At 71.9% G+C, this 55509-nt stretch carries 51 protein-coding genes, 1 tRNA gene and 4 pseudogenes (2 of these 56 running past the window's edge); 30 read left to right on the top strand and 26 right to left on the bottom strand.

Annotated elements, in window-relative coordinates; all coding sequences use genetic code 11:
* The 4 genes and pseudogenes from ACWCRA_RS02410 to ACWCRA_RS02395 all read right to left on the bottom strand — a co-directional run.
* Positions 1–121 carry the 5' end (the start) of an intradiol ring-cleavage dioxygenase gene (locus ACWCRA_RS02410; protein ID WP_351548429.1) on the bottom strand. It extends 731 nt beyond the left edge of the window, so only the first 121 of its 852 coding nucleotides appear in the window; it begins with the start codon at positions 119–121; its stop codon lies beyond the left edge, outside the window.
* Between the two features lie 174 nt (positions 122–295).
* Positions 296–1006, bottom strand: a pseudogene (locus ACWCRA_RS02405) (FAD:protein FMN transferase); the annotation flags it as partial.
* 1 nt (position 1007) lies between these two features.
* Positions 1008–1415, bottom strand: a complete 408-nt coding sequence (locus tag ACWCRA_RS02400; RefSeq protein WP_351548263.1) for an FMN-binding protein — start codon at positions 1413–1415, stop codon at positions 1008–1010.
* 75 nt (positions 1416–1490) lie between these two features.
* A complete protein-coding gene (locus ACWCRA_RS02395) occupies positions 1491–2828 on the bottom strand; it encodes a ferredoxin reductase family protein (RefSeq protein ID WP_451066671.1) in 1338 nt (445 codons plus the stop codon).
* Positions 2829–2980: 152 nt separating this feature from the next.
* Between ACWCRA_RS02395 and ACWCRA_RS02390 the strand changes: the two genes are divergently transcribed.
* Positions 2981–3670 (top strand): response regulator transcription factor, encoded by a 690-nt coding sequence (locus tag ACWCRA_RS02390; RefSeq protein WP_351548259.1) that lies wholly within the window; start codon positions 2981–2983, stop codon positions 3668–3670.
* A 44-nt stretch (positions 3671–3714) separates the two neighbouring features.
* Positions 3715–5181 (top strand): sensor histidine kinase, encoded by a 1467-nt coding sequence (locus ACWCRA_RS02385; protein ID WP_451066766.1) that lies wholly within the window; start codon positions 3715–3717, stop codon positions 5179–5181.
* 67 nt (positions 5182–5248) lie between these two features.
* On the opposite strand, the gene ACWCRA_RS02380 is transcribed toward ACWCRA_RS02385, so the two are convergent.
* Positions 5249–6388 carry a PucR family transcriptional regulator gene (locus ACWCRA_RS02380; protein WP_451066670.1) on the bottom strand — a complete coding sequence of 380 codons (1140 nt, stop codon included), beginning with the start codon at positions 6386–6388 and terminating at the stop codon, positions 5249–5251.
* An 87-nt stretch (positions 6389–6475) separates the two neighbouring features.
* On the opposite strand from ACWCRA_RS02380, the gene ACWCRA_RS02375 reads away from it, so the two are divergent.
* The 3 genes from ACWCRA_RS02375 (at position 6476) to ACWCRA_RS02365 (ending at position 9582) form a co-directional block, all read left to right on the top strand.
* Complete coding sequence (locus ACWCRA_RS02375) at positions 6476–7531, top strand: ferredoxin reductase (protein ID WP_451066669.1); 1056 nt, start codon at positions 6476–6478, stop codon at positions 7529–7531.
* Between the two features lie 7 nt (positions 7532–7538).
* Positions 7539–8657, top strand: a complete 1119-nt coding sequence (locus ACWCRA_RS02370; protein ID WP_351548250.1) for a fatty acid desaturase family protein — start codon at positions 7539–7541, stop codon at positions 8655–8657.
* Between the two features lie 121 nt (positions 8658–8778).
* Positions 8779–9582 (top strand): IclR family transcriptional regulator, encoded by an 804-nt coding sequence (locus ACWCRA_RS02365; RefSeq protein WP_451066668.1) that lies wholly within the window; start codon positions 8779–8781, stop codon positions 9580–9582.
* A gap of 218 nt (positions 9583–9800) precedes the next feature.
* On the opposite strand, the gene ACWCRA_RS02360 is transcribed toward ACWCRA_RS02365, so the two are convergent.
* The 7 genes from ACWCRA_RS02360 to ACWCRA_RS02330 form a co-directional block, all read right to left on the bottom strand.
* Positions 9801–11027 carry an NAD(P)/FAD-dependent oxidoreductase gene (locus ACWCRA_RS02360; protein ID WP_451066667.1) on the bottom strand — a complete coding sequence of 409 codons (1227 nt, stop codon included), beginning with the start codon at positions 11025–11027 and terminating at the stop codon, positions 9801–9803.
* Positions 11027–11245 (bottom strand): ferredoxin, encoded by a 219-nt coding sequence (locus ACWCRA_RS02355; RefSeq protein WP_351548241.1) that lies wholly within the window; start codon positions 11243–11245, stop codon positions 11027–11029. The genes ACWCRA_RS02360 and ACWCRA_RS02355 overlap by 1 nt, the downstream gene beginning before the upstream one ends.
* A gap of 61 nt (positions 11246–11306) precedes the next feature.
* The gene (locus ACWCRA_RS02350; RefSeq protein ID WP_351548238.1) at positions 11307–12098 is read right to left on the bottom strand and encodes an SDR family NAD(P)-dependent oxidoreductase; all 792 of its coding nucleotides are present in this window, start codon (positions 12096–12098) and stop codon (positions 11307–11309) included.
* Entirely contained in the window at positions 12095–13078 is a 984-nt protein-coding gene (locus ACWCRA_RS02345; protein ID WP_451066666.1) for an ornithine cyclodeaminase family protein, read from the bottom strand. The genes ACWCRA_RS02350 and ACWCRA_RS02345 overlap by 4 nt, the downstream gene beginning before the upstream one ends.
* A gap of 41 nt (positions 13079–13119) precedes the next feature.
* On the bottom strand, positions 13120–13419 hold the full coding sequence (locus ACWCRA_RS02340; RefSeq protein WP_451066665.1) for a hypothetical protein: 300 nt from the start codon (positions 13417–13419) through the stop codon (positions 13120–13122).
* Positions 13420–13968, bottom strand: a complete 549-nt coding sequence (locus ACWCRA_RS02335; RefSeq protein WP_451066664.1) for an aromatic-ring-hydroxylating dioxygenase subunit beta — start codon at positions 13966–13968, stop codon at positions 13420–13422. It abuts the gene before it with no gap.
* Positions 13965–15308, bottom strand: a complete 1344-nt coding sequence (locus ACWCRA_RS02330) for an aromatic ring-hydroxylating oxygenase subunit alpha (RefSeq protein ID WP_451066663.1) — start codon at positions 15306–15308, stop codon at positions 13965–13967. Before ACWCRA_RS02330 ends, ACWCRA_RS02335 begins: the two co-directional genes overlap by 4 nt.
* A 360-nt stretch (positions 15309–15668) precedes the next feature.
* Between ACWCRA_RS02330 and ACWCRA_RS02325 the strand changes: the two genes are divergently transcribed.
* The 3 genes from ACWCRA_RS02325 (at position 15669) to ACWCRA_RS02315 (ending at position 19156) form a co-directional block, all read left to right on the top strand.
* Positions 15669–16685: a dihydrodipicolinate synthase family protein gene (locus ACWCRA_RS02325; protein ID WP_351548225.1), complete on the top strand. Its 1017-nt coding sequence runs from the start codon at positions 15669–15671 to the stop codon at positions 16683–16685.
* Between the two features lie 34 nt (positions 16686–16719).
* Positions 16720–18165: an NAD-dependent succinate-semialdehyde dehydrogenase gene (locus tag ACWCRA_RS02320; protein WP_451066662.1), complete on the top strand. Its 1446-nt coding sequence runs from the start codon at positions 16720–16722 to the stop codon at positions 18163–18165.
* A gap of 91 nt (positions 18166–18256) precedes the next feature.
* A complete protein-coding gene (locus tag ACWCRA_RS02315) occupies positions 18257–19156 on the top strand; it encodes a VOC family protein (protein ID WP_351548219.1) in 900 nt (299 codons plus the stop codon).
* Positions 19157–19382: 226 nt separating this feature from the next.
* Here the strand turns inward: ACWCRA_RS02315 and ACWCRA_RS02310 are convergent.
* Positions 19383–19607, bottom strand: a pseudogene (locus tag ACWCRA_RS02310) (IclR family transcriptional regulator domain-containing protein); the annotation flags it as partial.
* 232 nt (positions 19608–19839) lie between these two features.
* Here ACWCRA_RS02310 and ACWCRA_RS02305 point away from each other — a divergent pair.
* Both ACWCRA_RS02305 and ACWCRA_RS02300 read left to right on the top strand, forming a co-directional pair.
* The gene (locus tag ACWCRA_RS02305; protein ID WP_451066661.1) at positions 19840–20703 is read left to right on the top strand and encodes a choice-of-anchor K domain-containing protein; all 864 of its coding nucleotides are present in this window, start codon (positions 19840–19842) and stop codon (positions 20701–20703) included.
* 847 nt (positions 20704–21550) lie between these two features.
* Positions 21551–21886 carry a hypothetical protein gene (locus tag ACWCRA_RS02300; RefSeq protein WP_351548213.1) on the top strand — a complete coding sequence of 112 codons (336 nt, stop codon included), beginning with the start codon at positions 21551–21553 and terminating at the stop codon, positions 21884–21886.
* A 235-nt stretch (positions 21887–22121) separates the two neighbouring features.
* On the opposite strand, the gene ACWCRA_RS02295 is transcribed toward ACWCRA_RS02300, so the two are convergent.
* Positions 22122–22198: transfer RNA gene (locus tag ACWCRA_RS02295), tRNA-Pro, on the bottom strand.
* A gap of 124 nt (positions 22199–22322) precedes the next feature.
* Between ACWCRA_RS02295 and ACWCRA_RS02290 the strand changes: the two genes are divergently transcribed.
* Positions 22323–22796: a DUF309 domain-containing protein gene (locus ACWCRA_RS02290; protein ID WP_451066660.1), complete on the top strand. Its 474-nt coding sequence runs from the start codon at positions 22323–22325 to the stop codon at positions 22794–22796.
* A 14-nt stretch (positions 22797–22810) separates the two neighbouring features.
* Here ACWCRA_RS02290 and ACWCRA_RS02285 read toward each other — a convergent pair whose 3' ends face one another.
* The 3 genes from ACWCRA_RS02285 to ACWCRA_RS02275 are packed head-to-tail and all read right to left on the bottom strand — an operon-like array spanning position 22811 to position 25195.
* A complete protein-coding gene (locus tag ACWCRA_RS02285; protein ID WP_351548207.1) occupies positions 22811–23578 on the bottom strand; it encodes a sulfite exporter TauE/SafE family protein in 768 nt (255 codons plus the stop codon).
* On the bottom strand, positions 23575–24312 hold the full coding sequence (locus tag ACWCRA_RS02280; protein WP_451066659.1) for a nucleotidyltransferase domain-containing protein: 738 nt from the start codon (positions 24310–24312) through the stop codon (positions 23575–23577). The genes ACWCRA_RS02285 and ACWCRA_RS02280 overlap by 4 nt, the downstream gene beginning before the upstream one ends.
* A gap of 55 nt (positions 24313–24367) precedes the next feature.
* On the bottom strand, positions 24368–25195 hold the full coding sequence (locus ACWCRA_RS02275) for an SAM-dependent methyltransferase (RefSeq protein WP_451066658.1): 828 nt from the start codon (positions 25193–25195) through the stop codon (positions 24368–24370).
* 162 nt (positions 25196–25357) lie between these two features.
* Between ACWCRA_RS02275 and ACWCRA_RS02270 the strand changes: the two genes are divergently transcribed.
* Complete coding sequence (locus tag ACWCRA_RS02270) at positions 25358–26167, top strand: SMI1/KNR4 family protein (RefSeq protein WP_451066657.1); 810 nt, start codon at positions 25358–25360, stop codon at positions 26165–26167.
* Here the strand turns inward: ACWCRA_RS02270 and ACWCRA_RS02265 are convergent.
* The gene (locus ACWCRA_RS02265; protein WP_451066769.1) at positions 26115–26630 is read right to left on the bottom strand and encodes a hypothetical protein; all 516 of its coding nucleotides are present in this window, start codon (positions 26628–26630) and stop codon (positions 26115–26117) included. The genes ACWCRA_RS02270 and ACWCRA_RS02265 overlap by 53 nt on opposite strands.
* Here ACWCRA_RS02265 and ACWCRA_RS02260 point away from each other — a divergent pair.
* Together ACWCRA_RS02260 and ACWCRA_RS02255 are read left to right on the top strand one after the other, a co-directional pair.
* Positions 26563–26754, top strand: coding sequence for a hypothetical protein (locus tag ACWCRA_RS02260; protein ID WP_451066765.1), 192 nt, complete (start codon positions 26563–26565; stop codon positions 26752–26754). The two genes, ACWCRA_RS02265 and ACWCRA_RS02260, sit on opposite strands and share 68 nt — an antisense overlap.
* Positions 26755–26786: 32 nt before the next feature.
* Positions 26787–27062, top strand: a complete 276-nt coding sequence (locus ACWCRA_RS02255; RefSeq protein WP_351548194.1) for a hypothetical protein — start codon at positions 26787–26789, stop codon at positions 27060–27062.
* Here ACWCRA_RS02255 and ACWCRA_RS02250 read toward each other — a convergent pair.
* Positions 27059–30081, bottom strand: a pseudogene (locus ACWCRA_RS02250) (Tn3 family transposase). The gene ACWCRA_RS02255 and the pseudogene ACWCRA_RS02250 sit on opposite strands and share 4 nt — an antisense overlap.
* Positions 30082–30342: 261 nt before the next feature.
* Here ACWCRA_RS02250 and ACWCRA_RS02245 point away from each other — a divergent pair.
* Together ACWCRA_RS02245 and ACWCRA_RS02240 are read left to right on the top strand one after the other, a co-directional pair.
* Entirely contained in the window at positions 30343–31302 is a 960-nt protein-coding gene (locus ACWCRA_RS02245) for a hypothetical protein (protein ID WP_451066656.1), read from the top strand.
* A gap of 227 nt (positions 31303–31529) precedes the next feature.
* Positions 31530–32462: a serine hydrolase domain-containing protein gene (locus tag ACWCRA_RS02240; RefSeq protein WP_451066655.1), complete on the top strand. Its 933-nt coding sequence runs from the start codon at positions 31530–31532 to the stop codon at positions 32460–32462.
* Between the two features lie 269 nt (positions 32463–32731).
* Here ACWCRA_RS02240 and ACWCRA_RS02235 read toward each other — a convergent pair whose 3' ends face one another.
* Complete coding sequence (locus ACWCRA_RS02235) at positions 32732–33583, bottom strand: hypothetical protein (protein WP_451066654.1); 852 nt, start codon at positions 33581–33583, stop codon at positions 32732–32734.
* A 212-nt stretch (positions 33584–33795) separates the two neighbouring features.
* On the opposite strand from ACWCRA_RS02235, the gene ACWCRA_RS02230 reads away from it, so the two are divergent.
* Positions 33796–34953 carry a serine hydrolase domain-containing protein gene (locus tag ACWCRA_RS02230; RefSeq protein WP_451066653.1) on the top strand — a complete coding sequence of 386 codons (1158 nt, stop codon included), beginning with the start codon at positions 33796–33798 and terminating at the stop codon, positions 34951–34953.
* A gap of 65 nt (positions 34954–35018) precedes the next feature.
* Here ACWCRA_RS02230 and ACWCRA_RS02225 read toward each other — a convergent pair whose 3' ends face one another.
* Positions 35019–35684 (bottom strand): recombinase family protein, encoded by a 666-nt coding sequence (locus ACWCRA_RS02225; RefSeq protein WP_451066652.1) that lies wholly within the window; start codon positions 35682–35684, stop codon positions 35019–35021.
* 394 nt (positions 35685–36078) lie between these two features.
* On the opposite strand from ACWCRA_RS02225, the gene guaD reads away from it, so the two are divergent.
* Positions 36079–37404 (top strand): guanine deaminase, encoded by a 1326-nt coding sequence (gene guaD, locus ACWCRA_RS02220; RefSeq protein WP_351552648.1) that lies wholly within the window; start codon positions 36079–36081, stop codon positions 37402–37404.
* 19 nt (positions 37405–37423) lie between these two features.
* Complete coding sequence (locus tag ACWCRA_RS02215) at positions 37424–38743, top strand: MFS transporter (RefSeq protein ID WP_351552651.1); 1320 nt, start codon at positions 37424–37426, stop codon at positions 38741–38743.
* 102 nt (positions 38744–38845) lie between these two features.
* On the opposite strand, the gene ACWCRA_RS02210 is transcribed toward ACWCRA_RS02215, so the two are convergent.
* Entirely contained in the window at positions 38846–40009 is a 1164-nt protein-coding gene (locus tag ACWCRA_RS02210; RefSeq protein ID WP_351552654.1) for a carboxylate-amine ligase, read from the bottom strand.
* Positions 40010–40499: 490 nt separating this feature from the next.
* On the opposite strand from ACWCRA_RS02210, the gene ACWCRA_RS02205 reads away from it, so the two are divergent.
* From ACWCRA_RS02205 to ACWCRA_RS02180, 6 genes and pseudogenes are all read left to right on the top strand, one after another.
* The gene (locus ACWCRA_RS02205) at positions 40500–41222 is read left to right on the top strand and encodes a helix-turn-helix domain-containing protein (protein WP_351552824.1); all 723 of its coding nucleotides are present in this window, start codon (positions 40500–40502) and stop codon (positions 41220–41222) included.
* Positions 41223–41531: 309 nt separating this feature from the next.
* A complete protein-coding gene (locus tag ACWCRA_RS02200) occupies positions 41532–42611 on the top strand; it encodes an iron-siderophore ABC transporter substrate-binding protein (RefSeq protein WP_451066651.1) in 1080 nt (359 codons plus the stop codon).
* Positions 42608–43654, top strand: coding sequence for a FecCD family ABC transporter permease (locus tag ACWCRA_RS02195; protein ID WP_351552660.1), 1047 nt, complete (start codon positions 42608–42610; stop codon positions 43652–43654). The genes ACWCRA_RS02200 and ACWCRA_RS02195 overlap by 4 nt, the downstream gene beginning before the upstream one ends.
* Entirely contained in the window at positions 43651–44706 is a 1056-nt protein-coding gene (locus tag ACWCRA_RS02190; RefSeq protein ID WP_451066650.1) for a FecCD family ABC transporter permease, read from the top strand. The genes ACWCRA_RS02195 and ACWCRA_RS02190 overlap by 4 nt, the downstream gene beginning before the upstream one ends.
* Positions 44703–45497 (top strand): annotated as a pseudogene (locus ACWCRA_RS02185) (ABC transporter ATP-binding protein); the annotation flags it as partial. The gene ACWCRA_RS02190 and the pseudogene ACWCRA_RS02185, both read left to right, overlap by 4 nt.
* Positions 45498–45944: 447 nt before the next feature.
* On the top strand, positions 45945–46445 hold the full coding sequence (locus ACWCRA_RS02180; protein ID WP_451066764.1) for an MSMEG_1061 family FMN-dependent PPOX-type flavoprotein: 501 nt from the start codon (positions 45945–45947) through the stop codon (positions 46443–46445).
* Positions 46446–46533: 88 nt separating this feature from the next.
* Here ACWCRA_RS02180 and ACWCRA_RS02175 read toward each other — a convergent pair whose 3' ends face one another.
* Positions 46534–47979, bottom strand: coding sequence for a glyceraldehyde-3-phosphate dehydrogenase (locus tag ACWCRA_RS02175; protein ID WP_351552666.1), 1446 nt, complete (start codon positions 47977–47979; stop codon positions 46534–46536).
* Between the two features lie 168 nt (positions 47980–48147).
* Between ACWCRA_RS02175 and ACWCRA_RS02170 the strand changes: the two genes are divergently transcribed.
* Together ACWCRA_RS02170 and ACWCRA_RS02165 are read left to right on the top strand one after the other, a co-directional pair.
* Positions 48148–48669 carry a GNAT family N-acetyltransferase gene (locus tag ACWCRA_RS02170; RefSeq protein ID WP_451066649.1) on the top strand — a complete coding sequence of 174 codons (522 nt, stop codon included), beginning with the start codon at positions 48148–48150 and terminating at the stop codon, positions 48667–48669.
* 130 nt (positions 48670–48799) lie between these two features.
* A complete protein-coding gene (locus ACWCRA_RS02165; RefSeq protein WP_351552672.1) occupies positions 48800–49231 on the top strand; it encodes a PPOX class F420-dependent oxidoreductase in 432 nt (143 codons plus the stop codon).
* Between the two features lie 127 nt (positions 49232–49358).
* Here the strand turns inward: ACWCRA_RS02165 and ACWCRA_RS02160 are convergent, their stop codons facing one another.
* Positions 49359–50336 carry an erythromycin esterase family protein gene (locus ACWCRA_RS02160; protein WP_451066648.1) on the bottom strand — a complete coding sequence of 326 codons (978 nt, stop codon included), beginning with the start codon at positions 50334–50336 and terminating at the stop codon, positions 49359–49361.
* Between the two features lie 269 nt (positions 50337–50605).
* On the opposite strand from ACWCRA_RS02160, the gene ACWCRA_RS02155 reads away from it, so the two are divergent.
* Positions 50606–51895, top strand: coding sequence for a diacylglycerol/lipid kinase family protein (locus tag ACWCRA_RS02155; RefSeq protein ID WP_451066763.1), 1290 nt, complete (start codon positions 50606–50608; stop codon positions 51893–51895).
* Positions 51896–51902: 7 nt separating this feature from the next.
* Here ACWCRA_RS02155 and ACWCRA_RS02150 read toward each other — a convergent pair whose 3' ends face one another.
* Positions 51903–52778, bottom strand: coding sequence for a polysaccharide deacetylase family protein (locus ACWCRA_RS02150; RefSeq protein WP_451066647.1), 876 nt, complete (start codon positions 52776–52778; stop codon positions 51903–51905).
* Between the two features lie 99 nt (positions 52779–52877).
* Between ACWCRA_RS02150 and ACWCRA_RS02145 the strand changes: the two genes are divergently transcribed.
* Together ACWCRA_RS02145 and ACWCRA_RS02140 are read left to right on the top strand one after the other, a co-directional pair.
* Positions 52878–53297 (top strand): MerR family transcriptional regulator, encoded by a 420-nt coding sequence (locus ACWCRA_RS02145; protein WP_451066646.1) that lies wholly within the window; start codon positions 52878–52880, stop codon positions 53295–53297.
* 344 nt (positions 53298–53641) lie between these two features.
* The gene (locus ACWCRA_RS02140) at positions 53642–54154 is read left to right on the top strand and encodes an SgcJ/EcaC family oxidoreductase (protein WP_351552684.1); all 513 of its coding nucleotides are present in this window, start codon (positions 53642–53644) and stop codon (positions 54152–54154) included.
* Here the strand turns inward: ACWCRA_RS02140 and ACWCRA_RS02135 are convergent.
* On the bottom strand, positions 54117–55509 hold the 3' portion of the coding sequence (locus ACWCRA_RS02135) for a sensor histidine kinase (protein ID WP_351552687.1). It continues 5 nt past the right edge of the window; 1393 of the gene's 1398 nt are visible here — the last part of the coding sequence; its start codon lies beyond the right edge, outside the window; the stop codon is at positions 54117–54119. The genes ACWCRA_RS02140 and ACWCRA_RS02135 overlap by 38 nt on opposite strands.

Raw genomic sequence — 55509 nt, 5'->3', positions numbered from 1 at the left:
AGCCCGCGGGGGCGGGCGCGGTGGCCGCGGCCTCCGCGTTCGCGCCGGCGAGGTGGACACCGCTCAGCCCGATGGCGGTGACGCCCGCGCCGCCCGCGGCGAGGAGGGAACGACGGCTCATGCGAGGTGTGTGGTCTGTCATGGCCCGCAAGCTAGTGGCCGTTCCTGGGAGAACGCGGGGAGGCGTGGGCGGTGGGGCGGGTTTCGGACCGGCGGGCGGGCCCTCGGGGAGCGCGGGGGCGGTCGCCGGTCGTGGTCGCCGGGCCCGCCGGGAATCCCCGTCCCGGACGGAGTGGGGCCATCCGGCGCTCGTCCGGACCCGTCGCTCCCCGTCGACGGCGAACACCTCGCACCCGTCCCGCCCGGCGGCCCAGGCGATGCCCTCGGCACCGAGGGCGAAGGCGGCGGTCGCCGTCACATCCGCCTCGGTGAGGGTGGGGGCGAGAACCGTCAGACTCAGCAGACCCGTCGCGGGCAGACCCGTACGTCCGTCGACGATATGGTCCCCCCTCTCGTACCGTGCCGATGTGGCCACCGCCCCGTCGCTGAGCGCCAGCACGGCGCACACCTGATCCGCGCGCTCGGGATGCCGCACCCCCACCCGCCAGGGACCTCCCCCGACGACCACGTCACCACCGGCGTTCAGACAGAATCTCCGTACCCCCGCCGCTCGCAGAAGCCGTGCCGCCCGCTGCGCGGACCACCCCTTCACCACCGCGCAGGGGTCGAGCCCCCGCCCCGGCAGCCGTACGTCGAAGGCGCCCCCCGTCTCGGCCCGGTACCGCTCCGCCAGGGCCAGCACCTCCCGCAGATCCGCGCTGACGCCGTCCGGCCCGATCTCCCCCCGGTCGAGCCGGCACACCTCGCTGTCCGGGAGGAACGGACTGAACCGCGCGTCCGCCTCCCTCAGCCACCCGAACACCGCGTCCGTGAGCCCTGCGGGCACGTCGTCGTCGTCGATCCTCAGCGAGACGGGGAATCCCATCACATGCTCGACCCGGCGCATGTCAGTTGCCCTTCGCGTCGATCGCGGCCTGGAGGGACGTCCGGTAGGCGTCGCTGGTGACGGTCGCCCCGGACACCGTGTCGATATCGGCCCCCTGCGCCCGCAGGGTGTCCTCGATGAGCGTCGGCACCGCCGCGTGGGTCTGCGGATGGTCCGGCTGCCGGAGCATCCGTACCGCACTGATCGTGTCGCCCCGGAAGGCGACCTCGACCTGCACGGGACCCTTCTCCGTGTCGATCGTGGGCCCGGTGAGGACGACATCGCGGGTGCCGGAGGCCCCGGCCGCCGGCGAGGGCGCGGGCGGCGGGGCCGCGACGGCGGTGGAGCCGCCGCCGTGGGAGGGTGCGTAGCGCCACACCGGGATCACACCGATCACGGTGAGGGCGAGAACGGGCAGTACTCGCTTCACAGTCGCTTCCTTGTCGCTTGAGTGGCCGCTTCCGCGCGGGCCGTGGGCAGGGGCCGGGGCCGGTCCGTCACCGCGTCAGCCGGCCAGGCTGAACCGCTCGCAATGGATCTGGGGTTTGGGTACGCCCAGTTCGCCCAGGCTGCGGAGGACCGCGGTGGTCATGCCGGGCGGGCCGCAGACGTACACGTCCCGGTCGGCGATGTCCGGCACCAGACAGGACAGGGCCCCCGGGGCGAGGGGGTCCGGCTCGATCGGGCCGACGACCAGCCGCAGTTCGGCGCCCCGGGCGAGGGCCAGTTCGCGCATCTCCTGGTGGAGGACGGCGTCCTTGTCGCTGCCGACGCGGTAGAGGACGACGGCGTGGCCGTGCAGCTCCTCCAGCAGCGCGCGGATCGGGGTGACTCCGACACCGCCCGCGATCAGCAGGGCGTCCGGGCGGGTGCGGTGCAGGGTGGTGAAGGCGCCGTAGGGGCCCTCGGCGAAGACCCGGGTGCCCGGGGCGACATGGCGCAGGGCGGCACTCCCGGCACCGACGGCCTTGGCGGTCAGCCGGAGCGTGCGGCCGTCGGGCGCGGCCGACAGGGAGAACGGGTTGGCCTGCCACCAGCGGTCGCGGGTGAGGAACCGCCACAGGAAGAACTGCCCGGCGCGGGCCGGCAGCCGGTCCAGGTCACGGCCGGTGAGATGGATGGAGACGACGTTGTCGGACTCCGGCACCACGTCGGTGACGACCAGTCGGTGCCGCCAGTTGCGCCACAGCGGCAACAGCACGCGGCCGACGGCCACCGCGCCGAGCGCGCTGCCCCACAGCGCGTACCAGTAGGCCGTGGCGAGGCGGGAGGAGGCGAAGGTGGTACCGGCCGCGACCTGGTGGGTGAAGGCCAGCACCACGGCGACATAGGTGTAGAGGTGGATGAAGTGCCAGGTCTCGTACGCCAGCCGGCGCCGGGCGAAGCGGGCGGAGACCGCGCCGACCACGAGGATCAGCGCCAGCGCGACCACGGCACGCAGCACACCCTCGACGGTCCCGGCGAGACCGGCGATCTGATCGACCGGGTTCGCGCCCGTGGGCCGGGCGTATCCGAACACGATGAAGACCGCGTGGCCGAGCAGCAGCCACAGCAGGAGGAAGCCGTTCCAGCGGTGCCAGTTGGCGAGCCGGTCCATGCCGATCCGGCGGTCGAGCCAGGGCAGCCGGGCCACCAGAAGCAGCTGGAAGGCCATCAGCAGCGCGGCGTACAGACCGGTCGCCCGGCCCAGCACGATCAGGGTGTTGGAGGCGAATCCGGCCTGGACGAAGAAGTACGCGACGATGGCCGCGTTCACGAGGAGACCGGTGTACAGACCGGTGCGGGCCACCACTTTCGGCCGTAGGACCCGGACGGGGCCGGGGCGTGATGCGACAGTCGTCACGGGCGGACGCTCCTTGGTGGGGGATCGGTGCGTCCGAGCTTGGCGGCCCGCTGCTGTCGAAACCCTGTCATCCGGCTTCCAAGTGCCTGTCGATCCGGGCCGGTTCTCCGGCGGGGTCCGGCGCGAGCGGCGCCGTGCCGCAGTATGGACGGGTGGACAGAGTTCGAGTGCTGGTCGTGGACGACGACCCACCCATCGCCGACCTCGTCGCGACCGTCGCCCGCTACGAGGGCTGGGACGCGATGACGGCGAACACCGGCGATGAGGCGCTGCGGCTCGCGGCCGAGTTCCCTCCGGACATCGTGGTGCTGGACGTGATGCTGCCGGATGTGGACGGCTTCGGGGTGCTGGACCGGCTGCGGCGTTCCGGAACGATGGTGCCGGTGGTCTTCCTCACCGCCCGGGACGGCGTCGCGGACCGGGTGGCGGGGCTGACCCGGGGCGGGGACGACTATCTGGTCAAGCCGTTCGCGGTGGAGGAGCTGATGGCCCGGCTGCGGACCGTGCTGCGGCGCAGCGCGGGGCCCGGTTTCCAGCGCTCGGTGCTCCGGGTGGGCGACCTCTCCATGGACGAGGACACCCGCGAAGTGCGCCGCGCGGGCGTGTTCCTCACCCTCACCCCCACCGAGTACGAGGTGCTGCGCTATCTGATGCGCCGTTCCCCGGCCGTGCTGACCAAGGCCCAGATCCTGGACCATGTGTGGGAGTACGGCTTCGGAGGGCGGTCGAACGTCGTGGAACTGGTGGTGAGCAGGCTCCGCCGCAAGCTGGACGAGACCGGTGAGCCGCTGATCCGCACGGTCCGCGGCTTCGGGTACGTCATCCGGCAGGCCGCCGAGTGAGGCGGGCGCCGGGCGGTTTGCGGCACACCCGCGGCAGGCTGCGCATGGGCACCCGGCTGGCGCTCGGGCTCGGAGCGCTGTCGCTGATCGTGTTCGCGGTCGTCGGCACCGCGCTGACCGCGTACATGCGCGACTATCTGGAGCGGCAGCTCAGCGATCGGATGAAGTCGGCCCAGGTGGTCCAGGCGAAGGACGCCATCGAGCACGGCGCGGTCCGGCGGGAGACGTACCTGGGCTGGTACCAGGCGGTGTACGACATCTCCGGCGGTGAGCCGCGGCTGCGGCGGCCGGCCGCGCTGCCCGAGGACAGCACGGTGTTCGCCTCGCTCGCCGAGCGGCTGGCCCGCTCGCGCGCCAACGACCTCTTCGACACCCGGCCTCTGGGCGGAAGGGGCACCTACCGGCTGCGGGCCTGCGAGGTGAGGCCCGGGGTGGTGCTGGTGACGGCGGCGCCGACGAACGACATCGAGAGCACCGTCACCCGGCTGATCACGGTCCAGGTGATCGCCTTCGCGCTGGCACTGCTGGCGCTGGTGGTGTTCGGCCGGCGAACGCTGCGGCGCGGGCTGGGGCCGCTGAGCGACATGGCGCACACCGCGCACAGCATCACCTCGCACGATCTGACCGATCCGGCGGCCCGGCTGCCCCTGCGCGCCGGCCCCCGGGGCGGCGGACCGGAGATGGAGGAACTGCGCACCGCGTTCAACACCATGCTGGAGCACATCGACGCCTCCCTGGCGGTGCGCGCGGAGGCCGAGCAGCGGCTGCGCCGGTTCGTCGCGGACGCCTCGCACGAGCTGCGCACCCCGCTGATGTCGGTGCGCGGCTACGCGGACCTGTTCCAGTACGCGGCGGCGAACGCGCCGGAGGAGCGCGACAGGCATCTGTCCCGGCTGCGCGCGGAGGCGGCCCGGATGGGCTTCCTCCTGGACGATCTGCTGCTCCTCGCCCGGCTGGACGCCTCCGAGGCGGAGACCCCGCTGCGGCTGGCGGAGACGGACCTGGTGGAGCTGGCGCACCAGGCGGCGGACGCGTTCCGGGCGAGCCACCCCGGCCATCCGCTGCGGATGACGACCGGACCGACCGCGGTGTGTCCGGCGGCGGACCCGCGGCGTCTGCGCCAGGTACTGGACAACCTGCTGGCCAACGCGGCCGTGCACACCCCGCCGGGCACCGGGGTGTCGGTCTCCGTCGCGGTGACGGGCGGCGAGGCCCTGATGGCGGTGGCCGACAACGGCCCCGGCATCCCGCCCGCCGACCGCGCACGTGTCTTCGACCGCTTCTACCGCGTGGACAGGGCCCGCACCCGCGATCGCGGTGGCAGCGGCCTGGGCCTGTCGGTCGCGGACTCCCTGATCCGCGCCCACGGCGGCACCATCGAACTGACGAGCGGCCCGGGCGGGACGGTGTTCACGGTCCGGCTGCCCCTGCGACAGGGCACACGGCCCACGGGGTCCCCGGCCGTCGGCCCGGGCGCGGTGGGGGAACCGGGCACCGGCAGGCCCGCGTGACGCGTCGGTCCGGCGCGGGACAGGGGCGGCGGGGCCCCTGGGCGGCGCGGAACGGTCCGCGCAGCGGTCAGCCGGCCCGGAGGCCGACCGTCAGCGTCAGTTCGAGGACCCGGTGCGGCGACGCGAGATCCGGGAACAGCTCCCGCAGCTGCGCCATCCGGTACCGGACGGTCTGGGGGTGGACGAACAGCGCCGCCGCCACCTCGTCCCGTCGGCCCTGGTGCAGCAGCCACGCCCGCAACGTCTCCTCCAGCCGCCGTGCCGTGGCGACAGGCAGCGTCCGCAGCGGTGCGAGAGCGCGGGCACGCAGGTCCGCGAGCGCGTCCGCGTCGGCGCTCAGCACCAGCTCGGGCAGGTGGTCCTCGGTGTCGCGGACATCCGAGGAGAGGGAGCGCGCGCGTACGGCTCGTGCGTACGAGGCGGACACGCGTGTCCAGGGCCGGGCCGGGCCGACCACGGCGGTGCGTTCGGCCAGCTGGGCCAGGAGGCGTGACCGGTCGGTGTCGGGGACGAGCAGCACACCGGTGGCGTCCGGCAGATCGTCGAGGACCAGGGTGCCCGGGTCGAGCGCGCGGTAGGAGGGCCGGGCCTGGGCGGCGGGCAGCAGGACCGCGGTCAGGGAGACCGGCGGCTGCCACCCGGCCCGTTGCGCGGAGGCCAGCAGTACGTCCGGGCTCGCGCCGGTGATGAGGTCGTGGGCCAGGTGTTCCAGGTGGAGCTCGTGGGCCCGGCCCCGGGCGGCCAGTTCGTCGGCGTGGCCCGCGGCGCTCGCGGCGGACAGCTCGTCGATGTAGGCGAAGGTCAGCTCGGCGAACTTGGCGACGTCGGCGGCGGGCAGACCCGCGGGTACGGCGCCCGCCGCCAGGCACCGCCAGGCGACGCGGGCGCCGACGCGGTAGGCGCTGAGCAGGGCGTCCATCGAACGGCCGTCGCGCACCTCGCCGCGGCCCAGCTCGTAGGCCGCGTCACCGGCGTCGCCGCCCGTGGCGTTCCCGCTCGCGAGGTCCAGATAGTGCCCCAGGGCGGTGCGGACGGATCGGCGGATGGTGCCGCCCATGCGGCCCGAGAGAGCGTTGGCGTAGGGAGGGACCTCGTCGATGATCGCCTGGACGACCTCGTCGGCGGTGCTCTTCAGCGCGGCCCGAAGCGCGGTGACCGTCGTCACATCCAGGGCCAGTTCGGTGGCCCTCCGGATCGCATGCCCCATCTTTTTGTTCCCTGCGCATAATTCAGCCGACCAGATTCACGTCCTACGGGTAAGACTTTACGCCCTGAGGCGCATCAAGCTGGAGTCATGACGAGTGCAGCCCTCCGCAGCAGGGCGTGGAAACTGCTGGAGATGGTCACGACGCCGCTGTTGCCGTCGGACTACCTCGACCTGGTCAGTCCGCTGCGCGCGGGCGCTGACCTGCGTGGACGCATCGAGGCGGTGCACCCCGAGACGGGTGACGCCGCGACCATCGTGATCAGGCCGGGCCGGGGCTGGCGCGGCCACACCGCCGGTCAGTATGTGCGGATCGGGGTCGATGTCGACGGGGTGCGCCTGTGGCGCGCCTACTCCATCACCTCGCCGACCGGCCGCCAGGACGGCCGCGTCGCGATCACCGTGAAGGCGATCCCGGACGGCAAGGTCAGCAACCACCTGGTCCGCAGGGCACAACCCGGCACACTGATCCAGCTCGACCAGGCGACCGGTGACTTCGTGCTGCCGGAGGCCAAGCCCGCCAAGGTGCTCTATCTGACGGCCGGCAGCGGCATCACGCCGGTCATGGGCATGCTGCGCGACACCGCGTTCGACGACGCCGTCATGGTCCACTGCGCGCCCCGGCCGCAGGACGTGATCTTCCGCCAGGAGCTGCACGAGCTGGTCGCGGACGGGAAGCTGCGTCTCACCGAGGTGCACACCGACACCGACGGCACGCTCGATGTCGCCCGTCTCGACGCGCTCGTGCCCGACTGGGCCGAGCGCGAGACCTGGGCGTGCGGGCCCGCGGGCCTGCTCGACGCCGCTGAGGAGCACTGGGCGGAGCACGGGGTACCGGAGCGCCTGCACACCGAGCGCTTCCGCCCCGGGGTCGCCGTCGTCGGCGACGGTGGCGAGGTCACGTTCAGCACCACCGGAAGGACCGTCGACGCGGACGGCGCCACGCCCTTGCTCGACGTCGGCGAGGAGGCGGGCGTCCTCATGCCCTCCGGCTGCCGCATGGGCATCTGCTTCGGCTGTGTCACACCGCTGAAGGCGGGCGCCGTCCGCGACCTGCGCACCGGCGAGATCACCGAGGCCGAGCCGGGCGTCCTCATCCAGACCTGTGTGTCCGCCGCGGCGGGCCCCTGCGACATCGAACGGTAGGAGCACCGTGACCGCCATCGACCCCACCGCCCACCTGACCGCGGAGCAGATCGAGGAGCTCGGCCGCGAGCTGGACGCGATCCGCGACGAGGTGATCGCCGACCGCGGCGAGAAGGACGCGGCGTACATCCGCAAGGTCATCTCGGTGCAGCGCAGGCTCGAACTGGTCAGCCGGGGCGTACTGCTGTTCTCATTCTTCCCGCCCGCGTGGCTGATCGGCACCGCCGGTCTGTCCGTGGCGAAGATCATGGACAATATGGAGATCGGCCACAACATCCTCCACGGCCAGTGGGACTGGATGCGGGACCCGAAGATCCACTCCACCACCTGGGAGTGGGATCACGTCTCGCCGGCCGAGCAGTGGAAGCACTCGCACAACGAGCTGCACCACACGTACACCAATGTGATCGGCAAGGACAACGACCTCGGCTACGGCATCATGCGCGTCGACGAGGACCAGAGGTGGCACCCGTTCCACCTCGGCCAGCCGCTGTGGAACTTCATCAACGCCTGCTTCTTCGAGTACGGCATCGCGGCGTACGACCTGGAACTCGGCAAGAACCTGCACAAGCGCCGCCGCAAGAACCCGGAGTTCCGCGCGCGGGCCAGGGCTGTGGGCCGCAAGATCCGCAAGCAGGTGCTGAAGGACTATGTGATCCACCCGCTGCTGTCGGGCCCGTCGTTCCTCACCACGCTCGCCGCCACGTTCACCGCGAACCTGATCCGCAACCTCTGGACGCACTCGGTCATCATGTGCGGGCACTTCCCCGAAGGCGTGCAGGTCTTCGAGCGCCGGTCGATCAAGGGCGAGACGCGCGGCCAGTGGTACCTGCGCCAGATGATGGGCTCGGCGAACATCAGCGGCAGCAGGGCCATGCACTTCATGACCGGCAATCTGTCGCACCAGATCGAGCACCATCTGTTCCCGGACCTGCCGAGCAACCGGTACGCCGAGGTCGCGGTGAAGGTGCGCGCGCTGTTCGACAAGTACGAGCTGGAGTACGTCACCGGGCCGCTGCCCAAGCAGGTGTTCTCCGCCTGGCACAAGGTCTTCCGGCTCTCGCTGCCGAACAAGAAGCCGAAGGCCGGGACGCCGGGCCGCGAGCGGGAGCTGATCGCGACCTGATCCCGGCGCTGGTGAGGGTCATTCGGCGGTACGCGCGGGCGTGATCGGGGCGGCGAACCCCGCGGATGAGGACGGCGCATGGGCTGATCAGGGGCGATCTGGAGCGTGGTAGATTCTGGCGATGTTCGAAAGTGGCGATTCGGCTCGTGCGTCCACATCCAGCTCGATGCAGAGCATGCACAGGGCTATGCGGATGCTTGAACATCTCGCCGAAAAACCGATGCGTGCGACAGAACTCGCGGAACGCACATCCTCGAAATGGGCGACGGCCCACCGCACGCTCGCCTACCTCCGCGAACACGGATTCGTGCACCGGGACGAGGCGACCGGACTGCACTACGTCGGTCGCCGGCTCTTCGCGATCGGCTCCTCGTATCTGAGCGAACACCCCCTTTTCCACACGGGCGAACCGCTCATGCGGAATGCCGCTGACCGTGTGGGCGGATTTGTTCAGATCGCCGAGCGCGAGGCGTACGCGTCCATCGCGATCGCGAGTGTCGAACCGCGCGATCCGGTCGCCAGTCTCTCGTACGGGAATACCTATCGGCCGTACCCGCTGCACATCGGTGCCCGGGGGCTGGTTCTCCTGGCTTTCGCCCCGGCCGAATTCAGCGATGCCTACATCAGCCATTTCGCGTCGGTGGAGGATGATGAGACCGGCATCGGCGACCCCGCCGCGCTGCGCTCCCTCCTGGAGGACGCGAGGAACGCGGGTTCGGTGACCACGGACCACGACATCACGGCGGCGACGACCGCGACCGCCGCTCCCGTACGCAATGCCGAAGGCGTGGTGGTGGCGTCCGCGTCCGTGGTGAAGGGGCGCGGGGACGGTCACGATCCCGCCGGGGTGCGGGAAGTGACGCTCGGTCTGGCCGTGTCGCTGTCGCAGCTGCTGGGGTGGCGGGGAAGAGTGGCGCCTCGTTGACCGGGCGGGGGCGCCGGGGCACGTGGTTCGGCGTCCTCACCGAGGGGACGCCGACAGCGCACCGCCCCGGCGGCGGGTGTGCCCCCGTGGGTGGCCCTTGAGGGAATGGCTTCCGGTGGGGGCCACCCACGGGCTGTGCCCTTCGCGGTGGAGCGGCACTCCGGCCGGCGGACGGCCGGGTCCGTCCATGGCCGCCGGCCGGTGAGCGGGCACCCGGGTCAGAGGGCGCCGTTCGCGCGGGGCCAGGGAGCGCCGTCGGCCACGAGTGCCCGGTGGCGGATGAGGGCGCGGGGCGCGTCGACGGCCAGGGCGGCCGTGGCCCGCCCGTCCCGGGTGTAGAGGGCGACCAGACCGGACTCCCCGGGTGCGCCGGCGAGGATGTCGACGTCGTCCCCGGGGCCCGGGGCCCCCACCAGCTGGGTGCGCGTACCGAACTGGTCCGTCCAGAAGGAGGGCAGCGCGTCGAGTCGTGACACCGCCTCACCGCCGGCGGCGACAGCACCGGCGACGATGTTCTCGGCCACGACGGTCGCCTGCGGGCTGACGTGGTTCCAGTGCTCCGACCGCAGGGGGCGGCCGTGCCGGGGGGAGTGCCACCTGGCCGCGTCCCCGAGGGCGAGCACCCCGGCGACGGACGTGCGCCCCGCGTCGTCGCAGACCACCCCGTTGTCCACGTCCACGCCCGACCCCCGCAGCCACTCGGTCTCGGGGACTCCGCCGAATCCGATGACCACCAGATCCGCGTCGAGGACGCGGCCGTCGGTCAGCCGTACGCCGGTGACGTGATCGTCGCCGACCAGACCCGCCACTCCCGTGCCGAGTTCCAGCACGGTGCCCCGGGCCCGGTGCAGTCGGGCGAAGTGGTCTCCGACGACGGGGCCCAGAACCGTGCACATCGGGGCCGGCTGGAGATCGACGACGGTCACCCGGCGGCCGAGGGAGCGGGCGCTCGCCGCGACCTCGCAGCCGATGAAGCCGGCCCCCAGGACGACGACGTCCGCCGCGGTCGCCAGGTCGGTGCGGACCGCGAGGGCGTCGTTCAGCGTGCGCAGAACGTGGACACCGGCCAGATCGGCCGGAAACGGCGGGCGGCGGGCGGCGGAGCCCGTGGCGATCACGACGACGTCCGCCTCGGCCGGCGATCCGTCGTCGACGGTCACGCTCTTCCTTCCGGTGGCGACGCTCAGCCCGGTGGCCCGGCACCCGGTGCGCAGGTCGAGCGCGAGGCCGGCCACCTCGTCCTCGGTCATCAGATACAGCGCGTCGGGTTCGGTGAGACCGGTGAGCAGGTCCTTGGAGAGCTGGGTGCGGTCGTAGTGGGCACGAGTCCTCTCGGCCCCGATCACCGTCACCCCGCCGTCGTAGCCGAGCCGGCGCAGCTCCTGTGCGAGGGACATGCCTCCGAGGGAGCCACCGACGATCGTCACGTTCTCGGGCCGGGCCATCAGCCGGTCACCTGAAGGGCGCGGGCGGGGCAGGACCGCACGGCACGCTCGGTCCTGGCACGCAGCTCGTCACCGGGCTCGTCGTCGAGCACGACGACCCGGTTCTCGTCCTCGTCCAGGTCGAAGACCGCGGGGGCCTCCAGCACGCAGCTGCCGTAGCCGCGGCATTTGTCGAGACGGGCGATCACTTTCATGGCAGTACCTCTGATCTTTCGCATACACCGGCACTCCTTCGGACGCGCCGGGACATCGGGGACGATGTGAGGGGAGCCGGCCTCGTCAGCCGAGGAGATAGCCGCCGTCGATCGGCAGGACGGTCCCGGTGATGTAGCGGGACCGGTCGTCGGCGAGGAAGACGATCCCGTCGGCGACCTCGTCCACCGTGCCGGGCCGCCGCATGGGGACTCCGCCGCCGACGGGCGGCGGCTCGTCCGGGATGTCCCCCGACCGGGCGCCGGCACGCAGTGCGGCCGCGCTGGTCTCGAAGAGCCGGGTCGGTATCCAGCCGGGTGCGACCGCGTTGACGCGCACCCCGTGGGCCGCGACCTCGGCGGCCACCTTCCGGGTGAGGCCCACCACGGCGTGTTTGGACGCGATGTACGCGGCGCCGCCGCCCCGGGGGACGAGCCCGGCGGACGACGCCACCGTGATGACGCTCCCCCGCCCCCGCCCGACCAGGGCGGGAAGCGCGGCGCGCAGGACATTGACGGTCCCCTGGACGTTCACCCGGATCACCGACTCCCAGACGGCGTCGGTGAGTTCCGCGAACGGCAGGTTCTGGTCGAAGATGCCGGCGGCGTGCACCACCACCTCCAAGGGACCCAGTTCGTCCTCTGCGGCGCGGACCGCGTCCGCGACGGCGGTGCCGTCCGTGACGTCCACCGCGCGGGCCGCGGCTGCCGTGCCGCAGGACCGGATCTCGTCCGCGGTCTCCCGCGCCCCGGCCCCGGACAGGTCCACGGCCGCCACGGCGAACCCGGCGCGGCCGAGCGCGCGGGCGGTGGCGGCTCCGATCCCGCTGGCGGCTCCGGTGACCAGCGCCGTGCGCCCACGGGTGACGGGCGCGCTCATGACCCGGCCGGCTTCTTGACGCACAGGAGGCCGAACTCGGTCCCGGTGCCGGTGGCGCGGGCGGCCCCGTACACCGCGCGGGCCGCGACGAGATCCTGCAGCGCCGTCCCCACGGACTTGTAGACCACGATGTCCGCGGGGTTCTCACGGCCCGCTCCCCCGACGGCGAGTTCCGCGAGCGATCGCATCTTGCCGTCGAGCACCCCGGCGCCGTCCGCGGCGATCAGGTCACCGGACTCGCCACGGGCCTGTTCGGGGGCGTCGCTGACGACGAGGGCGGAGCGGGCGATCACCTCGACGTCGAGCTCGCGCAGGGCGGGCATCGTGGAGCCGATCGACAGGACCGTCGCACCGGGTGCGAGCCAGTCCCCGCGCAGGGCCACCCGTCCGGTGCCCATTCCGGTGTTCGTCGCCACGACCACCACCGGGGCCGAGGCGGCCCGCTCGGCCGCGTCCACCGGGGCGACGGCGATGCCGAGCCGTTCGGCCATGCGCGCGGCGAACCGCTCGCGCCGCTCGGTGTGGGGGCTGAACACCGAGACCCTGTCCACCTCGATGGCCGCGCAGACGCCTTCGAGGTTGGTCTCGGCCTCCAGTCCGGAGCCGATCAGCCCGACCTCGACCGGGCCGGCGGGGCCGAGCAGACCCGCCGCCACCCCGGTCGCGGCGCCCGTCCGGGCGGCGGTGAGGTAGGCGCCGTCCAACTGGGCGAGCAGTTCGCCCGACGTCTCGTCGTAGAGACCGATGAGGTACTGGACGCCGCCGGCGGCGACCTGGTTGAACACTTTGAAGCCCATCACGCCGGCGCCGCCGACGATCCCGGGCATGAGGCGGAAGAATCCGGGGGGCGCGTCCAGGTTGACGCGGTCGGGGAGCTGGACCCCGCCTCGGGCCTCGACCCGGTATCCGTCGCGCAACGCTTCGACGAGCTGGTCCATCCGGAGGGAGGCGCGGACCTGGTCGTCCGTCAGAAGAAGCATGTTCGACACCTTTCTCGATCGCGGCCGTGCCGCTTGTCGGGTCAGAGGGGGGACGGGTCCGGCTCGGGCCCGAAGGGCTGGTCCGGCTCGGGCCCGAAGGGCTGGTCGAGGAAGTGGGAGAACACGTCCGGCGACTGCCAGCTGATGCTTTCGAGGCCGAGGGGATCGAGGCGTATGCGATGGCCCAGACGCAGCGACCGGATCTCGGCCCGGTGGCCGTTCGGGGTCCTGATCTTGCTGATCCGCACGGCCGTGAATTCGTTGATCACGGTGAACTCGGCCTCGACGACGCTGTCGTCGTCGGGGGGAGCGGCCGCGTGGGGCAGGTCGCCGCCCGGCACTCAGATCACCATCCGCAGATGCGGCAGCCGGATGACGCTCTCGTCGAAGACGGTGGTGCGGCTCACCAGGCCCCAGCCGTCCGGGCGGCGCCGTACGAGGTCATGTCGTCCCGCCGGGGCGATGACGGCGGGGTGCGACTGGTGGACGACGCTCACCAGCACATTGCTGTCGATCATGTACTCGCCCTCCCGCTCCCCGGGCTCCGCGACAACATTGGTGACGAAGCGGCGGATTCGGTGCAGCGGCACCTCGCCCCAGGCGAAGTCGATGTGGTCCGGTTCGAAGCGGCGCGCCCACAGCGAGGCCAGCGAGTCCCGTGACTCGTCCACCAGATACGCGCCGGGGAAGACCGGCGCCAGCGACGGGTCATCGCGGGTGACGGTGACCGGGACGCGGTAGACGAACTCGTCCTCCAGGAGGGGAAGCCAGTTCGGGTAGTCGTAGGCGTCCAGCAGTCGCGCTTCGATGTCGTAGAAGTGGCGCAGCGAGCCCGACGTCTCGGCGTCCACGGCCCGGAACCGGGCGGGCCGGGTGGTGCGTGCGCTCATCGGGCCGCCCTCCGGCCCGCTCCGGTGGAGACGAACGTCTCGTCGTTCATCAGCTCTGCCCAGCGGCGGTACAGCTCCCGCTGGTTCGTCTCGGAGTGATCGATGTCGTAGACGTCCCCGGGCCAGGTCTTCTCCGTGTCCTTCGGCGCGGAGAGGCCGCCCTCGTAGACGAAGTCCGTCGCGCGTGCGACCGAGCCGCGGCTCATGTCCGCGACACTCGTCCAGTTCTGCAGATCGTCGGTGTCGAAGATGCCGGCCAGGCCGACCATCCGCAGGTTGGCCCGGAGCGAGTGCGCGCGCTGCTCGTCGTCGTACCACCGCGGCACGAGCGCCCAGAGCATCAGCTCGCTGTGCATGCTGTCGATCGGCTGCCACACGCGGAACTGGACGTACGACACGGCCGGCGTGTCGTCCCCGGAGCTGAGGGAAGCGGCGTCGATGAGCGACAGGTTCGGGAAGATGTTGCCGTGGAAGACGGACTGGCGTGACATCAGGTCGATCTGGCCGGGCTCCAGCCCCTCCGCCATCTCCTGCCACCTGTCGGGCGGATAGCCGAAGAACATCGGCTCGGTCCCGGGCAGGTCGTAGTGCTGGACACGGAACGCGTGGCCGTTTCCGGCGACGACGCACCGGCCCCGCATATCGGCCATCGAGACACCGTCCAGCTGAGGGAAGGCCTCGGTGTTGAGGTAGGTGCCCAGTTCGATCGGGCTCTGATGGGTGGTCGCGAGGTGGTATCCGTCTCCGGCGAAGTTCTCCGAACCGAGCTTCCAGTTGGTCCGGACCCGGGCGCGGGCCGGCGGGCCGAGCGCCACCAGGTCGCCGGCCTTGTCGAGGACTCCCCTGAGGTACCACGCGGCCGGCCCGAGTTCCTCGGCGAGGGGCGGCGCGCCGGGGTTCCAGCTCGCGAACACGAGCCCGTGGAAGCTCTCCACATGAGGGACGCGGACCAGGCCGAACGCCGACTTGTCGAAGGACGGCTCGAAGACCTGCTTGCGTTCCGGAACCCCTTTGAGGTCACCGGAGTTGGAGAAGGTCCAGCCGTGGTAGCTGCACCGGAAGTGCGAGGAATTGCCGAGGTCGGCACGGCACAGCTGGGTTCCCCGGTGAGTGCACGAGTTGAGGAACGCCCGGATCTCCCCCTGTTCGTCGCGGGTCACGATGACGTCCTCGCCACCCAGGTTCCGCGTGACGTAGTCACCGGGTTCGGCGATCTCGCTCTCGTGCGCCACGAAGAGCCAGCACCGGCGGAAGATGCGCTCCATCTCCAGCCGGAACTCGTCGTCACCCCAGTACGACTGCCGGCTCACACGGGTGTCGGTCGTTGTCGCCCTGATCATCTGCAGACTCCTGTCGTCCAGCGCGGCACAGGTCTTATCCACATAGTGGATACATCATCCATTTAGTGGGTGCGGTGAAGCTACAACCGCGATTGACGGGTGTCAACGCCCGCGGGAACGCCCGGAAAAGCCCCGCTTCACCCCTCCGGACCCCCGGGCCACGACGGCACCGGATCGGGAGCGAGTGGCGTGCGACAGGGCCGGCCCGGGGCGGGCCGAGCAGCCCGCCAACGAACCATTGACCCCGTCCGGAGCGATTGCTAGCCTCCGCAATCATCCACACAGTGGGCGCTGTATCCACTATATGGATATTCATAGGCGCTGCGGATTCGCGCCGACCCGTACGAATGGAGTCCGTCCATGAGCTACTCACGCCTCGAAGCCCGCGACTGGGCCAAGCAGAACATGACCGGCATCTGCGGCTGCGTGATGCCGACCTTCACCGGAGATCTGGCCGGGATCAACGAACGTGCCGTCCGGCACGACATCGGCATGGAGAAGAACATGGGCATGTCCAGCACGCTCATCGTGTCGGAGTGCGGCACCTCCTTCGAGGAGCTTCTCCAGGTCACCGAGATCGCGATCGACGAGGCCGGGGACGAGCTGCAGACCGTGGTCCACGCCGCGCTGCCGACCCTGGAGGACAACATCCGCCTGGTCCGGGAGTCGGAAAGGCGGGGGGCGACCTTCGTCCTCCTGTCGTACCCGCTGACCTTCTACCCGGCCACGGAGCAGGAGGTCTTCGACTACACCAAGGCCGTGGCCGACAGCACCAACCTCGGCGTCATCATCTTCGCGATGCACCTGTGGAACTTCCGCCGGCTGCACCCGAGTCACTTCTCACCGCGGCTGATCGGCCGGATGATCGAAGAGATCCCGAACGTCGTCGCGGTGAAGAGCGAGGTCGGCGGTCCGGGGGTCGGCGGCATCGCCGAGATCTTCCACAGGTACCGGGACCAGGTCATCGTCATGGACCCGATCGAGTCCAACTCCCCCGCATGGCACTCGATGTACGGGATGCAGTGGATGGGCACATCGAACTACGAGGCGTACGGGCCCTGGGTCGCCCGCTACTTCGCCCTCATGCGCGAGGGGAGGTTCGACGACGCGATGGAGATCTACTGGAGGATTCACCCGGTGCGCGAGGCGGACTCCGCCGCCGTCGGGCAGGCCGTGGCCGGCACCGCCATGGTCCACCGCTACCTGTGGAAGTACCAGGGGTGGCTCAATGGCTTCAACGGCGGACCCATGCGCGCACCGCTGTCGCGCATCAACGACGGGCAGATGGCACAGCTCCGCGCCGCTGCCGTGGCCGCCGGACTCGACGTCACGGACTCCCCGGACAGCGAGTTCTTCGCCGGCCGCAACCCGGCCTGACGGTCTCCCGCGACACGCAGCGAAGGAATCCCCGATGACGACATCCCTGCCCTCGCCGTACTCCGATCTCATCATCGGCACGGCGCCCCCGAACCGCCGGCGCGACACGATCGCCGTGCTCGACCCCTCCTCCGGCGAGCTGCTGAGCAGCGTCCCCGACGGCACCGTCGACGACGGGCTCGCCGCTGTCGACGCGGCGGCGAAGGCCTTCCGTTCCTGGCGGGCGACCAGTCCGCGGGGGCGGGCCGAGATCCTCCGCCGCTGCTGGGAGGCGATGACCGAGCGCAGGGACGAGATCGCCCGGCTCATCTCGCTGGAGAACGGCAAGACGCTCTCCGACGCCCTGGGCGAGGTCGACTACGCGGCCGAGTTCTTCCGGTGGTACGCGGAGGAGACGGTACGGACGACGGGCCAGCTCGGCACCTCGCCGAACGGGGCCAACCAGATCATGGTCTCCTACGAGCCGATCGGGGTCGCCGTGCTGATCACCCCGTGGAACTTCCCGGCGGCCATGGCCACCCGGAAGATCGCGCCCGCGCTGGCCGCCGGTTGCCCGGTCGTCCTCAAGCCCGCATCGGAGACCCCGCTCACCAGCTACCTCATCGCACGCATCTGCGCGGAGGCGGGGGTTCCGGACGGTGTCATCAATGTCGTCACCACGAGCCGTTCCGGCGAGGTGGTGAGCGCGATGCTCCACGACCCCCGCGTGCGGGCCCTGTCGTTCACCGGCTCCACCGAGGTGGGGCGCGTCCTGCTGCGCGAGGCGGCTGACACGGTCCTCAAGTCCAGCATGGAACTGGGCGGAAACGCGCCCTTCATCGTGCTCGACGACGCCGACCCGGACCAGGCCGTCGACGGCCTGATGACCGCGAAGATGCGCAACGGCGGACAGGCGTGCACCGCGGCCAACCGTATCTATGTGCACCGCTCACTGGTCGGAGAGGTCTCCCGGCTGCTGGCCGGCCGGTTCGCCGAGCTGGTCGTCGGCCCGGGGACCGACCCGGCGACCGGGTGCGGCCCGCTGATCAACGACCGCGCCGTCGACAAGGTCGCCTCCCTGGTCGAGTCGACGGTGGCCGCCGGTGCGCGGGTCCTCGTCGGCGGCGAACGGCCCGCGCGTGCGGGTTCGTTCTACGCGCCCACGGTCCTGGTCGACGTCCCGCCCCGGGCCGACATCGTGCGCACGGAGATCTTCGGCCCGGTCGCGGCCATCATCGCCTTCGACTCCGACGACGAGGCCGTCCGCGCCGCCAACGACACCCACCTCGGACTCGCGGCCTACGTCTACACCTCCGACCTGCGCCGCGGCCTGCGGATGGCTGGCGAACTCGAAGCCGGCATGGTCGCCGTCAATCGCGGGCTGCTCTCCGATCCCGCGGCACCGTTCGGCGGCGTCAAGGAGAGCGGTCTCGGCCGTGAGGGCGGTTCCGAGGGAATGCTCGAATTCATGGAATCGAAGTACATCGCCACCTCCTGGTGACCTCGGTCGCCTCGCCGGGCGACCGCGGCCGGCCTTTCGGCAAGAAAGCGAGAATCACATGCCCCTTCCCGTCCCCCATCCGATCACGAGCGTGCGATCCGTCGCGATAGCCGTCGAGAACCTGCCCGTCGCCAGGGGCTTCTACCGCGACCTCTGGCAACTCGATCTGGTCACCGAGGAGCAGGGCAGGAGCTACTTCGGGTCCGGATGCCCCAGCAACTACATCATCAAGCTGCGCGAGAACGATGTCGCCGGCATCGAACTCACCACGTTCGACGTCCGGGACCGGGCCGGAGTGGACCAATTGTTCGAGCGGGTCGCGCGGAGCGGCACGAAGATCATTCGCGAACCGGGTGACCGTGCCGAATTCGGCGGCGGCTACGCGTGCGCCTTCTTCGACTGCGACGGCCGGGCCATCGAACTCGCCACCGAGGTCGAGCAGCGTGCCCACCGCCCGGTCGAGCGCGGCGAGTCGAGGCCGAAGTTCATCAGCCATGCCGTCTTCAACACCACCGATGTGAACCGGGCGGTCGCCTGGTACGGCGAGGTCCTCGGCTTCAAGGTCTCGGACTGGCTCCAGGACTTCTTCTGCTTTCTGCGCACCGGAAGCTGGCACCACATCCTGGCGTTCGCCCATTCCCGGCACACGAGCCTGAACCATGTGTCCTTCGAACTCAACGGGATCGACGAGTTCATGCGCGGAACAGGACGCCTGATGCGCGCGGGCGTCCAGCCGCTGTGGGGCCCCGGACGGCACGGCGCCGGGGACAACACCTACTCGTACTTCCAGGAGCCGTCCAGCGGTTTCGTCATGGAGTACACGACCGAGCTGATCCAGATCGACGAAGAGCACGGCTGGACCCCCAAAGTCTGGGGCACCACCCCCGAGGAGCAGGACCAGTGGGGAACCGCCAACGCCTTCGACGAACTGATCCTCGCGAAGATGTCACCGGCGAACGACCCGGTCCTGTGGACGCCGCCGAGCCTCTGACGGCGCATCCCCTCCGCCCCGCTCGGCCCCGGTGCTGTTCCCGGGGCCGAGCGAGCCCAAGGGGCCCCGCCGGGACGGGCCGCCGGCCCCTGGCCCGGCCCCAGTCCAGCCGCCAGCCCAGCGCGTGGGACAACGACCGGGCCGGCTCGACGACGCCCCGGAGCGTCGCGGCCGAGTGCCCGCCGTCCTCGTGGTAACCGATGGCCGCGGCCGAGGCCACGACCTCTCCGTGCCGGTCACGGATCGGAGCCGCCACCGACGCGCTCCACACCGTCACGTCCTGCGCCGTCACGGCCCAGCCATTCCGCCTCGTCGTCTCGAGGCGCTCGCGCGACTCCTGACGATCCGTGATCGAGAACCTGGTGAGCGGCGCCAGGGGTGACGCGAGGTACTCGTGCTGGTCACCGAAGCGATCGAGACGGCCGTGGCCGCCCGTGGCGGCCGGGTCCACGGCGTCGCCTTCCACACCGACAGGGGCGCCCGATACAGCGCTGACGCCTTCGCCGAGGTCTGCAACCGGCACGGCATCCGGCGCGGTATGGGCCAGGGCGGCGGGGTAATTTACCGGACCGTCCGCCCGGGTGCCCGGATTTTCCGATAGTCGGCATGGTTTGGAGGTCTGCCGACTACGTTCGGTCGGCGGATGCCTGGGATGGCCAGGTGGGGACAAGGGAGTTCAGGACATGCACACAGCCACGTCGACAGCCCATTGGCTGGACTTTGTGATGCTTCCGCCCGCGCCCCACGCCGGCGGGCTCGGCACGGGACAGCTGACCTGGGGGTTACCGCCGGAGGGCGGCGCACCCAACTCCCTCACCTTCCAGGGCGCCACCGGTGAGATCCCCACCGACGGCTCGGAGTTCCTCGTGGGAACCCTGACCCACGCGAACCGCCCCACCGGGGCCGGCCCCGGCTTCATCGCCCGGCTGGCACTGACCCTCACGTTCCCCGACGGCCGTTCTCTGCAGAACGGCTACGCGATCCGCCACCAGGAGACCCCGGACCTGGGCGGCCCCGTCGACGACGTGATCGACTTCCTCGGCGGCTGGGGCCCCGGGATCGACCTCGACGGCACCACCTACGTGGCCCACGTCACCAGGTTCGCGGCCCCGGGCCGGGAAACCACGCCGAGCCCGCTGGTGAACCCCTCCTTCGCCAGCCCGGAGAACAGCGACACCGCCGTCTCCGTGATGGCGGTCATGGTCCGCACCGACGCCCCGGACCTGCGGATCACCACCGTGCACCAGGGCAACGTCGCACGCACCCAGTCGGACGAGTACGTGGAGATCCTCAACCGCAGCGTGTACCAGGTCAACCTCGACGGCTGGACCGTGGACGCGGGAGACGAGGGCCAGAATCTCGCCCTGCCGTCCGCGATCCTCTGGCCCGGACGGCGCATCCGGATTCACACCAACGAGATCCATCCGGAATGGGGCGGCTTCTCCTTCCACAGCAAGCGTGCGATCTGGAACGACAAGGGCGACACCGCCACCCTGCGCACCCCCTCGGGCACCGTCGCCTCCGAATACCGTTACGGCAGGGCCTGACCGACCACCGATCACCGGTCCCCGCCGCCGGGGACTGGTGAACACTCTCCACAGAGGCCCGGCCCCGTTGCGGTGTGGCACGCGCACAGCACGGTCCGGCAGGCAGGAGCACCGGCTCCACACCGCCGCCGATAAAGCCGATGCGGGCCGGGACGACCTACAGCAGAGGGCAGCGCCCGGCGGGATCAATCCCGTCGAGCGCTGCACACAGCCGGACCAGCTCGCGAACACCGTTCGACCAAGCGGCTGCCGATGCCGATAGGCGGCGGGTGGGGGGCATCTGCTCCCGGTTCTGCTCTTGCCGACTCGGCTGTTGTCGTAGGCGCGTGCCAGGATCTCTTTCAGCACTTGAAGGGCACCTGATGGCCATTGACTGGGACCGGATCGGGCAGCCGGCCTTCGGCTTACGTCACCGAACTTCGAAATCACGATCGATAATTGGACCCTGGACATCGGGACCGTCCACTACTTCCATCACCGAATCGTCGCCACCAGTGGTGACGAAGCGCTGAGTGCCCTGCGAAGCGGACAGGCCGCGGGAAGGAAAGTGCTCCCGTGCCCCCCTACCGATGGTGAGCACTACCGCGTGCTTCTAGGCGGCGCTCCTGATGACGGTCTGTCCCTCATCCCCACACCGCTCGATCTACCAGGCTTTCCTGAACCTCGTTAGTCCCCGCCTGAAGAAGTCTCGGCGGCCGACTGCGCGGTCGGCCGTCCGCGTACATCGCAACCCGATCGACAGGCTGCTCTGTTGCTTCGGTGCCATAAGAACTCCTCACGGAATGACCCGCTTGGCTTCTTCACGGGCCCGGTGATGGGTGACGCATGTGGTTGCTACTGTCCGGGCGTGACCCTCACCGACCTCAGCAACGGCTTCCGTGACGACGAACAGAGACGGCGTGTCCGGGCGGTCATTCATGATCGCCTGGCAGACGACCGTGCCCCGCAGGAGTGTCGCTACCTCATGCGGTTCTGGTGGCAGCTGAGCATGCCGTATCGCGAGCTGTCGATGCAGGATCTGAGGTTGAACGTCCACCAGCCGAAGCTTGACGTGGTGGAGGAACTGATCAACGCCATCAGGTCGTCCCATGCGCAGATCGATGCCTGGGCTGCGGATGCCGAGCATGCCTTCCCGGTTGTTGAAGATCGTGGCTTTCGGGGTTCCTCGGGCAGCGAGAGCTAGGACGTCGGCAGGCTTCTCAATCGTCTCTCACCACCCAGCGCTACCTCCACCCAGACATGTCTCAGATCACTGGTGCCGGGACCGCCTTCACCGCCCACCTCAACCCCGTCCGCGCGCCCCTCGGCCCGGCCGTCCAGCCCGCCCCCGGAAGGCGCCGCTGGGCCGCGTGGTCCCCCAGAACAACGGAAAGGCGGCACCGGATTTCTCCGATACCGCCTGCGACCTGCGAAAACGCTGGTCGGGACGACAGGATTTGAACCTGCGACCCCTTGACCCCCAGTCAAGTGCGCTACCAAGCTGCGCCACGTCCCGTTCGCGCGCCCTGGTGGGCCGAGGCCCGGCGCGCAGGGACAACATTACCCCACTCTCCGGGCGGACCCGACCCGCCCGATCACGGTCGGTGCGGCACTCGCGGGACTCGGTGAGAATCGGGGGCATGACCAGCGCACCGCGAGACCGGGACACCGAAGGGCGCGCCCGCAGCGCGCGCCCCCGTGACGGGCTGGGGCGACCGCTGCCGTACGGCGCTCCGGGGGTGGAGCGGCAGCCCGAGGGGGTGGTGCGCTCGCCCGGAGGGACGCTGGCGGAGGCGCAGGCGCTACTGGACGAGGGGAAGCCGTTCCACGCCCACGAGGTCTTCGAGGACGCCTGGAAGTCCGGGCCACAGGAGGAGTGCGAGCTGTGGCGGGGGCTGGCGCAGCTCGCGGTCGGGCTGACCCACGCGGCGCGCGGAAACGCCCGGGGCGGGGCGCGGCTGCTGCTGCGCGGGGCGGACCGGATCGCCGGGTTCCGCGATCCCCACGGCATCGATGTGGCGGGGCTCGTGCTCTGGGCGCGGGAACTGGCGGCCCGGGTGGAGGCGGGTGCCGGGGCCGACGCCCGCGCCGAGGCTCCCCGGCTGACGCGCTGACCGGGGCTCCCCGCTCAGCCCGAGGGCGGGACGAGCAGCAGATGGAGCGCGCCGAGCACCGTCGCCCCGATGACCAGCCGGTCGAAGAGGAGTTGATCGATCCGGTCGGCGCACCGCTTCCCCAGCCAGGCCCCCGGCAGCACCAGGAGCACCAGGGCCGCGTCCAGCAGCAGCGAGCGCCGGTCGATGAGACCGAGCCCGACACTGAAGGGCACCTTCGAGGTGTTCACAATGAGGAAGAACCAGGCGGATGTGCCCAGGAAGCCCAGCTTCCGGAAGCCGGCGGAGAGCAGATAGAGGGACATCACCGGCCCGCCCGCGTTGGCCACCATGGTGGTGAAGCCGCCGAGCACGCCATAGGAGCGGGCCTTCAGCCGGCCCGGGTCCCCCTCCCCCGCTGTCGGGGCCTCCCCGGTGCCGGGCCGGTGCCGCCACCCGGTGACCCCGGCCATCAGCAGCAGGATCGCGCCGATGGAGACGCGTACCGCCCGGTCGTCGGCCCAGAACAGAAAGCCGGTGCCGGCCACGACCCCGGCGGCGACGGCGGGGAAGAGCCTCAGCAGGGTCGGCCAGTGGGTGTGGTGGCGGTAGACGGCGACGGCGACCAGATCGCCCGCGATCAGGATCGGCAGCAGGACCCCGGTCGACTCCCGGGCGGGCAGCACGGCCGCGAAGATCGCGAGGCTGATGGTGTTGGCGCCGCTGACGGCCGTCTTGGAGAAGCCGACCAGCACAGCGGCGAAGGCGAGCGCGGCGCATTCCCAGCCCCCGAGGGCGGTCATGCCGCGGCGCGCCCCACGAGCCCGGCGAGCGTGGGCCCCAGGCGGGCGGCGAGGGCGGGGTCGGTCTGCTCCAGCTCGCCGGTGAGCGCGGTGACGGCGGCCTCCAGGGCGCGGCGCAGCTCCGGCTCGGTCAGCGAGCGGACCAGGGCCGGCTCCAGTGCGGCGGCCGTCGCGGCGGGGAGCAGATGCGCGCCCCTGCCGTTCGCGGCGGACAGCCCGAGCCGCAGACAGGCGAGGGTGATCACCACGGCGCGCAGGGAGCCGATCCAGTGCTCGCACTGCCACCAGTGGCGCCGCTCCAGGCAATTGCGGGCGCGCAGGGCGTGGTGCCAGGCGCGACCGGCGAGGGCGCGGGTGTCCGGAGGGGGAAAGGGGTCCTGGGGCAGCTCGCGCCCGAAGAGGGTCCGCCACTGCGGTCCCCGGGCACCGAACCGCTCCTCGGGCGTGAAGTTGAGATCGGCCTCGTACGGGCCGGGCAGCAGGAAGATCCGGATGATCCGGTCGTCCGACGGCAGGTCCCAGTGGTGCAGCGCGCCGAACTCCTCGTACAGACGGCGTGTCCAGCGGCCGGCCGGCGCGGCGAGGTCACCGCGGACCGCGAGTGCGAGGTCGATGTCCGACCAGCGGTCGGCGTCCCCGGTGGCGAGGGAGCCGGTGAGCGCCGCCCCGGTGATGGTGTCGTCGGTACGGGCGAGGTCGAGCAGCCCGGCGGCTATGCGGTCCCTGTCGTCCATGGGGGTCATTATCCGCGCCGGGCGCCCGGGGGCCGGGGCTTGTCGGGGGCGGGGGTCAGGGTTTGCGGGCCACACCGCAGTAGGCGTCGACCTGCTCGGCGCCGCCGGGGAGCGGCGCGGCGCCGTCCGGGCGCCAGTGGGTGACGCGGACGATGCCGGGTTCCACCAGTTCCAGCCCGTCGAAGAATCCGGCGATCTCGGCGACGGGGCGCACGTGGTAGGGGATGGCGCCGCTGGCGTTGTACGCCTCGGAGGCGGCGATCATGCCGGGGCTGGTGGCGGTGGAGTCGCAGATCACCAGATGCGAGCCGGAGGGCAGTTGCTCCATGAACCGGCGGACCAGCTCGCGCGCCCGCCCGTGGTCGCCGACGTGCCCCAGGACGTTGAGGAGCATCAGGGCCACCGGCTGCGAGGTGTCCAGGACCCGTACCGCCTGCTCCATCACGGCCTCGGGCTCATGGAGATCGGCGTCGATGTACGCGGTCCTGCCCTCGGGTGTGCTGGTGAGCAGCGCGCGGGCGTGGGCCAGGACCAGCGGGTCGTTGTCGACGTACACGACATGGGCGCCGGGCGTGATCCGCTGGGCGACCTCATGGGTGTTGTCGGCGGTCGGCAGGCCGGTGCCGATGTCCAGGAAGTGGCGGACGCCCTGCTCCCCGGCGAGATACCCGACCGCCCGGCCGAGGAATTCGCGGCTGGTGCGCGCCACGTCGACGAGCCCGGGGAAGATCTGCTTGATCTGGTCCCCGAGCACCCGGTCGACCTCGTAGTTGTCCTTGCCCCCGACGAAGTAGTTCCAGAAGCGGGCCGAGTGGGGTGTCCTGGTGTCGATCCGGGCGCGGACACCCTCGGCACGGGAGAGGCTGACATCGGGTTCGGTCACGGAAAAGCCTTCTGCGGACGGTTGTTGACAGTTGTACGGGTCCCCAACCTAGACGAAGCCCCCAGGCCACGCCCACCACATGGGGGAGAAAGGCGGGCCGCGCCGGGGCGGCGCCCGGGGCACAGGGGCCGCCGGGCGAACCGTCCTGGCAGACTCGGTCCGGTGAGACCTGATCTGTCGCAGCTCCGGCATCTGATCGAGGCGTCCCCCGGATTCGGCCGCGCCGCGGCCGCCGCCCTCCCGGAGCCGGCGCTCCGCGCGGCCGAGGCCCGCACCGGCCCGCTGCCGGTGTCGTACCGCTGGTGGCTGAGCGCGTTCGGCCACGGCCGGGCCGGAGGAGCGGAGATCGCGACTCTCGCACCGGAGACCGGCACCGACACCGACACCGACACCGGCGAGCTGTACGAGGACATCACCGCCGGGTGGCGGCGGACCGGCACCCGGCTGTGTTTCGCGGTCGAACCGGACTGCGGTGAAAGCTACTTCTTCGCCCTCGACCAGCGCGGGGAGGCCGGTGACGGGGAACACCCGGTGGTGCGCCGCGACGGGCTCGACGGTGAGGAGTACCCGGTGGCGGAGTCCTTCGCCGGGTTCCTGGCCGTCGCGGCGGCCCGCTCGCGCGGACTCGGCGACGGGCCCAACCCGACGGTCGCCCGGCTGTGGCGGTCGACGCCGGGCGCCCTGCTCGGCAACGGCGTGCTGATCTACGGTCCGCACCTCGTCCAGGAGCGCAACAGGACCTTCGGCATGGCGCGGCGCGCGCCCGGCTGGGTGCTGATCGGGGACGACGGCGAGGGCGGCGGACTCCTCATGCGCCACCACGGCCGTGACCGGACCACGGTGTACCGACAGGATCTCGGCACGCTCGGCGACCGTATCGGCCCACCCGGCACAGGAGCCGAGCCGCTGACGGACGATCTCATCGGCTGGATGGACGCGGCCCGGTCCGGGAGCACCCCCGCCGGGGCGTGACCCAGCGCTCCGCCGGAGCGGGCGGGTCCGTCAGCCCGCCGGAGAAGGGGGAGGTCGGCGGGGGCGGCAGGGCACGGACGTCCTCGGTGGCCGGCGAGGTGCCGCGGTCGAAGGCCGCGGTGCGGGCGGCGGGCCCGAGGGCCGCGGTGCGGGCGGCGTGGGAGATCCGGTCCGCGTCGCCGCGTTCCGCCGGGGGCAGCGGCGCGCCGGCGCGGTGGACACGGTGCCGCGGACCATCGGCACCCCCGGAGACGTTCGTGCTCCACGCGGGCGACCGCGCCGCCTTCGAGGCGAACCGCGCCGCGCTGGGCCTCCTCGGCCCGAGCGGCTTCGCCGGGGACGACCCGGGGCCGGCGGCGGTGTACGGCATCGCCGTCCTCAGCGGGACGCACGGCATGTTCTCCGGCTTCCTCCGGGCGGTGGCCCTCGCCCGCTCGGAGGGGATCACCGCGGCGGAGGTCACGGCCCGCCCGGTGCCCTGGCTCAAGGCGGCGGCCGGCGCCCTTCGCCCAGGGGGCACGCGCGGGAGAGCCTGGGGTCCGAGTAGGAACGGCCCAGGAAACCGGTGTTGCTGTCAGAAGTTTTGACAGCCGGTGATCCGGGTGGTCAGGGTGTCGGGGTGAGCGATGACTCGACGATCGGTTTCCTGAAGGCGGACGTGGCGCGGTTCTGCGCCGGTCTGGACGAGCTGGCTCCCGCGATCCGGCTGCGGCTCGTGACTCAGCTGCGGCAGGCGCTGGGGGAGGTGACGGACACGGCCCTGGACAAGGGGATGGCCGCGGCGAGGGCGGAGGGCTGGGGACTGCGGCAGATCGGCGCGCAGGTGGGTCTGTCGCATGAGAAGGTCCGGTACCGGCTCGCCCGGGTGTCGGACGAGCCGGAGGGGTCTTCCTAGAGCACGGTGCTGGCGGTTTCGGGCTTGCGGGTGGAGCGGAGCTGTCCGCCTTCGACCTCGGCGGGCAGGGCGAGGCTGTAGCGGCCGTGGAAGTTGATGTGGGCGTACTTCAGCGGGGAGAGGCGGGCGATGTCCTCGTCCCGGATGTGGATGCCCTCGGCGCGCATCTCGGCGATGATCTGCTGCAAGTAGACGGTGTTCCACAGGATGACGATGTTGAGCATCAGCCCCAGGGCCCGAGCTGATCCTCCTGGCCCTCCCTGTACGAGCGCCGGAGTTCGCCCTTCTGGCCGTGGAAGATCTTCCGGGCAAGGCTGTGGCGGGACTCCTGCCGGTTGAGCTGGGTGTTGATGCGCCGCCGCAGCAGCTCGTCGGTGAAGTACGAGGACAGGTAGGCGCTGCGGTCCAGGCGGCCGATCTCCATGATGGCCTTGCCGGTCGGGGTGGGCTTGCCGCCCGGGGCGAGGACGCGCAGGACCTCGGAGGCTTTGATCGTGCCGGAGTGGAGGGAGCCGGCGACGCGCAGGACGTCGTCCCAGTGGCTGGTGATCTGCTTGAGGTTGACCCGGTCGCGGGTGAGCGGGTTGAGCGGGCCGTAGTCGGCGTCCGGGTCGGCCCGGTAGAGGGTGGCGCTGCCGGAGTCGGCCAGGCGGGGGGAGAACTGGTAGCCCAGGAGGCGGAAGAGGCCGAAGACAATCTCGGAGGAGCCGTGGGTGTCCGAGGTGACCTCGACGGGGCGCAGGGCGGTCGCCTGTTCGAGGAGGCCGTCGAGGATGTAGAAGGAGTCGCGCTGGGTGCCGGGGATCAGGATGCCGTGGAGGCCGCTGAACTGGTCCGAGAGGAAGTTGTAGAAGGTCACTCCGCGCCGGCGGGTGCCGAAGCATTTCGGGTTCGGTCCGGAGTTCCGCGTGCGGATCGGGGTGATGAAGCGCAGGCCGTCGGCGGAGGCCAGCTCGCCGCCGCCCCACGCCTGCACGAGCGGCAGGCGCATGTGGTGGTCCACGAGCCGGGCGTTCGCTCTGGACAGCGTTGCGGCTCGCAGGTAGTTCTGTTCGACCCAGAACAGCCGGTCGCGGGAGAGGGCGTCGATGCCGTCGTGGACGATCGGCTCGACGCCGACGTTGGTGGCCTCGGCGGTGAGGACGGCGGCCATGGAGAGTTCGAGGTCGTCCATCCGTGAGTTGGCTTCGGAGACGTGGGTGAAGTCGCTCAGGTAGGGGGTCCAGGAGTTGACCTCCAGGACCATCTCGGGCAGGTCGACGGCCGGGAGGCGGGCTTCGACCTCGCGGTGGAGTTCGCGCAGGGAGAGGGGTTCGTCCAGGCGGTCCAGGCCGGTGAGGATGATCCGGTCCCGGCCGCCCTGCTGCTCGATCCGTACGGCGGGGTTGGCGGCCAGGCCGTCGGCGAACGCCTGGTGGGCGGCGTCGAGGCGGCCGGTCCAGTTGGCGAGGAGTGTGTCCGGCTGCGGGTCGAGGTCGAGTTCCTCGCAGACGCGCAAGCGGGCGGCCTCCCATGCGGTGTCGTTGAGCAGCCGGGCGTTGGGGTCGCCCCATTTGCGCAGGCCCGGAACGTAGACCTCGTGCCGGTGGAGGGCGGTGCGCAGGGCCTCGGTGGAGGCGACGACCAGGGCGCGTTTCTCGACGCTGCCCACGGGCATCGGCGGGGGCGGGAAGACCAGGCGCCGCCACGCGGGGGTGAGGAACCGGGCGGGGACCTCCCATCCCTGAATGGGGCGGCGCCTGCCCTTGAGGGACTTCACGAACGCGAGCGCGTCGAGCACCGGCTCGCCCGCCGGGCTCGCCTCGAACGCGAACGTCTTCAGCAGGTCGGGGAGGAAGCGGGCGATGGTGTTGTAGCGGGCGGCCAGCATCTGCTCGGCGCCGTCGTCGGGCTCCTGGGCCAGCACCTTGACCGTCTCCGCGGCGGTATGGAACGGGGACACGTCCATGGCGTCGAGGACGGCACGGATATCGCCGTCCGGGTCGGCGGCAGCCGAGGACACGGCGATCCAGGCCGTGCGCAGCAGGATCGCCGCGGCGTCCAGGTCCTTGAGCGTCCGCAGCCGCTGTCGGGTCATCTTGGTGCTGGAGGAGCGGATCAGGTCGCCCATCACCAGGTCGAACACCTCGATCGCCTCGTCGGCGGCGATCTGCGGCATCACTGCGGCGAACGCCACCAGGGTGGCCAGGCGCCGCTCGCCGGCGAGGTCGGAAACCGCCTGGGCGCGGGCCGCCCGAGCGAAGCGCACCAGCGACTGGAGCCGCCCCGGGGGTATCGCGGACAGATCCCACCCGTCCCCGCCGAACGCGCGCAGTGCCTCGTACCGCTCAAGAGCCTTGCCCACCCCGCGGGCGGTGATGTCCCTCGGCGAGCGGCGCAGCCGGTCCAGCTCGGACAGCCGCTTCCCCGCAGGGACGACGACCAGGTGCTGGAGTCCGCCCGCCTGCCGGGCACTCGGGGCCGCGGCGAGCGTCGCCCACAGGCGCTTCTCGGCTCGCTCACGCGTGCCGGAGACCAGGCGTTCCAGCACGGTCACCCCAGGCAGCACCACCTTCCGGTCGACCAGCCGTTTCGTGGCCAGGTCGAACAGCAGGGTCGGGCGCTCGGACCCGATCCACGCCCGCTGGTACAGCCACCGGGCCAGGCCGAACCACTGGTCGAAGCCGAACTTCACGTACCCGTACGCGCTGCGGATCTGCTCCTGGTGGTCCCAGCGGGCCTCCCGGGAGCCGTACCCGGCGAACGAGGTGGGGTCCAGTCCGAGCTGTTCGGCGACCTAGTCGACCACCACGCCGGGGACGTCCTCCGGGTTGTCGAGGAAGGTCCCCAGGTAACGGACGGTTCCGAGCTGAACGACGAGGCCGATCCGGTTCCGGGCGCCCTTGGCGGCCATCGCCCGGCGCCGCGCGGTCCGGTCCAGGAGGAACGACCCCGCGAGCTGGCCCTCGTCCGGGTCTCCGGCGAACCGGCCGAACCGGCGGCGCTGCTCCTCGGTCAGAAAGCTGGTGGGCAACTGCACGCTCCTCGATCTTGGGGCCTGCTCTCGCGCGTGACGCTTCCAGCGGCCCGGACCGGTGGTGCGGCGATTTCCTGTTCCGGGCGTACGAGCCGGCCCGGCCGGGCGGCGCCTTCTGGTACGGGACGGGCGGGTGGATGGTGGGCCAGGTGGTGGAGGTTCGCGGACCGGCCGGGTGATCACACCGCCGTGCGGGCGGCCGGCTGATCGCCCCCGTCGGGAACATGGACAGCAGTCTGGTTGCCGAGGGAGGGCGGATCTGTCGTGGAGGTGTCCGGGAAACGGTCCCTGGTACGCAGAATGTGGGTGCTCAACCCGCCGATGGTCGCCACGGTGGTGGTCGCGGGCTTGTTCCTGGCGACCGCTCTGGTGGGGCTGGTCGTGGACGGGCGGGAGATCACGGGGCAGCCGGCGTGGGCGAAGCCCGCCCGGTTCGCGTTCTCCTTCGGCCTGTTCGCCGTCACGCTGATCTGGCTGATGTCCTTCGTCCGGGGCCATGTCCGTCTGGTGAGCGTGATGTCCTGGACAGCGGTGGTGTGCGTGGCCGTCGAGGGCGCGGGCGGCACCTGGGCGGTGGCGGAGGGGACCACCAGCCACTTCAACTTCACCAGCGTTGTCAGCGTCGTGAGGATCATGACCATGCTGGCGGCGTCGCTGGTGCTGCTGGTGATCGGTCTGGTGACCGTGTTCCTGCTGCTACGGGGACGGGTCGAGCCGCCGGCCCTGGCCTGGGCCCTGCGGCTGGGGATGGTGGTGGTCACCGTGAGCATGGTCGCCGTCTACCTCATGGTGCAGGCCACGCCCGCGCAGGAGGCCGCCGCCGACCTGGGGCGCGGTATGCCATACATCGGCGCGCACACGGTCGGCCCGCCCGACGGCGGCCCGGGGTGGCCGGTCACCAACTTCAGCACCGTCGGCGGGGACTGGCGCGTCCCGCACTTCGTGGGCGTCCACTCCCTCCAGGCCCTGATTCTGCTGGGCCTGCTCCTCACCCTCGGCCCCCGGCTCCTCGGTCCCCGGCACCGTACCGCCCTGGTCTGGATCGCCGCCGCCTGCTGCCTCGGCCTGACGGGGATCCTCACCTGGCAGGCCCACCGGGGGCAGCCCGTCACCTCCCCGGACAGTGCCACCGGCCTCGCGCTGGCGGCCCTGGCTGTCGCCACCGCGGCGGCCACCACCGTGGTCTTCCTCCACTCACGCACCACGCAGCAGCACCCCGCCTGAAAACGATCGCCCAGGTCGGAAGAAGCATCCAGAGGGGCGGGGAGGCCGAGGCGGCATGCTGGGAACGGGACTGAGGGCCGGACTGGCCGCCGCTTGTCCGTCACCGCGCCCAAGACCCGTGCCCGGGTCGTCGCCCGCTGTCTCCGATCCACCCTCGCCTCCTCCGGGGCGGATGTCCCCATGAGCAGCTTCCGCCATATTTCATCCATATATGTTTGGCTTGCGTCATGACGCTGACCGGAGCGGTGCTGGTGACCCGTGGCAGCACCATCGTGTACGAGGCGTACACGCATACCGCCGGGCCGGGGACACGCTTTCAGATCGCCTCCCTCAGCAAGCAGTTCACGGCCGCCGCCGCTCTTCTCCTCGCCGGGGACGGGCTCCTGTCCCTCTCCGACCCGATGGCCCACCGGCTACCGGGCAGCCCGGAGGCGTGGGCCGGTATCACTGCGCACCATCTGCTGACGCACACCTCCGGACTGCCCCACTGGGATGCCGCTACCGGGTCCGGACCCCGCGTGCCGCTCTCCCGCGCGGACACCGCCGCCCGCGTGATGCGCCTGCTCCCGCTCACCGCCCCGGGCCGGCGCTGGCACTACAGCAGCCCCGGCTACGTCCTGGCCGCCCTGCTGATCGAGTACGTCACCGGGCACCCGTACCAGGGCATCCTGCGTGACCGGGTCCTTGACCCACTGAGCCTCCACCACACCGGCACCGGCGACGGTACGGGCTCCGGGGCGACGGACCCCTCGTGCCTCCCGGGCGCCGGGGACCTGTGGTCCACCGCCCGGGACCTCGCCCGCTGGGCCCGCGCGCTGGAACAGGGCCGGCTCCTGGGCCCCGGTCCCCTCCACCTCATGTTCACCGCCCACGCCGTCCCCGAGCCTCACGGCCACACACCGCTGACCGCCACCGGATACGGCTACGGAGTCTTCCTCGGCACGCTGTCCGGGCACCCGGCCCGTTTCCACCACGGCGACAACCCCGGCCACCGCTCTCTCCTCGTCCGGCTCCCCCACCTGGACACCGGCATCGTCATCCTGTCCCGAGGCAACGACACCGACCCGTACACGACCCTGACCACTCTGCTCACCACACCCGCACTCCGCCCTCTCCACTCCCGCCACCCGCCGAAGACCCGGCCGCCCGGCGACGGCTGACCCCGACAGCCGCCGGACACCCGGCTCTGCCGAGCCGAGGGGCCGTCCACAGCCGGCACGGGGACCGCCCCGGCGGGCCCGCTCTGTGCGCGCCGGGCGGTGCCCGGCACCGGGCTCCGGGGTTCTTTCGCTGCCGGAGTGCGGGACGTGTGGGTGTACGGATCGGCGACCGCCAGGTCACCGGAAGAGCGGCGGCGGGAGCGGGCGGTACAGGCGGCGGTGGCGCGTGCGGCGGTGACCGGGCAGTGATCTTCGCTGGTGGAGCCCGGTCAGCCGGTGCAGCCGGGCACCGGTGCGGTGGAGCCGGTGCAGTTGTTCGGGAGGTTGTCCGTGACCGGTGACCGCGAGGTGACAGCGGTGCCGCCGTTGAGGATGCCGCCGGCGGTCTCGGCGGCCTGGTTGCCGGTGACGGCGGTGTCGTTCAGGCGCAGTCTGCTGAGGTGGCCGTGGTTGAGGATGCCGCCGCCGACCCCGCCGGCCGCCCGGTTCGACGTGACGCGGCTCCCGGTCAGGACCGTGGTTCCCGCGTTGTTGAAGAGGCCGCCCCCGCCGAAGCCGGCCGAGTTGTCGCGAACGGCCGTGTCGTCGAGGGTCGTGGTGGCGCGTTCGCCGTTGGTGGCGATGGCACCGCCGAACTCCCGGGCGTGGTTCGACTCCACGGTGCTGCCGCTGAGGGTGAGGGTGCCGAAGTTGTTGAAGATGCCGCCGCCGCTGCCGAAGGATCCGCCGCGGACCGTGATGCGGTCCAGGGTGAGCCGGCCGCCCATCTCCACTTCCAGGATCCGGAAGTCCGGTGTCCCGTCCGCCGTGCTGCGGGCGATCACGGCGGGCGACGGGCCGCGCGAGCTGATCCGGATGTCACCGGCCACCGCGGTCAGGGCGTTCATCCTGCCGTACGGCTCGGTGACCGTGTAGACGCAGCCCGGTTCCAGGACGATCTCCCACCGTGTTCCGGGGTGTGTGTTCCCGGCGGTGACCGCGTCGTTCAGCAACCGGTCCCGGTCCCCGGCGCACGGGACGACGACCTCGCCCCGCGCGCCCACGCCCGTGGCGGGCGGCGCCAGGACCAGGACGGTTCCGGCAGCGGCGGCCCAGCACCCGATCCTCAGCACGTATCCCATGAGGGGAGGATCTCCGGCTCCCGGGGCTCCCGCATGCCGGATGACGCCTCGGAGTGACCCGGGCTCCGCTCCCGGCCCGGTGCTGCGGTTCGTTCCCCGTTCGCCGCCACCCGGGAGCCGTCGGGGCGGGCACCCGAGTGCGGGGCGGTGGTGCCTCTGCTTGACTGACAGCCGGGGCGATCCCCACCCGGGAGGGAGCGGAGAGTATGCCCATGGCTGAAGATCGGTGCCAGGCCGCTCTCGCCTCTGCGGCTGCCGTACTGGTGAGCACGCTTCTGCTGGTCGCGGCGGTTCCCTCGCCTGCCGCCGTGCCGGACGGCGACAGCACGCACGCGCCGACGCGGGCCGCGATGGAGCGGGCTGTGCGGGACGGTGCGCCAGGGGTGCTCGTCACCGTGGCCGACGGCGATGGCCGGTGGGCGGGAACGGCGGGGGTCGCGGACCGGGAAACGAAACGCCCTCCCTATCCGGCGGACCACTTCCGGGTCGGCAGCATCACCAAGACGTTCACCGCCACCCTCGTACTCCAACTGGAGACAGAGGGACGCCTCAGCATCGACGACACCGTGGAGAAGTATCTGCCCGGGGTGGTCCGGGGCCACGGCCACGACGGCCGCCGCATCACCGTCCGGCAACTGCTGAACCACACCAGCGGCGTGTACAACTACCTCAATGACCCCGCCCTGCACCAGATCGGCCCGATCTGGCTGAAGCACCTGCACGAGACCTGGACGACCGCCGAGCTTCTGACCGTCGCGATGTCGAAGCCGCCCCCGGCGGCCCCCGGCGAACGGTTCGTGTACTCCAACACCAACTACCTGCTGGCCGCGCTGATCGTGGAGAAGATCACCGGCCACTCCTACGAGGACGAGCTGCACCGGCGCATCATCGTCCCCCTCCGCCTGCGGGGCACCGGCTCGCCGGGCACCCGCGAGACACTGCCCCGGCCGTCCGGACGGGCCTACTCCACCGCCCAGATCCAGGCGCCCCCGCCGGGAGTCGACGTCACCGAGTTCAACCCCTCACCGCTCCGCGCCAGCGGTGAGATCATCAGCACGGCCGACGACCTCGACCGTTTCTACGACGCCCTCCTCGACGGCCGGCTGCTGCCCCGGGCGCAACTGAGGGAGATGACCACCACCATCCCCGTCGGCGCCGACGCCCACGGGCTCGGCCTCTTCCGCATGACCACCTCCTGCGGGACCGAGCTCTGGGGACAGCGCGGCGCCGGCTACGGATTCGAAGCCCTCTCGGTCTCCACCCGCGACACCCGCCACCGCATGACCGTGTACTTCAACACCGACCACCTCGCACTCCAGGGCGCGGCGGCCCGGGACCTCACCGACGCGGAGTTCTGCCGACACCCATGACCCGGAGTGTGCGACATCCGCGGGTTGCCCTGAGGGCCGCTGAGATTGATCTTTCTGGAGTCGTTCTACTTCGCCGGCGCTTCGATCTGGCGGGGCACGGCGCCGACGCGGAGCTCGCGCAGGTCGGGGATGTGGTTGTAGAGGGTGCCCGGGGAGACGCCCAGCAGCTTGGCGATCGAGGTGATCGAGCGGCCGGGGTCGGGCAGCAGATCGCGGGCGGCGCGGATGACTTCCTCGGTGGCGACGCTGGGGCGTCCGCCGACCCGGCCGCGCTCGCGGGCGGCGGCCAGGCCCTCGTTGGTGCCGATGACAATGAGTTCGCGGATGAACTCGGCCAGGGCGGCGAAGACGTGGAAGACGAGCCGGCCGCCGGGGGTGGTGGTGTCCAGGTTCTCGTGCAGCGAGGTGAAGCCGATGCCACGGGTGCGGAGCTCGGCAACCATGTTGATGAGGTCCTGGAGGCTGCGGCCGTAGCGGTCGAGCGAGGGGACCACGAGGGTGTCGCCGGGGTCGAGGAAGGCGTGGCACGCCTTCAGCTCGGGGCGGAGCGCGTTCTTGCCGGACTTCTTGTCCGCGAAGATCTTCCGGCATCCGGCGGCCGTGAGTGCGTCGAGCTGCCGTTCGAGCCTCTGCCCGCTGGTCGAGACCCGGGCGTATCCGATCTTGATCTCGGTGCGGACGAGCGGTTCGGCGACGAGGAGACCCGGCTCGGCCGGTTCGGGGGCGGTCATGGCTCCGGATCACGTCAGAAAACGATGGTCGCGGGTTGTTGAATGTCCTCGGTTTTTGAAGGGGTTTTTGAAGGTCGTGAGGGGTCCAGGCGGTCATGCCGGGCGATCTTCAGAAAACGAAGGTTTTTTGAAGATCGGATACCGCGAGCACCCCTCGGCAGACGACAGCGGGACGGCCTCGCTCGGCGGCTGTCAAAACTTCTGACAGCAACACCGGTTCTCTGGGCCGTTCCTACTCGGACCCCAGCCTCTCCCGGGCGTGCCCCTGGGCGAACCGCTCCACCCCCGTCCCCGACCGGACCGGGGGCGTCACTCCAACGGTCCACCCCCGGGTGCCGCCCCCCTCCCGGCGGGATCGAATCGGAGGATCTGCTGAGTCGGCCCCGGAGGCACCATGGCATCGAAGGTGACAGCGGTGCGCGGGCCGATGGTGTGGTTCCGCGGCGACCCGTTCCTGGACGGCCGCGAGGAGGCCTTCGTCCATGCCGCCGACGGCCTGCTGATCTGCGCCGACGGGATCATCACCGCCGCCGGGGACTACACGGAGCTGCGCCACCGGCTGCCGGAGGGGGTCCGCCCGGCGCACTACCCGGACCATGTCATCACCGCCGGGTTCGTCGACACCCACACCCACTATGTGCAGACCGGCATCATCGCCGCGTTCGGCTCCCAGCTGATCGACTGGCTCAACCACTACACCTTCGTCGAGGAGCAGCGCTTCTCCGACGCCGGGTACGCGCGCCGGGTGGCCTCGGCGTACTGCGACGAACTGCTGCGCAACGGGACGACGACGGCGCTCGCGTTCTGCGCGGTCTACCCGCAGTCGGTGGACGCGCTCTTCGAGGAGACGTCCCGGCGGAACATGCGGATCGCGGCGGGCAAGGTGCTGATGGACCGCAACGCTCCCGACGGTCTTCTGGACACCGCCGAGTCGGGCTACCGGGACTCGAAGACACTGCTGGAGCGGTGGCACGGCAAGGACCGGAACCTCTACGCCATCACCCCGAGGTTCGCCCCGACCAGCACCCCGGAGCAGCTGGAGGCGGCGGGCACCCTGTGGCGCGAGCACCCCGAGGCGCTGATGCACACCCATGTGTCGGAGAACACCGGGGAGATCTCCTGGGTGCGTTCGCTCTTCCCCGAACGGCGCGGCTATCTGGATGTCTACGACCACTACGGACTCCTGGGCCGCGGAGCCGTGCTGGCCCACGGGGTGCATCTGACCCGCCGGGAGCGCGACCGGTGCGCGGAGACGGGCACGGCGGTCTCGCACTGTCCGACGTCCAATCTGTTCCTGGGCAGCGGTCTGTTCCATGTCCACGACGCCAAGGACTCCCGGCACCCCATGGAGGTCGGTCTGGGCACCGACATCGGCGCGGGCACCAGCTTCTCGCTGCTCTCCACCATGAACGAGGCGTACAAGGTCGCCGAGCTGTCCAACTACCCGCTCGACTCGGTGAAGGCGTTCTATCTCGCCACCCTCGGCGGGGCGCGGGCGATGGGCATCGACGACCGGGTCGGCTCCCTCGACCCCGGGCACGAGGCCGACTTCGTCGTCCTGGACCCCCGGGCCACGCCCCTGCTCGCCCAGCGGACCTCCCGGGTGGAGGCCATCGAGGAGCTGCTCTTCGTCCTGGCCGTGATGGGCGACGACCGGGCGGTACGGGCCACCTATGTGGCCGGTGCCCTGGCCCACGACCGTGACACCCCGCCCGTCTGAGCCGACAGGAGAGACCACCATGGCGACCACCACGCCTTCCCCGGCCGGCGACGGCCGGGCGTACAAGAAGCATCCGGGTGCCCGGTGGCTGCACGGCCCGCACCGGACGATCGGCGGCGTGGAGGCCTGGATCGTCTGGGGCCTGTGCACGATCTTCGTGGTCTGGCTGTTCGCCATCCAGACCGGTTACGCGGTCGTCTCGCCCGAGATCCAGAACACGGCCTCCCTCTCGGTGGCCCAGATCGGGCTGGCCGGGTCCATCTACACCTGGGCGTTCGCGCTCTGCCAGTTCTTCTCGGGCGCCCTGCTGGACCGGTTCGGCTCGCGTCCGCTGCTGACGGTCGCCGTCGCCTTCGTCACCGCCGGGGCGTTCCTGTACGCGCAGACCACCAGCATGGCGACGCTGATCGCCGCCCAGATCGTGCTGGCGATCGGTTCCTCGTTCGGTTTCGTGGGCGCCGGGTACATCGGTGGCCAGTGGTTCCCCGCCGCCCGCTACGGTCTGATGTTCGGACTGGTCCAGTCGCTGGCGTCGCTGGGCTCCGCCTTCGGGCAGCCCGCCATCTCCTGGCAGCTCGGCCTGGTGAGCTGGCAGCAGCTGCTGAACGGTTTCGGCGCGGCGGGGGTGGTGCTGATCGTGCTGTTCGCGCTGCTGGTGCGCAATCCCTCACCGGGTCCCGAGCAGTTGGCCCGGGCGGCGGCGGCGCCGAGACCACCACTGGTCTCCAGCATCCTCAAGGATCTCGGCACCTGTTTCCGCAACCGGAACGTCGTCCTCTCGGCGGCACTGGCCGGGGTGTCCTTCGGGTCCATGCTCGCTATGGGTGTGCTGTGGGGGCCCCGGGTGATGGAGGCCCGCGGCGCCGAGAACGACCTCGCCGCCGTGCTGACCGCCGTGTCCTGGCTGGGTCTCGCGATCGGCGCGCCGCTGTTCAACCTGCTCTCCGACCACTGGAACAACCGCCGGGTGCCGGCGGTCACCGGCGTACTCCTCCAGGCGGCGGCCATCAGCCTGCTGATCTATCTGCCGACGGAGACCAACAGCGTCTCGGTCGTCACGATGTTCGCCGTCGGGCTCTTCGCCGGCGCGCACATGCTCGGCTTCACCGTCGCCGGGGAGTCCGTGCCCGGTGCGCTGGTCGGCAGCTCCGCCGCCATCGTGAACGGCGTCTGCTTCATCATCGGGGGCATCCTCCAGGCGGTGCCCGGAAAGATCCTGCCGGACGTGCCCGACCTCGGGGACTACGGCCGGGCCCTGCTGATGATGCCCGTCCTGCTCGTCCTCGGCGCCGTCGCCGGCCTGTTCATCAAGGAGACGGCGACCGCGCCCCGCGCCTGACGCGGGCGCCCGCCGGGCGCGGACCGGTGAGGCGCCGGTGGTGGGCGGTGCGGCGTGCCGCGGACCCCGGTTGAGCCGGCCCGTCTCGCGGCGGGCTCCCCGTCACCGGGCCGCCGGCCGCTGCGGCGCGGTCACCGGGGCGGGGGGTGAGCCGGGTACGCGGGCGGTGTCCCGTACCAACTGGTCGACGACGTCGTGGAGTCTGCTCCGGCGGGCGTAGACGGCCCGCTGGCGCTCGGCGCCGCCGCCGTGGGCGGAGAGCCGGTGGAGTACGGAAGTGACCTGGGGCAGGTCGCCGAAGTCCGCCAGCACCGGCCGGACGTGTTCCAGGAGCTGTTCCACCAGACGGGTGGCGGGGACGAGCCGACGGCTGAGGGGGTCGAACCCCTGGCCGGTGAGTCCGTCGCGGGCGGAGCGCCAGTACGCGGCGCGCAGCAGCGCCTCGCCCAGCGGCGGCCCCGGGTCGCCGCCGCGCACCCGGGGGAGGGCCACGACGACCAGCGCGCGCACCAGCGCGGCGAGGGTGACCACCTCATCGATGCTCGCGCTGACGTCCATCGCGCGGATCTCCAGGGTGGGCAGATGCGTGGAGGGCCGCATGGCCCAGTACAGCCGGTGCTCGCTGTCGGCGGCTCCGGTCTCGCACAGCTCGGCGGTGAGGGTGCGGTAGTGGTCGCCCGAGGTGAAGTACGGGGGTGGGCCGGAGACGGGCCAGGTGCCGGCGCTGATCGTGCGCCAGCTCGCGTATCCGCTGTCGCGTTCGCACCAGAACGGGGAGTTCGCGGCGAGCGCCACCAGGGTCGGCAGCCAGGGCCGCAGATGGTTGCCGACCAGCACGGCGTCGTCGCGCGTGGGTACGTCCACATGGATGTGGAGCGCGCAGAGCGCGTAGGTGTCGTTGAGCCCCCGGTAGGTCTCCGCCCCGCGCTGGTTGTAGGCGCCGCCGCAGAGGGGCACGGGGTCCTGCGCGCCGAGGACGGGAGTGCCGGTGGCGACGGCCCGCAGCCCCTCGGCGGCCGCCGCCGCGGCCACGGCGGCCCGCATCCGGGCGAGGTGGCGGGTGAGGGCGGGGAGGCTGGTGCAGGGCGGGGTCTTGGCCTCGATCTGGTACTCGGTCAGCTCGCCGGAGACCAGATCGCCGAGGACGGGGGCGGCCCGGCGCAGCACGCTGGTGCCGCCGGGCATCACGGCGCCGGTGTCCTGGGCGACGAGGAGGTACTCCTCCTCCACTCCCAGCGCGGGGATCTGCGCGCCTGTCGCTGTCATAAGCGTCTCGTCTCCCCGGTGCCGGGCCGGCGGCGGCGACTGCCCCGGTCCAGTGTCGGCGGCCGGGGTGGGCACCGCAACACCTGCTCCCCCATGACCGGGGCGGGGCCGGCGGGCCGGACGGGCCCGGAAGGCAGGCCCCGGGAGTTTCCTTCGGGTCGGGTCGGGTCGGGCCGGATCGGTGAGCAGGGTCCGGTGCCGTGGATCGCGAGGCGGGGGAGGGAGCCCACGCGGAGCGCCGGCGACGGACGACAGCGCGGCGAGGCGCGGTGCCGGGGCGCGGTGCCGGGGCGCGCGAGCCCGGCACGATCCGAAAGAGACGGCCTAGGGTGGGGGCATGCCGTTCTCCCGCCCCCAGGACGCACCCTGCCCGGCCGCCGCCCCGGCTCCCGGGCCCCTCACGAGCGCCGCGCCGCGCGGCGCGCCGGGAACCCCGCGGGCTCCCCGGGAGACGCGTTCGCTGCCGGTGGTCGCCGCGGGCGCGGTGGTGATGCCGTTCGCCATCCAGGCGTACGACGAGGTCGTGGCGCAGGACACCACGTGGGGTGAGCACTCGCACCCCTTCCACGAGCTGCTCTGGAACGAGCGGGGCGCGTCCACCGCCGTGGTCGGGGCACGGGTGTGGACGATCACTCCGGCGCTCGGCCTGTGGATGCCCGCCGGCACACTGCACTCGGGGTCGGCGGTCGCCGGGACCTGGTTCCGGGCGAGCTTCTTCGGCTTCCACACCACACCGTCCATCTCCGAGACCCCGGTGGCCGTGGAGATCACCCCGCTGCTGCGGCTGCTGCTGGAACGGCTCGGCGAGGCCAGGCTCTCCCCCGCCTCGCGCTCGACCACCGAGGCGATGGTGCTCGATGTCCTCGAACCCTCGCCGCGCGAACTCCTGGTGCAGGCGCCCGCGTCGGCCCTGCTGCGCCCGATCGCCGACGCGCTCCGGGAGAACCCGGGCGATCAGCGCACCCTCGCCGACTGGGCGGCGGAGCTGTGTGTGAGCGCCCGGACGGTCAGCCGGGCGTTCAACGCGGAGACCGGCACCAGCTTCGCCCGCTGGATCGCCTCGGTCCGGGCCCAGCACGCGGTGGCCCTGCTGACCCGGGGGTGGGAGGTGGAGGCCGTGGCCGAGGAGGTGGGCTACCGCTCGGCGAGCGCGTTCGGGGCGGCCTTCCGGCGGACGACGGGGCTCACCCCGGGCACCTTCCGCGCCCCCTGATCCCTGGGCCGCCGCTCCCGGACCCCGGAGACCCGGCGGTCCGCCCGGTCTCCCGGCCCGTGTCCTGGGTCACCTTTCCCGGCCGTGTCCCGCGCTCTCGCCCGCGCCCGCACCGACGGCTGTCCCGATCGCTACATCAGATGTCCCAAAAGATCGGTTGCGACACGGATCGGCGTTCTCCTACAGTGCGAAGGCAAGCCTTACCTAAGCGCTTGCGTTCAGCGCGGTGCACACACTCCACGACGGCATCCCGGGACCCGGGCGTGCGAGGACCGGCACCTGGCATCCGGACCAGTGGGGTTGGAAATCATGCGTTCACATCGTCTGCGGCTGCTCACCTCGGCGGCCACGGCCACCGCCCTCCTCACCCTCTCCGCCTGTGGCGGCTCCTCCTCCGACGGGGGCGACGGGAAGGACGGCAAGGACGCGAAGGACGGCGGCGGCAAGAGCTCCGCCGCGTCGTCCGACGCGTTCCCGATCACGGTGAAGCACGCCCTGGGCACCTCGACCATCGAGTCGAGGCCGAAGCGCGTCGCCACGGTGAACTGGGCCAACCACGAGGTGCCGCTGGCGCTCGGGGTCGTCCCCGTCGGCATGGCCTCCGCCAACTTCGGCGACGACGACGGCGACGGGGTGCTGCCCTGGGTGGAGGAGAAGCTCAAGGAGCTGGGGGCGAAGACCCCGGTCCTCTTCGACGAGAACGACGGCATCGACTTCGAGGCCGTCGCCGACACCGACCCGGATGTCATCCTCGCCTCCTACTCCGGCCTGACCAAGCAGGACTACGAGACCCTCAGCGAGATCGCCCCCGTGGTGGCGTACCCCGACGCCCCGTGGGCGACGCCGTGGCGGGAGATCATCCGCACGAACAGCAAGGCCATCGGGCTCGCCGCCGAGGGCGAGAAGATGATCAAGGATCTGGAGGGGGAGATCGGCCGCACCGTCGCCAAGTACCCCCAGATCAAGGGCAAGTCGGCGATGTTCATGACCCATGTCGACGCCGGTGATGTCAGCAAGGTCGGCTTCTACACCGCCCACGACACCCGGACCATGTTCTTCGAGGACCTCGGGATGAAGATCCCGGACAGCATCGCCAAGGCGTCCAAGGGCACGGACAAGTTCGCGCTCACCCGCAGCGCCGAGCAGGTCGACGAGTTCAACGACGTGGACATCATCACCGGCTACGGCGACGAGAAGGGCGACCTGACCAGGACGCTCCGCAAGGACCCGCTGCTGTCCAAGGTCCCCGCCGTCGACCGCGACTCCCTCTATCTGCTGCCCGGCAGCTCACCCCTGGGCACCGCGGCCAACCCGACGCCGCTGTCGATCTCCTGGGTGCTGGAGGACTACGTCGCCGCGCTCGCCAAGGCCGCGGACAAGGTCAAGTGAGAACGGTCCCCACCCGAACCGCGCCGGACGCCGCCGCACCGAGGCGGCGTCCGGCGCACGTCCGGCCGCTGTGGCTCCTCGCGGCGCTCCTCGTGCTGGCCGCGCTCATGGTGGCCTCCGTCGCCTTCGGCTCCCGGGCCATCGGCTGGACCGACGTCTGGGCCGCGCTCGGGGGCGCCGACACGACCCTGGAACAGGCGGCGGCGGGCAAACGGATTCCCCGCACCTTCCTCGCGGTGCTGATCGGCGCCGCGCTGGGCCTCGCCGGTGCCGTCATGCAGGGAGTGACCCGCAACCCGCTGGCCGACCCCGGCATCCTGGGCGTCAACATGGGCGCCTCGCTCGCCGTGGTCACGGCGGTCGCGTTCTTCGGGCTCTCCTCGCCGACCGGGTACATCTGGGTCGCGATGGCGGGCGCGGCGGTCTCGGCGCTCTTCGTGTACGGAGTGGGCTCGCTCGGCCGGGGCGGCGCCACGCCCCTGAAGCTGGCGCTCTCCGGGGCCGTGACCTCGGCCGCGTTCGCCTCGCTCGTCACCGCCGTGGTGCTGCCCCGCAACGACATCGCCGGCAGCTTCCGGCTCTGGCAGATCGGCGGCGTCGGCGGCGCCTCCTACGAGCGGATCGGTCAGGTCCTGCCCTTCCTCGCGGCGGGTCTGGTGATCTGTCTGCTCTCCGCCAAGGCCCTGAACTCGCTGGCGCTGGGGGAGGAACTGGCGGCCGGACTGGGCGAGCGGGTCGCCGTGGCCCGGGGTGTGGCGGCGCTCGGCGCCGTCGTCCTGTGCGGCGCGGCGACCGCGGTCGCCGGGCCGATCGCCTTCGTCGGACTCGTCGTCCCGCACGCCTGCCGGCTGCTCATCGGCGTGGACCACCGCTGGCTCCTCCCCTTCTCCGCGCTCCTCGGCGCGGCACTGCTCACCGCCGCCGATGTGGCCGGCCGGGTCGTGGCCCGCCCCGCGGAGATCGAGGTGGGCATCGTGACGGCGCTGATCGGCGCCCCGTTCTTCATCTGGATCGTCCGCCGGCAGAAGGTGCGTGCCCTGTGAGCGCCGTCGTTCTCCCCTCCCGCCCGCCCTCCACCGACGACGTGGCCCGCGGCCGGGTGCACCGGGCGCTGCGCCGCCGGGCGGTCTGCGCGCTGCTGGCCGTGCTGGTGGTGGCCGCCTTCGCCGTGACCCTGATGGCCGGGAAGACGTACTACCCGCTGGACGAGGTGATCCGGGTGGTCCTCGGTGAGCGGGTGCCGGGGGCGTCGTTCACCGTCGGACGGCTGCGGCTGCCGCGCGCCGTGCTCGCCGTGGTGGCGGGCTTCAGCTTCGGTCTGGCCGGTGTCACCTTCCAGACCATGCTGCGCAACCCGCTCGCCAGCCCCGATGTCATCGGCATCAGCTCGGGCGCGAGCGCGGCGGCGGCCGTCGCGATCGTCACGCTCTCCCTCGGCGAAACACAGGTGTCGGCCCTCGCGATCGCCGCCGCCCTCGCCGTCGCGCTGCTCGTCTACACCCTCGCCTTCAAGGACGGGGTGGTCGGCACCCGGCTCATCCTCATCGGCATCGGCATCGCCGCGATGCTCGACAGCGTCGTCGCCTATGTGCTGTCCCAGGCCGCCCAGTGGGATCTCCAGGAGGCGATGCGCTGGCTGACCGGCAGCCTCAACGGCGCCGGCTGGGAGCAGACCGTACCCGCCGCGGTGGCGCTGGCGGTGCTCTGCCCCGTCCTGCTGGGGCAGGCACGGAACCTCTCCGCGATGCAGCTCGGGGACGACACGGCCGCCGCCCTCGGGGTCCGGGTCGAACGCACCCGGGTCACGGTGATCGTCGCCGCGGTGGCTCTGATCGCGTTCGCCACGGCGGCGGCCGGGCCGATCGCCTTCGTCGCCTTCCTCTCCGGGCCCATCGCGGCACGGATCACCGGGCCGGGCGGTTCGCTGCTGGTGCCCGCCGGGCTGGTCGGCGCCCTGCTGGTGCTGGTCGCCGACTTCGCGGGGCAGTTCGCCTTCGGCGCCCGCTTCCCGGTCGGCGTCGTCACCGGTGTGCTCGGCGCGCCCTACCTCATCCATCTGATCATCCGCACCAACCGGGCAGGAGGTTCCCTGTGACCACGGCACACACCCTGGCGGCCGAACAGCTCACGCTCGGCTACGGCGACCGCACCGTCGTCTCGTCCCTCGATCTCGCCGTGGAGCCGGGCCGCATCACGGCGATCGTCGGCGCGAACGCCTGCGGCAAGTCGACCCTGCTGCGCTCCATGTCCCGGCTGCTCACCCCGCGCGAGGGCCGTGTCGTACTGGACGGTAAGGAGGTGCACCGCCTGCCCGCCAAGCAGCTCGCCCGCACCCTCGGGCTGCTGCCCCAGTCGCCCGTCGCCCCCGAGGGAATCACCGTCGCCGATCTCGTCGGCCGGGGACGCCATCCGCACCAGCGGGTGTTCTCCCGGTGGAGCGCCGAGGACGACGCGGCCGTGGCGGCGGCCCTGGAGGCCACCGACACCACCGCGCTGGCCGACCGCGCCGTGGACGAGCTGTCCGGCGGGCAGCGCCAGCGGGTGTGGATCGCGATGGCGCTCGCCCAGCGGACCGACATCCTGATGCTGGACGAGCCCACGACCTTCCTCGACGCGAGCCACCAGGTGGAGGTCCTCGATCTGCTGACGGACCTCAACCACGCGCGGGGCACCACCGTCGTCATGGTGCTGCACGACCTCAATCTGGCCGCCCGGTACGCCGACCGCGTCGTCGCCCTCGCGTCGGGCCGGCTGCACGCGGCCGGGACACCGCACGAGGTGCTGACCGAGGAGACCGTGCGCGCGGTGTTCGGCCTCAACAGCCGGATCATCGAGGACCCCGTCTCCGGCCGGCCGCTGATGCTCCCCATCGGGCGGCACGGCGTCCGGCGGGCGGAGGACGGACCGGCAGAGGACGAGCCGGTGAAAGACAGGCCGGCGGAGGACGGACCGACGGAAGACGGACCGGCAGAGGACGAGCCGGTGAAAGACAGGCCGGCGGAGGACGAGCCGGTGAAGGACGGACCGACGGAGGACGAGCCGGTGAAAGACAGGCCGGTGAAGGACGGACCCGCGGAACCCGTCCCCGCGTCCCGGACCGGCTGACGCGCCGGGCCCGTCCCGCCGGGCGGGGGCGCCGGTCCCGCAGCCCGCAGCCCGGGTCCGGGTCCCGCCCGCACACCCCCGCACCCTCGTACCCGACCACCGGGAGTCGCCTTGCCCCACAGGACCGCCGCCAGGGCCGCGGAGCACCCCGCTCCCCCGCCCGCCGAAACGCCCGCCGAACCGGCAGGCTGCCCCCCGCACCCGGCCGCCCGGCCCGGTTTCACCGAGCTGCGCTCATCCGCGGAGCTGCGGGAGCTGCTGGGCGAGCCGCACCCGGTCGTCATCGACAAGGTGCACGCCCGGCTCACCGACCACGACCGGGACCTGCTGGCCCGCTCCCCGTTCTGTCTGCTCTCCACAGCGGACGCGCTCGGCGCCTGCGATGTCTCCCCGCGCGGCGGGGACCCCGGCTTCATCCATGTCGTGGACGAGACCACCCTGGCGCTGCCGGAACGCCCCGGCAACCGCCGGGGGGACAGCCTCCACAACATCCTCGGCAACCCGCACGCCGGACTGCTCCACCTCGTCCCCGGCAGCGGGGACATCCTGCGGGTCAACGGCAGGGCCCGGATTCTCACCGACGCGCCTTTCTTCGACGCCATGGCGTCGAAGGGCCGCCGTCCCGCCCTCGCCGTTCTGCTGGAGATCGACGAGATCTATCTGCACTGCTCCCAGTCCCTGCTCCGCTCGGGTCTGTGGAGGACCGGGGCCCGGGAGAAGAGCGCCTGACCGCGCGCGGTCGCCGGGGACGGGAGAGATGAAACGATTCCCCGCCCTCGGCGACCGCGCGCGGCCGGATCAGACCACCGGCACCGGATCAGACCACCGGCGCCGGGAAGGTCGGGTACTCCACCCCCGAGACATGCTGGACGACCCGGATGACCTGGCAGGAGTAGCCGAACTCGTTGTCGTACCAGAGGTAGAGGATCGCGTTGTCGCCGTCGACCTTGGTGGCGCCGGCGTCGACGATCGAGGCGTGGCGCGAGCCGATGAAGTCGCTGGAGACCGCGTCGGGGGCGCTGGTGAAGTCGATCTGGCGCTTGAGCGGCGAGGTCAGCGAGACCTGGCGGAGGTGGTCGAGGACCTCGTCCCGCGTGGTCTCCCGGCCGAGCCGGAGACTGAGGATCGCGATCGAGACATCCGGCACCGGGACCCGGATCGAGCTGCCGGTGATCTTCGCGTCGAGGTCGGGCAGCGCCTTGGCGACGGCGGAGGCGGCGCCCGTCTCGGTGATCACCATATTGAGCGGCGCCGACCGGCCGCGCCGGTCCGAGCTGTGGTAATTGTCCAGCAGATTCTGGTCGTTGGTGAAGGAGTGGACGGTCTCCACATGGCCGCGCAGCACACCGTACTCGTCCGCCATCGCCTTCAGCGGCGGGACGATCGCGTTGGTGGTGCAGGAGGCGCAGGAGATGATCTGCTCGTCCGGCTTGATCATGTCGTGGTTGACGCCGTGCACGACATTGGGGACATCGCCCTTGCCCGGGGCGGTCAGCACGACCTTGGCGATGCCGGGGCGCAGATGCCTGGAGAGCCCCTCGCGGTCCCGCCACTTGCCGGTGTTGTCGATGAGGATGGCGTCCTTGATGCCGTACTCCGTGTAGTCCACGGCCGTCGGGTCGTCGGAGTAGATCATCTGGATCTCGTTGCCGTTGGCGATGATCCTGCCGTTGGCCTCGTCGACGGTGATCGTGCCCTGGAACTGGCCGTGGATGGAGTCCCGGCGCAGCAGGGAGGCGCGCTTGACGAGGTCCTGCCCCGCCCCCTTGCGGACGACGATGGCCCGCAGCCGCAGGCCGTTGCCGGAGCCGGCCTTCTCGATGAGCAGACGGGCGATGAGGCGGCCGATGCGGCCGAAGCCGTAGAGGACGACATCGCGGGCCTCGCGGCGCTCGATCCTGTTGGCGCCGGTGGCGCCGGCGACGGCCTCGGCGGTGAACTCGGCCACCGAGAGGCCGCGGTCGTCGGCCTTGTAGGTCGCGGCGAGCATGCCGATGTCGATCTGGGAGGGACCGAGGTCGAGCGCGGTGAGCGCCTGCAGGAACGGCAGCGTCTCGACGACCGAGAGCTCCTCACCGGCTATCTGCCGGGCGAATCGGTGGGTTTTGAGGATGCTGACCACGGACTTGTTCACCATGGAGCGGCTGTGGATCAGGACGGTGACATCCCGCTCCCGGTGCAGCTTCCCGATGATCGGGATCATCGACTCCGCGATCTCCTCGCGGTTCTTCCAGTTGGTGAACGAGTCGTCGTTGAGAGTCACAGTCTTCTCTTTCGAGCTAGGCGGCGCTCATATGCTAACCCGGGGCCGTTTTGATCTTCCCCCACGGTCCCGGAAACCGGCGCGGGCCGGGGCCCGCGGGGCCGGGCGGGGCCCGCGGGGGCCGTACAGGGGGGTGACAGCGGCGCGGGACCGGGCCAGGATGCACGGATGATCTCCACGCCACCCGTCGCCGTCCGCCTCCCCCACTACACCGAGACCGAACTCGCCGAGATCACCGGCGGGGCCGGCGATCCCTTCGGGACCAACGGACTCGGGCTGGCCTGGCGCCCCAAGGACGTCCACTTCGGCGTCCGGCAGGGCGGCCGGCTGGTGGCGCACGCCGGCTGGGCGGAGGTGACGATGCGGGTGGGTGACGCCCGCCTCCGGCTGGGCGGTCTCGGCGGGGTGATCGTGGCCCCCGCGTTCCGGGGCCGGGGGCTGGCCCGGCTGGTGGTGGCCGCCGCCGTGGAGCACACCCGCGACACCGGCGCGGATTTCGGACTGCTCTTCTGTCTGCCGGAGCGGGTCCCGGTGTACGAGCGGCTGGGGTGGCGGCTCCTGGACGACGAGGTCCGGGTGGAGCAGCCCGGCGGACCGGTCCGTATGCCGATCCCGGCGATGTGGATTCCGCCGCGCGACACGGACGCGTGGCCGCCCGGACCCGCGCGTCTGCTCACGCTCCCGGTGTGAGAACTCCCCGAGGCGCGCGGGTGCGCCGTCCGCCGCCGGGGCCCGGGACTGTGGGAGGGTGCCCCGGTACGCATCGGAGTGCGCCCCGCGAGCCGGAATACGCGGCGCCCGGCCACCGGTTGGGATCACCATGACAGACACTCATCTGGACACCCACGCACTGCTGGAGCGGAGCCGGCTCGGGGTGCTCGCCACCATCAAGTCCGACGGCCGCCCCCAGCTCTCCCCCATCATGCCCGTGTACGACCGGGCCGCCGCCGTCATCCGCGTGTCGACCACGGAGGGCACCGCGAAGATCGCCAACCTGCGCCGGGACCCGCGCGCCACCCTGGAGGTCACCAGCGAGGACGGCCGCTCCTGGGCGACCGCCGAGGGCACCGCCACCCTCGTCGGCCCGGGCACCGACCCGCACGGCCCCGAGGTCGAGGCGCTGGTGGAGTACTACCGCGCCGCCGCCGGTGAGCACCCCGACTGGGACGAGTACCGGTCGGTCATGGTCTCCGAGCGCAGGGTGCTGATGACGATGACGGTGGACAAGGTGTATGGCACCAGCATCGGTTGAGGGACCGCTGCCGGGCCCGTGACGGAGCGTTGACGGCCACACGGGCAGCGCGGGGCACACGGGCACGGAGGGTCGCGGGCGCGGGGAGCGCGGGGCGGGGAGCGCGGGGCGGGGAGCGCGGGGCGTCTCAGCCGGTGAGCGGACGGGCGGGGGTGACCTCCCGGACATGGACGACGATGTCGAACCAGTCGGCGAGCGCCCCGCCGGACATGTGGTGGGCGGCGTCCTCCCCGGGGTCGTACCAGGGGCCGACCAGCCGTGTCCTGGCGGGGGCGGCCAGCCACTCCCGTACCGGCGCGGGGGCGGGCACGCGGAGATCCAGCAGATACGCGTCCAGCCCGGCGCCGCCCAGCACGGACTCGGCGAACTCCTCCGGCGGGTCCGGGACGGGCTGGGACGTCCGTCCGTGGTGGAACGTCAGGCCGAGGGAGACGTACTCCGGCCCCCAGAGCCGCCGCAGCCGGCCGCCCGCGTTCCGGTGGGCCGTCGGCGACGGCGCGGGGGAGACCGTGCGCGCGTCCCCGTTGGCGGTGTGCGCGAGACCACCCCAGTGGACGATCCTGTCGCCGGTGCGCTCGTGCCACCGGCGGGTGTTCTCGGCCAGGCTCCACTCGACACCGGCCGGACCGCTGTACGGAGGGCGTGCCCCGCCGCCGTCCGAGGGGACCCCCGCGAACCGGACCGGGTCGTCGGGGTTGCGCTCGTTGTGGGAGCGCATCCAGCGGACGACGGCGAGGAGTTCCCCGGTCCGCCAGAACGACCGCGCCCCCGCCAGCAGCGCGCGCGGGTCGCCCGCTCCCGTACGGATGTACGCGTCGAGGCCGACCCTCGCCGCGTCGCCCCCCTCCAGGGCGAGAGCCCGGAACCCCTCCTGCTCGACCAGCAGGCGGAGGATGCGGTGCGCGGTCGACGACAGCTCGTGGGAGTCGCGGACGGAGGCGCCGAGGGCGACGGTCCTCGCGTTTCCCACCATCGCCGCCAGCGGCTGGAGATCGGCCGCCGGAGCCCCGGGGTCCATCGTGGTGAGCGGGTGGGCATGCCGCCGAATCCACCGGGCCACCGCCTCCGTCCCGCCCGCCCCGGTCTCCGCCGTGTTCCCGGCCATGCCGAACCTCCTCGATCGTGGGGTGCGGCGCCTTGCCCCTCCGCCGCCCGCGCCCCCATCGTCGAAGCTCGATCGCGGTTGAGGTCAAGCCGGGCCCGCGCCTCCGCCGGAGCGCCGCGGTCCGGGGTGTCAGGCGCGCCGACCGCCCGGGGGGCCGCGGTTCCGCCACGATGGGCCGTCACGAGGTGGTCGCGGCCGTACGCGTGGGAGAGGACGGGGAGAGGACGGTGACGGGTGTGGGCGGTCCAGGGGTGCTCGGACGGGCGCGGATGTGGGCGCGGGCCTCGCTGGTCTGCGTGGTGGGCGCGGTACTGGCGCTGGTGTCCGCGGTGCGCGGGGGCGGGCTGCTGATCGTGGTGGGCGGTCTCGCGGGGCTGGCCGTCGCGGGCGTCGGCGTCTGGTGGGCCCTCGCGTACCGGGGCCCGGTCCGGGCGCTCGGCGCACTCCTGGTGCTCGCGGCCCCCGTGGCCGTGATCGTGCTCTACACCGGCCACGGCCTGTGGGGTCCGGCGCTGCTGGCGATGGCCCTGTGGTGGGCGGCGCTGGGGTGCGCCCGGTCGGCGCTGCGCCGGGTGCGCCCGCCGCGCGGTGTGCGCGCCGAGCGCCGGCGGCCCCCGCGCCGACCGTTCCTGATCATGAACCCGGCGTCGGGCGGCGGGAAGGTCGCCCGCTTCCATCTGGTGGAGCGGGCCGAGCGGCTGGGCGCGCGGGTGATCCTCCTGCCCTCCGGCGCCGGTGCGGATGTCACCGCGCTCGCCCGGCGGGCCGTGGCCGACGGCGCGGATCTGCTCGGTGTGGCGGGCGGCGACGGCACCCAGGCGCTGGTGGCGGCCGTCGCCGCCGAGCACGGACTGCCGTTCCTGGTGATCTCCGCGGGCACCCGCAACCACTTCGCCATGGATCTGGGCCTGGACCGCACGGACCCCTCCCGCTGTCTGGACGCCCTCACCGACGGCGAGGAGATCCGGGTGGACCTGGGGTTCGTGGCGGACCGTCCCTTCGTCAACACCGCCTCCTTCGGGGTGTACGCGGAGATCGTCCGGAGTCCCCGGTACCGGGGCGACCAGGCGGGCACCGCCCTGGACGCCCTGCCCGATCTGCTGCTGAGGGGGCCCGCGCACCGGCTCGACGCCACCGCGGACGACACCCCGCTCCCCTCCCAGCAGGCGCTGCTGGTCAGCAACAACCCCTACGCGGACACCGATCTGTCGGCCACGGGCCGGCGGCTGCGGCTGGACCGGGGCGCGCTGGGGGTCATCGGCATCCGGGTGGACAGCGCGGCCCAGGCCGCGCGGCTCGCGGTGCTCGGCGCCCAGGCGCCCGGGCTGACCCTGCTGACGGCCCGCCGGGTGCGGGTCGGCTCCACCGCCCCCACCCTGGCCGTCGCGGTGGACGGCGAGGCCCTGACCCTGCCCGCCCCGGTGGTCTGCACGATCCGCCCGCGCGCCCTGCGGGTGCTGCTCCCCCGCCACCGGCCCGGCGCGCCGCCGAGCCGCCCGCGGCTGAACTGGCGGCAGATCGCGCTGCTCGCGCTCGGCAGGCCCGTCCCCTCGGAGTGAGATCCGGTCAGCCCACGGGCTCCGGGGCGGTGGTCCGGGCGTAGTGCTCGGCGATCTCGTCGCTGGTCGTCAGCCATACGCCGGGGTGGCGGGCGATGTGCTCCAGGGCCCGGTCCAGATATTTGTGCCGGAAGGGCTGGTTGATGACGAACGGGTGCAGAACCAGCGACATGACCCGGCCGCTGTGGGCGGAGTCGGCCCAGAGCTGCTCCAGCTGGTCCTCGACGACCCGGACGAAGTCGGGTCCGCTGAGGCTCTTGCCGACGAACAGGCTGATGTCATTGACCTCGATGGAGTACGGAACGCTCAGCATCCCCGGCACGTTCAGCCGATAGGGCTGGTCGTCGTTGGCCCAGTCGAGGACATAGCCGAGGCCCAGTTCGGCGAGGAGCGCGGGGGTGTGGAAGGTCTCGGTGAGGGCGGGCCCCAGCCAGCCCCGGGGTCTGCGGCCGGTGGCCCGCTCGATGGTGGCGACCACCTCGGTGAGGGCGGCGCGCTCCTCCTCGCGGGTCATGTCCGTCTGGAGCGTGGAGTTGTTCCTGCCGTGGGCCGCCCACACCCAGTCCCGTTCCAGTCCGGCCCGGATGATCTGGGGATAGCGTTCGGTGACATCGGAGTTGAGCATCACACTCGCCCGGATGCGGTGCCGGTCGAGGCTCTCGATCAGCCGCCAGATGCCCACCCGGGGGCCGTAGTCGCGCCAGCCGTGGTTCAGCGGGTCGGGCACCAGGTCCCTGGTGCCCGGGAAGATGCTGGTCGACGGGCGGTCGATCCGGTAGTGCTCGACATTCAGCGCCAGATAGAAGGCGACCCGGGCGCCGTTCGGCCAGTGGATCGGCCTCCGCTCGGGGATGGGGCTGTAGTCGAAGAGCTGGTTGTCCATCAGCGCTCACCTCGTTCGCCGTCGGGGGCGGCGGTCCCGCCCGGGGGCTATCCTCGAACGCTCACATCGATGTGATGGTCAAGCCACGAGGTGGAGCGGATGCGCATCGGAGAACTCTCACACCGCACGGACGCCTCCCGGCGGCTGCTGCGCTACTACGAGGAGCAGGGGCTGATCGCCGCCGACCGCTGCGCGAACGGCTACCGCAGATACGACGAGCGGTTCGTCGACCGGGTGCTCCAGATCAGAGGGCTTCTCGACGCGGGGCTCCCGACCCGGATCATCAAGCAGATCCTGCCCTGCCTGGACCGTCCCCGGACGATCTACTTCCCGGACGCGACACCGGAGATGATCGCCGCCCTGGAGCACGAACGGGACCGGATGACCGAGCGCATCCGGTGTCTGACCCGCAACCGTGACGCGATCAGTTCCTATCTGACCGCGGTACTCGACTACGACCCCGGCGGCAGCGGCGAAACCATCCCTTCATCTGAAGGGATGGAACGCCAACAAACATAGGAAAAAGGGTGGTTGAGGCCGGACGGGGTGCCTGCCCTGAGCGCGTCCCGCTCCGGACGGGGTGCCTGTCCTGAGCGCGTCCCGCCCCCGGAGCAGAGCCGCTCCCGAGGCAGCGCCGCGCCCCTGGCCCACGTCGCTCGGCGTCCGGCCCCGGCCCCGGCCCCGGGCGGAACGCGTCGCGCAAGCACACCCCGGCCCGTGTCCCGCTCGGTCTCGCGGGCCGCCCGGGGACGCCTTGGCCGGGATTTGTCCGTGGGCTTGCCGTGCTCTGTACGGGTGTTAACACGCCGCCCACGAAGGTGGGGCAACCGGATTCACTCCACCCCCACCGAGCAGGAGTTCCCATGAAGCGCACCTTCCGTGCCCGCGCGGTGATCGCCACAACGGCCGCCGCGGTCGCTGTCACCACCGCCGTGGCGGTCGGCGTCGCCCAGGCCGGGGACCGGGACGGCAACGCCGGGACCAAGGCCGACAAGCGGGAGATAGCGGCGCTCTTCGGGCAGTGGAACGCGGCCCTGGGGACCGGGAACCCGCAGACGGTCGCCGACCGTTACGCCTCCGACGCGGTGCTGCTCCCCACGGTGTCCCCGGACATCCGCACCAGCCGCACGCAGATCGTCGACTACTTCGAGCACTTCCTCCAGAAGCAGCCCCGGGGCGAGAAGATCCGCTCGGTCATCCACGTCCTGGACGGCGACTCGGCGATCGACACCGGGCTGTACCGCTTCCACCTCACCGACCCCGCCACCCGGAAGGTCTCCCCCGTCGTGGCCCGCTACACGTACCAGTACGAGAAGCGCGGCGGGAAGTGGCTGATCGTCAACCACCACTCCTCGGTGCTCCCGGCCGCGGGCTGAGCCGCAGGCCGATCCGCACACAGAGTCCGCCCCCGGGCGAGTCCCGCAGGGTCACCGTCCCGCCGTCGTCCGTCACCAGCTGCCGGACGACGGCGAGGCCCAGCCCCGTCCCCGAACGGCCGGTCAGCCCCTGGCCGCGCCAGAACCGGTCGAACGCGCGGGACTGCTCGGCCGCGGACATCCCCGGCCCCTGGTCCAGGACCTCCAGCACCGTCGTCTCCGCGCCCGGCGCCGCCAGCCGCACGGTGATGGTGCCGCCGTCGGGAGAGACCTCCAGCGCGTTGGAGAGCACATTGTCCAGCACCTGGTCGAGGTTGCCGGGCCCGGCCAGCACATGCGGGCGCTCGTCGGCGCTGCCGACGAGCACGATCCGCACCCCTCGCTCGTCGGCGGCCGGACGCCAGACACTCAGCCGCTCGGCGACCAGTTCGCGCAGGGCCAGCGGCTCCGGCGCGGACACCTTCGCCTCCGCCCGGGCGAGCACCAGCAGCCCGCTGACCAGCCGGCTCATCCGGACCACCTCGGCGGTGGCCTGCTCCACGTCCTCCCGCACGAACTCGTCGTCCACACCGTCGGCGATGTTGTCGAGCGAGAGCCGCAGCGCGGTCAGCGGGGTGCGGAGCTGGTGCGAGGCGTCGGCGACGAAGATCCGCTGGGCGGCGACCAGGGTGTCGAGACGCTCGGCGCCCTGGTTGAGCGTGCGGGCCAGGGTCTGGGTCTCCCGGGGGCCGGTGATCGGTGAACGGGCGGTCAGATCACCGTCGCTGAAGCGGCTCGCCATGTCGTTGAGCTGCCGGAGCGGCTTGGTGAGCAGCCGGGCCACGATCGTGCCGAGGCCGGCGGCGACCGCCAGCACCCCCACCGCGAGAAAGGCCCGGAAGCCCCAGATCCGCCAGAGCCGGTCGGTGAGGTCCTCCGTCGCGTAACGGATGCGCACGGCGCCGACGATCCGGTCGTCGGACTGGGCGCGCGCCGGCACGGTGACCACCAGCTCCGGGCCCCAGACCAGCCGGCCTCCCCAGTCGGCCGTGGTCCCGCCCTCGCGCAGCGCCCGGGTGAACGCGGGATCGGCCGGCCGGGCGGGCATCCGCAGCGGCGGTACGGCCACGCCGTCGGCGGAGACCACCTCGACCCGGCCGGGCGTCTCGTCCGCGTACGCCTCCGCGACCCTGGCGAGCGCCTGCCGGGCGGGCGCGTCGCCGCCGCCGAGGAGCAGCGCCATGGTGGTGGCCTCGCGCCGCACCGACTCCTCGGTGTCGCCGCGCAGCTGCGCGGTGAGGGTGTAGGCGACGGGGACGGTGAAGGCGGCCAGGGCCACGCCGACCAGGAGGACGTAACTGACGATCAGCCGCCGG

The organism is Streptomyces sp. NPDC001889 (genome assembly GCF_053594535.1).
Note: the sequence above shows the minus strand (reverse complement) of the source record. Positions and strands in the feature narration are given on the sequence as shown.

What these genes read in the sequence shown, in the direction of transcription:
- ACWCRA_RS02160 (WP_451066648.1), bottom strand. Translation starts at nt 50,336, where the DNA reads ATGGCCGGGAACACGGCGGAGACCGGGGCGGGCGGGACGGAGGCGGTG.
- ACWCRA_RS02260 (WP_451066765.1), top strand. Translation starts at nt 26,563, where the DNA reads ATGTTCTCCGGCTTCCTCCGGGCGGTGGCCCTCGCCCGCTCGGAGGGG.
- ACWCRA_RS02205 (WP_351552824.1), top strand. Translation starts at nt 40,500, where the DNA reads ATGCCGTTCGCCATCCAGGCGTACGACGAGGTCGTGGCGCAGGACACC.
- ACWCRA_RS02215 (WP_351552651.1), top strand. Translation starts at nt 37,424, where the DNA reads ATGGCGACCACCACGCCTTCCCCGGCCGGCGACGGCCGGGCGTACAAG.
- ACWCRA_RS02290 (WP_451066660.1), top strand. Translation starts at nt 22,323, where the DNA reads ATGACCAGCGCACCGCGAGACCGGGACACCGAAGGGCGCGCCCGCAGC.
- ACWCRA_RS02350 (WP_351548238.1), bottom strand. Translation starts at nt 12,098, where the DNA reads ATGAGCGCGCCCGTCACCCGTGGGCGCACGGCGCTGGTCACCGGAGCC.
- ACWCRA_RS02325 (WP_351548225.1), top strand. Translation starts at nt 15,669, where the DNA reads ATGAGCTACTCACGCCTCGAAGCCCGCGACTGGGCCAAGCAGAACATG.
- ACWCRA_RS02380 (WP_451066670.1), bottom strand. Translation starts at nt 6,388, where the DNA reads ATGGGGCATGCGATCCGGAGGGCCACCGAACTGGCCCTGGATGTGACG.
- ACWCRA_RS02335 (WP_451066664.1), bottom strand. Translation starts at nt 13,968, where the DNA reads ATGAGCGCACGCACCACCCGGCCCGCCCGGTTCCGGGCCGTGGACGCC.
- ACWCRA_RS02200 (WP_451066651.1), top strand. Translation starts at nt 41,532, where the DNA reads ATGCGTTCACATCGTCTGCGGCTGCTCACCTCGGCGGCCACGGCCACC.
- ACWCRA_RS02285 (WP_351548207.1), bottom strand. Translation starts at nt 23,578, where the DNA reads ATGACCGCCCTCGGGGGCTGGGAATGCGCCGCGCTCGCCTTCGCCGCT.
- ACWCRA_RS02375 (WP_451066669.1), top strand. Translation starts at nt 6,476, where the DNA reads ATGACGAGTGCAGCCCTCCGCAGCAGGGCGTGGAAACTGCTGGAGATG.
- ACWCRA_RS02330 (WP_451066663.1), bottom strand. Translation starts at nt 15,308, where the DNA reads ATGATCAGGGCGACAACGACCGACACCCGTGTGAGCCGGCAGTCGTAC.
- ACWCRA_RS02140 (WP_351552684.1), top strand. Translation starts at nt 53,642, where the DNA reads ATGAAGCGCACCTTCCGTGCCCGCGCGGTGATCGCCACAACGGCCGCC.
- ACWCRA_RS02145 (WP_451066646.1), top strand. Translation starts at nt 52,878, where the DNA reads ATGCGCATCGGAGAACTCTCACACCGCACGGACGCCTCCCGGCGGCTG.
- ACWCRA_RS02210 (WP_351552654.1), bottom strand. Translation starts at nt 40,009, where the DNA reads ATGACAGCGACAGGCGCGCAGATCCCCGCGCTGGGAGTGGAGGAGGAG.
- ACWCRA_RS02320 (WP_451066662.1), top strand. Translation starts at nt 16,720, where the DNA reads ATGACGACATCCCTGCCCTCGCCGTACTCCGATCTCATCATCGGCACG.
- ACWCRA_RS02280 (WP_451066659.1), bottom strand. Translation starts at nt 24,312, where the DNA reads ATGGACGACAGGGACCGCATAGCCGCCGGGCTGCTCGACCTCGCCCGT.
- ACWCRA_RS02230 (WP_451066653.1), top strand. Translation starts at nt 33,796, where the DNA reads ATGGCTGAAGATCGGTGCCAGGCCGCTCTCGCCTCTGCGGCTGCCGTA.
- ACWCRA_RS02235 (WP_451066654.1), bottom strand. Translation starts at nt 33,583, where the DNA reads ATGGGATACGTGCTGAGGATCGGGTGCTGGGCCGCCGCTGCCGGAACC.
- ACWCRA_RS02365 (WP_451066668.1), top strand. Translation starts at nt 8,779, where the DNA reads ATGTTCGAAAGTGGCGATTCGGCTCGTGCGTCCACATCCAGCTCGATG.
- ACWCRA_RS02225 (WP_451066652.1), bottom strand. Translation starts at nt 35,684, where the DNA reads ATGACCGCCCCCGAACCGGCCGAGCCGGGTCTCCTCGTCGCCGAACCG.
- ACWCRA_RS02360 (WP_451066667.1), bottom strand. Translation starts at nt 11,027, where the DNA reads ATGGCCCGGCCCGAGAACGTGACGATCGTCGGTGGCTCCCTCGGAGGC.
- ACWCRA_RS02385 (WP_451066766.1), top strand. Translation starts at nt 3,715, where the DNA reads ATGGGCACCCGGCTGGCGCTCGGGCTCGGAGCGCTGTCGCTGATCGTG.
- ACWCRA_RS02240 (WP_451066655.1), top strand. Translation starts at nt 31,530, where the DNA reads ATGACGCTGACCGGAGCGGTGCTGGTGACCCGTGGCAGCACCATCGTG.
- ACWCRA_RS02165 (WP_351552672.1), top strand. Translation starts at nt 48,800, where the DNA reads ATGACAGACACTCATCTGGACACCCACGCACTGCTGGAGCGGAGCCGG.
- ACWCRA_RS02305 (WP_451066661.1), top strand. Translation starts at nt 19,840, where the DNA reads ATGCACACAGCCACGTCGACAGCCCATTGGCTGGACTTTGTGATGCTT.
- ACWCRA_RS02150 (WP_451066647.1), bottom strand. Translation starts at nt 52,778, where the DNA reads ATGGACAACCAGCTCTTCGACTACAGCCCCATCCCCGAGCGGAGGCCG.
- ACWCRA_RS02345 (WP_451066666.1), bottom strand. Translation starts at nt 13,078, where the DNA reads ATGCTTCTTCTGACGGACGACCAGGTCCGCGCCTCCCTCCGGATGGAC.
- ACWCRA_RS02170 (WP_451066649.1), top strand. Translation starts at nt 48,148, where the DNA reads ATGATCTCCACGCCACCCGTCGCCGTCCGCCTCCCCCACTACACCGAG.
- guaD (WP_351552648.1), top strand. Translation starts at nt 36,079, where the DNA reads ATGGCATCGAAGGTGACAGCGGTGCGCGGGCCGATGGTGTGGTTCCGC.
- ACWCRA_RS02155 (WP_451066763.1), top strand. Translation starts at nt 50,606, where the DNA reads ATGTGGGCGCGGGCCTCGCTGGTCTGCGTGGTGGGCGCGGTACTGGCG.
- ACWCRA_RS02355 (WP_351548241.1), bottom strand. Translation starts at nt 11,245, where the DNA reads ATGCGAAAGATCAGAGGTACTGCCATGAAAGTGATCGCCCGTCTCGAC.